The organism is Sphingomonas sp. TX0543 (genome assembly GCF_048565505.1).
Classification (GTDB): domain Bacteria; phylum Pseudomonadota; class Alphaproteobacteria; order Sphingomonadales; family Sphingomonadaceae; genus Sphingomonas.
The window spans coordinates 1880774-1937177 of the sequence record NZ_JBLZUS010000002.1; the positions used below are offsets into that span (position 1 = coordinate 1880774).

General features: G+C 65.2%; 54 protein-coding genes and 1 tRNA gene (2 of these 55 cut by a window edge). 33 read left to right on the forward strand and 22 right to left on the reverse strand.

What is annotated here, in order from left to right; translation table 11 throughout:
* The 22 genes from ACM61V_RS09630 to ACM61V_RS09735 form a co-directional block, all read left to right on the forward strand.
* On the forward strand, window positions 1–349 hold the 3' portion of the coding sequence (locus ACM61V_RS09630; RefSeq protein WP_137785706.1) for a GspH/FimT family pseudopilin. Its footprint begins 218 nt before the window's first position; 349 of the gene's 567 nt are visible here — the last part of the coding sequence; its start codon lies beyond the left edge, outside the window; its stop codon occupies window positions 347–349.
* Complete coding sequence (gene gspI / locus ACM61V_RS09635) at window positions 342–755, forward strand: type II secretion system minor pseudopilin GspI (protein WP_137785705.1); 414 nt, start codon at window positions 342–344, stop codon at window positions 753–755. Before ACM61V_RS09630 ends, gspI begins: the two co-directional genes overlap by 8 nt.
* Window positions 752–1477 carry a type II secretion system minor pseudopilin GspJ gene (gene gspJ, locus ACM61V_RS09640; protein ID WP_137785704.1) on the forward strand — a complete coding sequence of 242 codons (726 nt, stop codon included), beginning with the start codon at window positions 752–754 and terminating at the stop codon, window positions 1475–1477. The genes gspI and gspJ overlap by 4 nt, the downstream gene beginning before the upstream one ends.
* On the forward strand, window positions 1467–2438 hold the full coding sequence (gspK, locus tag ACM61V_RS09645) for a type II secretion system minor pseudopilin GspK (protein ID WP_137785938.1): 972 nt from the start codon (window positions 1467–1469) through the stop codon (window positions 2436–2438). Before gspJ ends, gspK begins: the two co-directional genes overlap by 11 nt.
* Complete coding sequence (gene gspL / locus ACM61V_RS09650) at window positions 2435–3523, forward strand: type II secretion system protein GspL (RefSeq protein WP_249341426.1); 1089 nt, start codon at window positions 2435–2437, stop codon at window positions 3521–3523. Before gspK ends, gspL begins: the two co-directional genes overlap by 4 nt.
* The gene (gspM, locus tag ACM61V_RS09655) at window positions 3520–3993 is read left to right on the forward strand and encodes a type II secretion system protein GspM (protein WP_137785703.1); all 474 of its coding nucleotides are present in this window, start codon (window positions 3520–3522) and stop codon (window positions 3991–3993) included. Before gspL ends, gspM begins: the two co-directional genes overlap by 4 nt.
* On the forward strand, window positions 3990–4712 hold the full coding sequence (gene gspN / locus ACM61V_RS09660; RefSeq protein WP_137785702.1) for a type II secretion system protein N: 723 nt from the start codon (window positions 3990–3992) through the stop codon (window positions 4710–4712). Before gspM ends, gspN begins: the two co-directional genes overlap by 4 nt.
* Before the next feature lie 86 nt (window positions 4713–4798).
* Window positions 4799–4875: transfer RNA gene (locus ACM61V_RS09665), tRNA-His, on the forward strand.
* A 93-nt stretch (window positions 4876–4968) separates the two neighbouring features.
* Window positions 4969–6021 carry a Glu/Leu/Phe/Val dehydrogenase dimerization domain-containing protein gene (locus ACM61V_RS09670; protein ID WP_137785701.1) on the forward strand — a complete coding sequence of 351 codons (1053 nt, stop codon included), beginning with the start codon at window positions 4969–4971 and terminating at the stop codon, window positions 6019–6021.
* 61 nt (window positions 6022–6082) lie between these two features.
* Window positions 6083–6808, forward strand: a complete 726-nt coding sequence (gene ccmC, locus ACM61V_RS09675; protein ID WP_137785700.1) for a heme ABC transporter permease CcmC — start codon at window positions 6083–6085, stop codon at window positions 6806–6808.
* A gap of 97 nt (window positions 6809–6905) precedes the next feature.
* Window positions 6906–7340, forward strand: coding sequence for a cytochrome c maturation protein CcmE (ccmE, locus tag ACM61V_RS09680; protein ID WP_137785699.1), 435 nt, complete (start codon window positions 6906–6908; stop codon window positions 7338–7340).
* Window positions 7337–7981, forward strand: a complete 645-nt coding sequence (locus ACM61V_RS09685) for a tetratricopeptide repeat protein (RefSeq protein ID WP_137785698.1) — start codon at window positions 7337–7339, stop codon at window positions 7979–7981. Before ccmE ends, ACM61V_RS09685 begins: the two co-directional genes overlap by 4 nt.
* A 140-nt stretch (window positions 7982–8121) precedes the next feature.
* On the forward strand, window positions 8122–10026 hold the full coding sequence (locus ACM61V_RS09690) for a potassium transporter Kup (protein WP_171007486.1): 1905 nt from the start codon (window positions 8122–8124) through the stop codon (window positions 10024–10026).
* A 505-nt stretch (window positions 10027–10531) separates the two neighbouring features.
* On the forward strand, window positions 10532–11908 hold the full coding sequence (locus tag ACM61V_RS09695; protein ID WP_249341425.1) for a M24 family metallopeptidase: 1377 nt from the start codon (window positions 10532–10534) through the stop codon (window positions 11906–11908).
* A 24-nt stretch (window positions 11909–11932) separates the two neighbouring features.
* Window positions 11933–13654, forward strand: coding sequence for a hypothetical protein (locus ACM61V_RS09700; RefSeq protein WP_137785697.1), 1722 nt, complete (start codon window positions 11933–11935; stop codon window positions 13652–13654).
* A gap of 118 nt (window positions 13655–13772) precedes the next feature.
* Window positions 13773–16853, forward strand: coding sequence for a TonB-dependent receptor domain-containing protein (locus tag ACM61V_RS09705; protein WP_137785696.1), 3081 nt, complete (start codon window positions 13773–13775; stop codon window positions 16851–16853).
* Between the two features lie 65 nt (window positions 16854–16918).
* Complete coding sequence (locus ACM61V_RS09710; protein ID WP_171007485.1) at window positions 16919–18352, forward strand: M20/M25/M40 family metallo-hydrolase; 1434 nt, start codon at window positions 16919–16921, stop codon at window positions 18350–18352.
* Window positions 18353–18403: 51 nt separating this feature from the next.
* Window positions 18404–20635 carry a prolyl oligopeptidase family serine peptidase gene (locus ACM61V_RS09715; RefSeq protein WP_137785694.1) on the forward strand — a complete coding sequence of 744 codons (2232 nt, stop codon included), beginning with the start codon at window positions 18404–18406 and terminating at the stop codon, window positions 20633–20635.
* Window position 20636: 1 nt separating this feature from the next.
* The gene (locus ACM61V_RS09720) at window positions 20637–22310 is read left to right on the forward strand and encodes a DUF885 family protein (RefSeq protein ID WP_137785693.1); all 1674 of its coding nucleotides are present in this window, start codon (window positions 20637–20639) and stop codon (window positions 22308–22310) included.
* Between the two features lie 13 nt (window positions 22311–22323).
* Window positions 22324–22803 (forward strand): DUF3830 family protein, encoded by a 480-nt coding sequence (locus ACM61V_RS09725; RefSeq protein ID WP_137785692.1) that lies wholly within the window; start codon window positions 22324–22326, stop codon window positions 22801–22803.
* A gap of 12 nt (window positions 22804–22815) precedes the next feature.
* Complete coding sequence (locus tag ACM61V_RS09730) at window positions 22816–23715, forward strand: bile acid:sodium symporter family protein (protein WP_137785691.1); 900 nt, start codon at window positions 22816–22818, stop codon at window positions 23713–23715.
* 115 nt (window positions 23716–23830) lie between these two features.
* On the forward strand, window positions 23831–25117 hold the full coding sequence (locus ACM61V_RS09735; RefSeq protein WP_137785690.1) for an NAD(P)/FAD-dependent oxidoreductase: 1287 nt from the start codon (window positions 23831–23833) through the stop codon (window positions 25115–25117).
* Between the two features lie 98 nt (window positions 25118–25215).
* On the opposite strand, the gene ACM61V_RS09740 is transcribed toward ACM61V_RS09735, so the two are convergent.
* Window positions 25216–25689, reverse strand: a complete 474-nt coding sequence (locus tag ACM61V_RS09740) for a MarR family winged helix-turn-helix transcriptional regulator (RefSeq protein ID WP_171007484.1) — start codon at window positions 25687–25689, stop codon at window positions 25216–25218.
* Between the two features lie 519 nt (window positions 25690–26208).
* Between ACM61V_RS09740 and ACM61V_RS09745 the strand changes: the two genes are divergently transcribed.
* On the forward strand, window positions 26209–27378 hold the full coding sequence (locus ACM61V_RS09745; RefSeq protein WP_137785688.1) for a pyridoxal phosphate-dependent aminotransferase: 1170 nt from the start codon (window positions 26209–26211) through the stop codon (window positions 27376–27378).
* A gap of 83 nt (window positions 27379–27461) precedes the next feature.
* Here the strand turns inward: ACM61V_RS09745 and ACM61V_RS09750 are convergent, their stop codons facing one another.
* Genes ACM61V_RS09750 through purM form a run of 4 tightly spaced genes read right to left on the reverse strand, consistent with a single transcriptional unit; the run spans window position 27462 to window position 30131 of the window.
* Window positions 27462–28049, reverse strand: a complete 588-nt coding sequence (locus ACM61V_RS09750) for a hypothetical protein (protein WP_137785687.1) — start codon at window positions 28047–28049, stop codon at window positions 27462–27464.
* Window positions 28046–28426 (reverse strand): MmcQ/YjbR family DNA-binding protein, encoded by a 381-nt coding sequence (locus ACM61V_RS09755; RefSeq protein ID WP_249341424.1) that lies wholly within the window; start codon window positions 28424–28426, stop codon window positions 28046–28048. Before ACM61V_RS09755 ends, ACM61V_RS09750 begins: the two co-directional genes overlap by 4 nt.
* A 41-nt stretch (window positions 28427–28467) precedes the next feature.
* Window positions 28468–29031: a phosphoribosylglycinamide formyltransferase gene (gene purN, locus ACM61V_RS09760; RefSeq protein ID WP_137785686.1), complete on the reverse strand. Its 564-nt coding sequence runs from the start codon at window positions 29029–29031 to the stop codon at window positions 28468–28470.
* Window positions 29028–30131 (reverse strand): phosphoribosylformylglycinamidine cyclo-ligase, encoded by a 1104-nt coding sequence (gene purM / locus ACM61V_RS09765; RefSeq protein ID WP_137785685.1) that lies wholly within the window; start codon window positions 30129–30131, stop codon window positions 29028–29030. Before purM ends, purN begins: the two co-directional genes overlap by 4 nt.
* Window positions 30132–30195: 64 nt before the next feature.
* Between purM and ACM61V_RS09770 the strand changes: the two genes are divergently transcribed.
* From ACM61V_RS09770 to ACM61V_RS09785, 4 genes are read left to right on the forward strand one after another with little or no spacing between them, the layout of a single operon-like run.
* Window positions 30196–31428 carry a heavy-metal-associated domain-containing protein gene (locus tag ACM61V_RS09770; RefSeq protein WP_137785684.1) on the forward strand — a complete coding sequence of 411 codons (1233 nt, stop codon included), beginning with the start codon at window positions 30196–30198 and terminating at the stop codon, window positions 31426–31428.
* Window positions 31425–32048, forward strand: coding sequence for an HdaA/DnaA family protein (locus ACM61V_RS09775; RefSeq protein ID WP_137785683.1), 624 nt, complete (start codon window positions 31425–31427; stop codon window positions 32046–32048). Before ACM61V_RS09770 ends, ACM61V_RS09775 begins: the two co-directional genes overlap by 4 nt.
* Window positions 32045–34222 (forward strand): RNA degradosome polyphosphate kinase, encoded by a 2178-nt coding sequence (locus ACM61V_RS09780; RefSeq protein WP_137785682.1) that lies wholly within the window; start codon window positions 32045–32047, stop codon window positions 34220–34222. The genes ACM61V_RS09775 and ACM61V_RS09780 overlap by 4 nt, the downstream gene beginning before the upstream one ends.
* A gap of 9 nt (window positions 34223–34231) precedes the next feature.
* Window positions 34232–35683 carry a Ppx/GppA family phosphatase gene (locus ACM61V_RS09785; RefSeq protein WP_137785681.1) on the forward strand — a complete coding sequence of 484 codons (1452 nt, stop codon included), beginning with the start codon at window positions 34232–34234 and terminating at the stop codon, window positions 35681–35683.
* A 6-nt stretch (window positions 35684–35689) separates the two neighbouring features.
* Here ACM61V_RS09785 and ACM61V_RS09790 read toward each other — a convergent pair whose 3' ends face one another.
* Together ACM61V_RS09790 and rnd are read right to left on the reverse strand one after the other, a co-directional pair.
* Window positions 35690–35977, reverse strand: coding sequence for an I78 family peptidase inhibitor (locus ACM61V_RS09790; protein ID WP_137785680.1), 288 nt, complete (start codon window positions 35975–35977; stop codon window positions 35690–35692).
* Window positions 35974–37152, reverse strand: coding sequence for a ribonuclease D (gene rnd / locus ACM61V_RS09795; RefSeq protein WP_137785933.1), 1179 nt, complete (start codon window positions 37150–37152; stop codon window positions 35974–35976). The genes ACM61V_RS09790 and rnd overlap by 4 nt, the downstream gene beginning before the upstream one ends.
* Before the next feature lie 131 nt (window positions 37153–37283).
* On the opposite strand from rnd, the gene aspS reads away from it, so the two are divergent.
* On the forward strand, window positions 37284–39104 hold the full coding sequence (gene aspS / locus ACM61V_RS09800) for an aspartate--tRNA ligase (protein ID WP_137785679.1): 1821 nt from the start codon (window positions 37284–37286) through the stop codon (window positions 39102–39104).
* Window positions 39105–39148: 44 nt separating this feature from the next.
* Entirely contained in the window at window positions 39149–39919 is a 771-nt protein-coding gene (locus ACM61V_RS09805) for a polyphosphate kinase 2 family protein (protein WP_137785678.1), read from the forward strand.
* A gap of 20 nt (window positions 39920–39939) precedes the next feature.
* On the opposite strand, the gene ACM61V_RS09810 is transcribed toward ACM61V_RS09805, so the two are convergent.
* Complete coding sequence (locus ACM61V_RS09810) at window positions 39940–40569, reverse strand: carbonic anhydrase (protein ID WP_137785677.1); 630 nt, start codon at window positions 40567–40569, stop codon at window positions 39940–39942.
* Between the two features lie 54 nt (window positions 40570–40623).
* On the opposite strand from ACM61V_RS09810, the gene lipA reads away from it, so the two are divergent.
* Complete coding sequence (lipA, locus tag ACM61V_RS09815) at window positions 40624–41541, forward strand: lipoyl synthase (protein WP_137785676.1); 918 nt, start codon at window positions 40624–40626, stop codon at window positions 41539–41541.
* Complete coding sequence (locus ACM61V_RS09820; protein WP_137785675.1) at window positions 41528–42010, forward strand: type II toxin-antitoxin system RatA family toxin; 483 nt, start codon at window positions 41528–41530, stop codon at window positions 42008–42010. The genes lipA and ACM61V_RS09820 overlap by 14 nt, the downstream gene beginning before the upstream one ends.
* On the opposite strand, the gene ACM61V_RS09825 is transcribed toward ACM61V_RS09820, so the two are convergent.
* From ACM61V_RS09825 to ACM61V_RS09835, 3 genes are read right to left on the reverse strand one after another with little or no spacing between them, the layout of a single operon-like run.
* On the reverse strand, window positions 41947–42474 hold the full coding sequence (locus ACM61V_RS09825; protein ID WP_137785674.1) for a CinA family protein: 528 nt from the start codon (window positions 42472–42474) through the stop codon (window positions 41947–41949). The genes ACM61V_RS09820 and ACM61V_RS09825 overlap by 64 nt on opposite strands.
* Window positions 42471–42998, reverse strand: a complete 528-nt coding sequence (locus ACM61V_RS09830) for a hypothetical protein (RefSeq protein ID WP_137785673.1) — start codon at window positions 42996–42998, stop codon at window positions 42471–42473. The genes ACM61V_RS09825 and ACM61V_RS09830 overlap by 4 nt, the downstream gene beginning before the upstream one ends.
* Window positions 42995–44119 carry a bifunctional 2-C-methyl-D-erythritol 4-phosphate cytidylyltransferase/2-C-methyl-D-erythritol 2,4-cyclodiphosphate synthase gene (locus tag ACM61V_RS09835; protein ID WP_137785672.1) on the reverse strand — a complete coding sequence of 375 codons (1125 nt, stop codon included), beginning with the start codon at window positions 44117–44119 and terminating at the stop codon, window positions 42995–42997. The genes ACM61V_RS09830 and ACM61V_RS09835 overlap by 4 nt, the downstream gene beginning before the upstream one ends.
* A 268-nt stretch (window positions 44120–44387) precedes the next feature.
* Between ACM61V_RS09835 and ACM61V_RS09840 the strand changes: the two genes are divergently transcribed.
* Complete coding sequence (locus ACM61V_RS09840; protein ID WP_137785671.1) at window positions 44388–45677, forward strand: MFS transporter; 1290 nt, start codon at window positions 44388–44390, stop codon at window positions 45675–45677.
* Here the strand turns inward: ACM61V_RS09840 and rsmD are convergent.
* Together rsmD and ACM61V_RS09850 are read right to left on the reverse strand one after the other, a co-directional pair.
* A complete protein-coding gene (gene rsmD / locus ACM61V_RS09845) occupies window positions 45674–46213 on the reverse strand; it encodes a 16S rRNA (guanine(966)-N(2))-methyltransferase RsmD (RefSeq protein WP_137785670.1) in 540 nt (179 codons plus the stop codon). The two genes, ACM61V_RS09840 and rsmD, sit on opposite strands and share 4 nt — an antisense overlap.
* Entirely contained in the window at window positions 46210–47220 is a 1011-nt protein-coding gene (locus tag ACM61V_RS09850; protein WP_212742160.1) for a pseudouridine synthase, read from the reverse strand. The genes rsmD and ACM61V_RS09850 overlap by 4 nt, the downstream gene beginning before the upstream one ends.
* Before the next feature lie 106 nt (window positions 47221–47326).
* Between ACM61V_RS09850 and ACM61V_RS09855 the strand changes: the two genes are divergently transcribed.
* Complete coding sequence (locus tag ACM61V_RS09855) at window positions 47327–47758, forward strand: response regulator (RefSeq protein WP_137785932.1); 432 nt, start codon at window positions 47327–47329, stop codon at window positions 47756–47758.
* 2 nt (window positions 47759–47760) lie between these two features.
* On the opposite strand, the gene ACM61V_RS09860 is transcribed toward ACM61V_RS09855, so the two are convergent.
* The 9 genes from ACM61V_RS09860 to ACM61V_RS09900 form a co-directional block, all read right to left on the reverse strand.
* Window positions 47761–48195 carry a DUF6628 family protein gene (locus ACM61V_RS09860; protein WP_137785668.1) on the reverse strand — a complete coding sequence of 145 codons (435 nt, stop codon included), beginning with the start codon at window positions 48193–48195 and terminating at the stop codon, window positions 47761–47763.
* 68 nt (window positions 48196–48263) lie between these two features.
* A complete protein-coding gene (locus ACM61V_RS09865) occupies window positions 48264–49613 on the reverse strand; it encodes a bifunctional folylpolyglutamate synthase/dihydrofolate synthase (protein WP_137785667.1) in 1350 nt (449 codons plus the stop codon).
* 9 nt (window positions 49614–49622) lie between these two features.
* Window positions 49623–50480, reverse strand: coding sequence for an acetyl-CoA carboxylase, carboxyltransferase subunit beta (gene accD / locus ACM61V_RS09870; protein ID WP_137785666.1), 858 nt, complete (start codon window positions 50478–50480; stop codon window positions 49623–49625).
* Window positions 50477–51277: a tryptophan synthase subunit alpha gene (gene trpA, locus ACM61V_RS09875; protein WP_137785665.1), complete on the reverse strand. Its 801-nt coding sequence runs from the start codon at window positions 51275–51277 to the stop codon at window positions 50477–50479. The genes accD and trpA overlap by 4 nt, the downstream gene beginning before the upstream one ends.
* The gene (trpB, locus tag ACM61V_RS09880) at window positions 51274–52482 is read right to left on the reverse strand and encodes a tryptophan synthase subunit beta (protein ID WP_137785664.1); all 1209 of its coding nucleotides are present in this window, start codon (window positions 52480–52482) and stop codon (window positions 51274–51276) included. Before trpB ends, trpA begins: the two co-directional genes overlap by 4 nt.
* Window positions 52479–53114 carry a phosphoribosylanthranilate isomerase gene (locus tag ACM61V_RS09885; RefSeq protein ID WP_137785663.1) on the reverse strand — a complete coding sequence of 212 codons (636 nt, stop codon included), beginning with the start codon at window positions 53112–53114 and terminating at the stop codon, window positions 52479–52481. The genes trpB and ACM61V_RS09885 overlap by 4 nt, the downstream gene beginning before the upstream one ends.
* 93 nt (window positions 53115–53207) lie before the next feature.
* Window positions 53208–53882 (reverse strand): orotidine-5'-phosphate decarboxylase, encoded by a 675-nt coding sequence (pyrF, locus tag ACM61V_RS09890; RefSeq protein WP_137785662.1) that lies wholly within the window; start codon window positions 53880–53882, stop codon window positions 53208–53210.
* Window positions 53879–54193, reverse strand: a complete 315-nt coding sequence (locus ACM61V_RS09895) for a lipopolysaccharide assembly protein LapA domain-containing protein (protein WP_137785661.1) — start codon at window positions 54191–54193, stop codon at window positions 53879–53881. Before ACM61V_RS09895 ends, pyrF begins: the two co-directional genes overlap by 4 nt.
* A 54-nt stretch (window positions 54194–54247) precedes the next feature.
* A protein-coding gene (locus tag ACM61V_RS09900; RefSeq protein ID WP_137785660.1) for a patatin-like protein crosses the window boundary here: on the reverse strand, window positions 54248–56404 show its 3' portion. The gene runs 141 nt beyond the window's last position; the window shows 2157 of its 2298 coding nt (coding positions 142–2298); the start codon falls outside the window, past its right edge — the gene reads right to left on this strand; the stop codon is at window positions 54248–54250.

Genomic DNA, 56404 nt, shown 5'->3' on the forward strand with positions numbered 1-56404 from the left:
GCCGGATCCGCACGGCCGGGTGATCGACGAGGCGGCGCGATTTGCGCTGCGGGTGCGCGCGGCGCGCGACGGGGCGATCGTCACCGCTCAGCCGACCAGCGTATGGGTGACACCGGGCGGCTATGGCTTCGATCGCTGGGACGGCGGACGCTGGGTGGCGATGGACGACAAGCCGCTGAAGGTCGCGCAATGGGGGCGGGGCACCAGCGTGTCGATCGGCGACCGGGTGCGCGTGATCTTCGATACCACCGGCATGGCGGATCGCCCGCTGTCGATCCCGCTGCTGCGCGAGCGCGCCCGTGCCACCGTGACGATCGGCGCCACCGGGGCGGTGCAGGTCGATGGCTGAACGACGCACGGGAGACGGCTTCGCACCTTGGAAGCGCTCCGCCGAACACGGTTTCACGTTAATCGAGATAATGGTTGCGCTGGCGGTGTTCAGTCTCGCCATACTGGCGCTGATCCGGCTGGAGGGCGCGACGATCCGCTCGACCGGCACGCTCGATTCGACGCTGCTCGCGCAGACGGTCGCCCGCAATGTCGCGATCGATGCGGTAACGGACGGGCGGCCCCCGCTCGCCGGCAGAAGCGAAGGGAACGAACGGAACGGCGGGCGGGACTGGCATTGGGTGCGCGACGTGCGCGCGATCGGCGACGGGCAGGTGATGCGCATCGACGTGTCGGTGACCGATCGCGACGGTCGCGTGATCGGCCGCCTCATGATGGTGCGGCCGGAAGCGATCGCGGCGCCATGAGAGCGCTGCCTCCCCAGCGTTCCGCCGAACCCGGCTCCGGGCTTTTCGAGCGTTCCGCCGAACACGGCTTCACGCCTTTCGAGCGTTCCGCCGAACACGGCTTCACGCCTTTCGAGCGTTCCGCCGAACACGGCTTCACGCTTGTCGAGGTGATGATCGCGCTGCTGATCTTCGGCATGATCGCCGCCGCCGGAGTGGCGATGCTGTCCTTCAGCATTCGTGCGCAAGATGCGGCTGGCGCGCGGCTGGATGATATCGGCGCGATCGAGCGGCTGTCCTCGATCCTCGGCGCCGATCTGGCGCAGGCGATGGACCGGCCGACCCGCGACGAGCGCGGGCTGCGTCTGCCGTCGTTCGCGGGCAATGCCGGCGGGCTGCGGCTGGTGCGCGGCGGATGGAGCAATCTGGACGAGGCGCCGCGCCCATCGCTCCAGAAGGTGGAATACCGGCTCGACGGCGACACGATCGACCGGATCGGCTACCCGATGCTGGACGGGGCGGACCCCTATCCGCCCGGCGCGATGCTGGAGCGCGTGAAGGCGATCACGCTGCGCTATCGCTTCAACGGCGCATGGAGCGATCGCTGGGACGGCACGCAGGGGGCGCCGCTGCCCCATGCGGTGGAACTGGTGGTCACACGGCGTGACGGCACGTTGCTGCGCCAGCTGTTCCTGGTGGGCACCGGCTATGCGCCCAGGAAGAGTGGTGGCCGTGCCGGCTGAGCGCGAACGCGGCGCCGCGCTGCTCACGGTGTTGCTGCTGGTCGCGGTGATCGCGGTGATGGCCGCGACCGGGCTGGAGAAGCTGCGGCTCGCGACGCGGCTGGGAAGCAACGCGATCGCGCTCGATCAGGCGCGCGCTTATGCCCAGGCGGTGGAGGCGCTGGCGACGACGCGGGTGACGGCGCTGCTGAAGCAGGACGCGACCCGCGTTACGCTGGCGGGGGGGTGGAGCGGACGCCCCTTCGCGCTGCCGGTGCCGGAGGGGACGGCGGTGGCGATCGTCACGGATGGCGGCAATTGCTTCAATCTCAACAGCCTCGTCACGCCCGAGCCGGACGGACGCTATATCGCCAACCCATCCACGGTGGAGCAGTTCGGGCGGCTGCTGCGCCTGCTGAACCTTTCGAACAGCGCCGCGATCGCCGCCGCCGCCGCCGACTGGATCGACAGCGACGATACGCCGCTTCCGGGCGGCGCGGAGGATCCCGCGTATCTGGGCGGCCAGCCCGCCTATCGCACCGCGGGAACGCTGATGGCCGACCCGAGCGAGCTGCGCGCGGTCGCGGGCGTATCGGCGGAGGCTTATGCCAGGCTGCGTCCATGGATCTGCACAATCCCGCGCGCCGAACGATCGGTGATAAACGCCAATACGCTTTTGCCCGACCAGGCGCCGCTGCTCGCGATGCTGCTGCCGGAAGGAGCCGGCATGGCCGGCGCGCGCGCGATCCTGATGCGCCGGCCGCCGGCAGGATATGCGAACCGCGACGAGCTGTGGAAAGCCGCGGGGCTGGCCGCGGTCACGCCCGATCCGGCCGCGCGCGATCAGGCGGACGTCACCTCGCGCTGGTTCGCGCTGCGCGTCGACGTGGCGCTTCGCGGCACCACGTTGCGCGAACGCGGGCTGATCGACGCAAGCGCTCTTCCCGCGCGGCTCGTATCGCGGCAATGGGGGGAACAGTGACGATCGCGACGCTGCTCTTTCTGCCGCCCCGCATGGGGGAACCGTGGCGCTGGCTGCGGATCGAGGGCGATGTGGTCGCCGAGCGGGGCACCGGCGTGCCGGTGGCCGATGGCGCGCCGATCGTGGCGGTAGCGCCCGCCGATGCGGTGACGCTGCATTGGGCGAGCCTGCCGGATCGCTCGCTGGCGCAGGCGGCCGCTGCCGCGCGGATCGTGGTGAGCGAGGCGAGCGCGACCCCGCAGGAGGGGCTGCATGTCGCGGTAGGGGTGCCGGATGGCGGCGATCGCCCGATCGGCGTCGTCGCGATCGAACGGATGCGGGAGTGGCTCGATTCGCTGCGCGCGATCGGAATGGACCCGGCGGTGCTGCTTCCCGCGCCGCTGCTGCTGCCGCCGGTCGAGCAAGGGTTCGTGCGGGCCGACCTCGGCGGGCAGGGCGTGGTGCGCGGGCAGGCGGCCGGGTTCGCCGACGAAGCGGGGCTGACCGAATGGGTCACTGGCGGCATCGCGCCCATGCTCATCGCCGGTGAGACGCTTGAACATGCGCTGGCCCACGCTGCGGCCAATCCGTCGCTCAACCTGCGGCAGGGGGCGTTCGCGCGCCGCCGCCGGCACGCGATCGACTGGGCGATGGTGCGCCGGGCGGCGCTGCTTCTCGCGCTGCTGCTGCTCTCGACGCTGGCGATCGATCTGGTGACGATCGCGCGATATTCGCTGGCGGCAAGCCGCGTGGAGGCGCAGGCCGACGCGATCGCGCGACAGGCGTTGCCGCGCGGCGCGGCCGAACGCACCGATCCGGCCCAGGCGCTCGACGAGCGGCTTTCGCGCCTGCGTGGGCCGGGGCAGGGCTTCACGCGCACCACCGCCGCCGTGGTTTCGGCGGTGCGGGCGACCCAGGGCGTTGAGATTGCGGCGCTCGATTTCCAGCCGAACGGCGATCTTCTCGTTACCGTGACCGCGGATGGCGACGCGCAGACGAGCGCGCTTCAGGCGCGCTTGCGGGAGGCTGGTTTCGGGGTAAGCGGCGGCACGTTCGAAGCCGCCGGCGGCCGGCTGAAGGGGCAGATCACGGTGACTTCGCGATGACGGCGCTGCGGAGCTGGTTCGATTCGCGCGCACCGCGCGAGCGCTGGCTGATCCTCGTGATGATCGCGCTGTTCGCGCTGACGATCGTGTGGGCCGGCGTGATCCGTCCGGTGCGCGACGGGCTCGCGTCAGCGCACGAGCGATACAATGACGCGGTAATCCGGCGCGGCGAAACGCAGGCTCGCGCCAACGCGGTGCATGCGATTCTGCGCGGCCATCCGCAGCCGCTGGGCGCGCCGCTGCCCGATGCCGTGCGCGAACGCGCCGATGCGGCTGGCTTTACGCTCGGCACGGTCGATCCCGGCGGGGATAATGTGCGCGTCGTGATTCCCAGCGCCAAGGCCGCGCCGCTGCTCGGCTGGCTTGCCGGAATGGAGGGAGACGGCGTGCTGGTCGATGCCGCGACGATCACGGGCAATGGCGACGGCACGGTCGCCGCGCAGCTCACGCTGAAGGCGCGCCGGCCATGATGCGCATCCGCCTTTCCACCGGACGCGGTACGCTGTTTCTCGCGGCGCTTGTCGTGGCGCTGATCGCGCTGCTGCCGATGCGGCTGGCGCTGGCCTGGTTCGGCCTGGCGGAGGCGGGGATGAGCGCGCGCGAGGTGCGTGGCAGCATCTGGTCGGGCGCGCTGACGGAGGCGCGGTTCGGCGATATCGCGCTGGGCGATCTTTCCGCCCATGTCTCTCCCCTGCAACTGCTGCTCGGGCGCGCGCGGGTGTCGCTCGCGGCGCCGGACAGTACGGGCGCCGCCCGCGTGACCGGCGCAATCGACGTGACGCGCCACAGCGTGGGCCTGAACAACCTTACCGCCAGCCTGCCGGTCGGCAGCGCCTTCGCCCCGGTGCCGGTGCGAACGCTGGAGCTCGAGGGCGTGAACGTCGGCTTCACCGACGACAGCTGCACCCACGCCGACGGCCGCGTACGTGCGGTGCTGAGCGGCGATGTCGCGGGCCAGCCGATCCCCCCGTCGATGAGCGGCACCCCGCGATGTGACGCGGGCGCGCTCCTGCTGCCGCTCACCAGCCCGGCGGGTGAGGGCTCTACGATCCGCATCTGGCCCGATGGGCGCTATCACGCCGACCTCACGCTAGCGGGCGGCGATCCCGCGCGCGCGGCGCGCTTGCAGGCGTCGGGCTTCGTCGAAACGCAGCACGGCTGGCAGCTCGCGATCGAGGGACGGTTCTGAGCGACGCGGGCCGCGTGCAACCGCAATCGCATTCTGATAGCTTGACCAGATGCCCGCACCACCGCTAGGGGCGCGCATTCCTTGCGGCGATCGTAGCTCAGTTGGTTAGAGCATCGGTTTGTGGTACCGAGGGTCGCGGGTTCAAGTCCCGTCGATCGCCCCATTTTCCCTCATCATAGCGAATTGGCTGGCGTTTGGCCGTCCATAACTTTATTGCGCCCATCGGTGTTTTTCTTGCGCGCTAGGTGAGATTGCGATGACCATCGACTGGGGCTTTCCGGATTTTGACGCCCATGAGGGCGTTCACCTGTTCACCGATCCCGGCTCGGGCCTTCACGCGATCATCGCGATCCATTCCACCACGCTTGGCCCGGCGGCGGGCGGCGTTCGCTTCTGGCATTACGCCTCCACCGATGGCGCGATCACCGATGCGCTGCGCCTGTCGCGCGGGATGAGCTACAAGAATGCGATGGCCGATCTCGCGCTGGGCGGCGGGAAGGGCGTGGTGCTCGCCCCCGCGGCCGGCGCGACGATCAGCGAGGCGCAGCTCAAGGCGTTCGGCCGCGCGGTCGAATCGCTGGGCGGCCGCTACGTGACCGCCGAGGATGTCGGCATGTCCGAGGCGCGCATGAAGGTGATCGCCGGCGAGACGCGCTATGTCTCGGGCCTGCCGGTCGCGAGCGGCGCGGCGGGCGGCGATCCCGGGCCATACACGGCGATGGGCGTCTATCTCGGCGTCAAGGCGGCGGCGAAGCGCGGGCTTGGTGCCGGCGACATGAAGGGCGTGCGGATCGCGGTGCAGGGGGTAGGCTCCGTCGGCGGCGGTGTCGCGCGGCTGCTGGCGAACGACGGCGCGATCCTGACGATCGCGGACGTGGACCGGGCGCGCGCCGAGGCGCTGGCGGCGGAGATCGGCGCGAACGTCGCGTCAACGGATGAGATCCTGTCGCTCGATGTCGATCTGGTCAGCCCCAATGCGCTGGGCGCGATCCTCGACGAGGCATCGATCGCCGCGATGAAGGCCAAGGTGGTCGCCGGCGGGGCGAACAATCAGCTCGCCACCAGTGCCGACGGGCGGCGAATCCACGAACGGGGCATTCTCTATACCCCCGATTACGTCATCAACGCCGGCGGGATCATCAACGTCGGGCTGGAGTATCTCGGGCAGGGCGACGAGGCGGAGGTGCGCGCGCGGATCGCCCGCATCCCGGATCGGCTCAATCAGGTGTGGGACGAGAGCGAGGCGAGCGGGGCGCCCGCGTCCGAAGTGGCGGATCGGATCGCGCAACGGCTGATCGGGCGCGGCTGACCATCTCAGCCGATCGTCGGGGGGTGACGCCCGGGCGATCTTGCCATATTGGCCCAGCATCGTGCCCGCGCTCCACGCCTTTGCCAATCCAGCCCGCTTCCTGAAGCTGGCGCGACCGCTCACCCCGGTGGCGACCTGGCTGGGCGTGGCGCTGATCGCGATCGGCTGCTGGGCCGGGCTGACCCAGACCCCGCCCGACTATCTGCAGGGCGAGACGGTGCGCATCCTCTATATCCATGTGCCCGCCGCGTGGCTCGGCATGGGCGGGTGGAGCGGGATCGCGCTGTCGAGCACCGCCTTCCTCGTCTGGCGCCATCCGCTCGCGGACGTGGCGGCGCGGGCGATCGCGGTGCCCGGCGCCGCCTTCGCGCTGATCTGCCTCTTCACCGGGGCATTATGGGGGCGGCCTACCTGGGGCACCTATTGGCAATGGGACGGGCGGCTCACCTCGATGCTGCTGCTGTTCTTCGTCTATCTCGCCTATATCGCGCTCGCCCGCGCGGATCGCGAGCGCGGCGGCGACGGGCGGATTCCGGCACTGTTCGGGATAGCGGGCACCGTGCTGTTGCCGATCATCCGCTATTCGGTCGTCTGGTGGAACACGTTGCATCAGGGGCAGAGCATCGGGCTGACCGGCTCGAAGATCGCTCCCGAACTGCTATGGCCGCTGCCGATCATGCTGGCCGGCTTCAGCCTGCTTTTCATCGGCATCGTCCTGATGCGGATGCGCGCGATCCTGGCGACGGCCAAGGCGGAGGCGCGGCTGCGCCGGAAGGCGGCGGCATGAGCCCGTGGCCCTTCGTCATGGCCGCCTATGCCGTCACGCTGGGCGGCGCGGCGCTCGTCGCTTTGTGGAGCTGGCGGGCGATGCGGAAGGCGGAGAAGTGAAGGCCAAGCATCAGCGGCTGACGCTGGCGCTGCTGGCGCTCGCGGCGGTCGTCGGCGCGGCGTTGCTCGCGCTTTCCGCGCTCAAGGATCAGGCAGCGTTCTTCTACGCGCCGTCGGACGTCAGCGCGCAGACGCTGCCACTGGGAAGGGCGGTGCGGCTCGGGGGTATGGTGCAGAACGGCTCGATCAAGCGCGCGGGCGACGGGGTGACGATCCATTTCGTCGTAACCGACGGCAAGGCGACCACCCCGGTGACGTTCACCGGCATCGCACCCGATCTGTTCAAGGAAAATTCCGGCGTGGTGGCGGAAGGCGAGTTCCGCCCCGACGGCTCGTTCGTCGCGAGCAATCTGCTTGCCAAGCACGACGAGAAATACATGCCCCCGGAAGTGGCGGGCAAGATGCACGAAACGAAGACGCTGGAGCAATGAGCGGCTATCTCACCCTGGCGCTGTTCGGGCTGCTGGCATTTTCGGCACTTGTCATCTTCCGGTTGCCGCGCGTCCTGTGGTCGATCGCCGGCGCCGCGCTGTTCCTCGGTGCGGCGGGCTATGCGTGGCAGGGGCGGCCCGGACTCGCTGCGCATCCCGCCACGCCGACGACCGAGCCGATCGCGGTGGAGCCGGCCGTGATCGCCCTGCGTGACCGGATGATCGGGCGCTACACCGCCGACACCGCCTATGTGATGGCATCGGACGCGATGCTGCGCACCGGCGATACCGCCGCCGCCACCCAGGTCGTGCTTGGTGGCATTCGGGCGATTCCCGGCAGCTACATCCTGTGGACCCAGCTCGGCACCAATCTGGCGCTGCATGACGGCAACCAGATGTCTCCGCCCGCGCTGGCGGCGTTCCGGCAGGCGATTCGTCTCGCGCCGCGCCATCCGGCGCCGGTCTATTATATGGGGCTCGCCTATGTCCGCGCCGGGAATCTCCCGGCGGCGCGCCCGCTGTGGAAGCGGGCGGCGCTGCTGTCCGCGCCCGGATCGGACTATGGCAAAGAGATCGTGCGCCAGTTGATAATGCTCGATCGGGTGCTGGCATTGCCGCTACGGAATCCGGGTCAGCGCTGAACAGCTTGAAACCGGCGGCGACGGGCCCGGCCATCGCGGCCCGCCGCGCTGTTGCGGGCCCAATGGGGCCGTGCTAGGCGCGCCGCTTCAACAGGTGATTGCAGGCTATCTGCCGTGAATCCGGTTTCCGCGACTCTTTCGTGAGCACATCCCAAACCCCGGGCGTGCCGCACGGCCACGACCTGCGCCGCGACAGCCTTGCCAAGCTGGCGGTGGGAGCAATCGGCGTCGTCTACGGCGATATCGGCACCAGCCCGCTGTATTCGATGAAGGAAGTGTTCGTCGGCCACCACCCGCTGACGGTCGATCAGCTGCATATCTTCGGTGTCGTCAGCCTGATCTTCTGGTCACTCGTGCTGATCGTCACGTTCAAATATGTGATGGTGATCCTGCGCGCCGACAATGAAGGCGAAGGCGGCAGCCTCGCGCTGCTTGCGCTGATCCAGCGCCGCAGCGCGACGGGCAAGCGATGGGGCACGAGCCTCGTCATCCTCGGCGTGCTGGCGACCGCCCTGTTCTTCGGCGATTGCATGATTACCCCGGCGGTGTCGGTGCTGTCCGCCGTCGAAGGGCTTGCGACCGTGGAGCAGGGATTCGGCAGCTTCGTCATCCCGATCGCCGTCGCGATCCTGGTAGCGCTGTTCTATTTCCAGTCGGTCGGCACGGCCAAGGTCGGCAATCTGTTCGGGCCGATCATGGCGATCTATTTCGTCACGATCGCGGTGCTCGGCGTGATCCACATCCTGCACCAGCCGCAGATCCTGTTGTCGCTCGATCCACGCTGGGCGGTGCGGTTCGCGGCGAGCGATGGCCGGCTGGCGTTTCTGGCGCTTGGCTCGGTCGTGCTCGCGTTGACCGGGGCGGAGGCGCTGTACGCCGATATGGGGCATTTCGGCCGGCGCCCGATCGCCGTGGCGTGGCTGTGGTTCATCTTCCCCGCGCTGATGCTCAACTATCTCGGGCAGGGGGCGCTGTTGCTCGGCAATCCGGCCGCCGCCGAGAATCCGTTCTTCCTTATGGCCAGCGAGCAGTGGCGGCTGCCGCTCGTCATCCTGGCGACGGTGGCGACGGTGATCGCCAGCCAGGCAGTCATCACCGGATGCTATTCGGTCGTGCATCAGGCGATCCAGCTCGGCCTGATGCCGCGCCTGCGCATCAGCCATACCAGCGCATCGGAGGCGGGCCAGATCTACATCGCCTCGGTCAACTGGTCACTGATGGTGATGGTGCTGCTGCTGATTTTCGGTTTCCGCGAATCGTCCAACCTCGCGGCGGCCTATGGCATCGCGGTGACGGGGACGATGTTCATCTCGACCTGTATGGTCGGGGTGTTGATCTATCGCGTTTGGCGCTGGCCGCTGTGGACGGTGGCGCCGTTCGTCGGCGTGTTCGTGTTTATCGACGGCCTGTACTTCACCTCTAACCTGACCAAGATCTTCGACGGTGGCTGGTTCCCGTTGCTGGTCGCGGCCGTCTGTTTCGTGCTGCTTACGACCTGGGCCACGGGGCGCAAGCTGATGATCCACCGGATGCGCGAGGGCGCGATGCCGATCAAGGTGTTCATCGGCTCGGCCGCCAACTCTGCCACGCGCGTGCCCGGCACCGCGGTGTTCATGACCTCGACGCCGGAGGGCGTGCCGCATGCGTTGCTCCACAACCTCAAGCACAATCGCGTGCTGCACGAGCGGGTGATCCTGTTAACCGTGAAGGTCACCGACATGCCCTATTTCCCCGAGGATGATCGCTTCCTGCACGATGATCTCGGGCAGGGTTTCCACCGGGTCATCCTGCGCTATGGCTTCATGGAGGCGCCGGATGTGCCCGCCGCACTGAAGCGGTTCCATGGTTGTGGCGCGGATATCCGCATGATCGACACCAGCTTCTTCCTCTCGCGGCAGACCCTGCTGCCGTCCGAGCGACCGGGTATGATGATCTGGCGCGAGAAACTGTTCGCCTGGATGTTGCGCAACGCCGAAAGCGCGATGGAATTCTTCCACCTGCCGACGAACCGTGTGGTGGAACTGGGCACGCAGATCGAGATCTGACGCGGCGCGAGCGCGGGCAAGCCGATGTCGGGAAGCAACGATCGATAGGCGCAATCGGCAGGATAAACCGCCGATGGTGCGGCTGATCGACGGCGGATAGATCATCGTCCGCGGGGTCAGGCCGGACCGGGCTTCGGCCGCTCTGATCTTTCAGCCGCGCCTTTGAAACCGGTGCGCGTGTTCTGCCGCGATTGATATCCCGTCAGTCCGGGAATCACTCTTCCCGCCGGATCCCGATAAACCATCACGCCCTTGCGGATATGCGGGCGATAAAGCGTGCTGTCCCGGTTTCGGGATAACGCTCCCCGCAACGATCAAGGGCCCGCTCGCGCGTCTCCGGCGGTGAAAGCTTGCGCTTTCCGGGCAATCGAACGGACCGATTTCGGTGGCGGCCGTAGCGCCCGCCCGCCGTTCGGTGAAAATTGACATACAACTGAAATATGTGCATTAGCATACGATAATGCATTCAATATGCGCCGGGGGGATCATGGGAAGAACGAGGTTTATGGCGCGCGTGGCAGGCGCGACTCCAATTGCTGCCGTGCTGGCGCTGGTCGCTCCGGCGGCTGCGACGGGTCAGGTTCCGCTCGCGGCGGTCCCCATGTCGGACGTCGAGCAGCAAGCCCCGGCCCTTCCGCAAATCCTCCCGATCCGGGAGCGCGCCGCCCTCGAGAACCGCATCCTCGCCGACCGGCTCGACACGGTGGTGCCGCGTCTGATGCGCGATCAGAAAATCGCGATGTGGGTGCTGATGGCGCGCGAGTATTTCGAAGAGCCCGTGGTCGCGACCATGCTGAACGCGGAGAGCCTTCATGCACGGCGCCGCACGATCCTCATCTTTTTCGATCCCGGCGGCGGCAAGCCGATCGAGCGTCTGACGGTCAGCCGCTACGGATTGGGCGGCCTGTTCAAGCCAGCATGGAACCCCGATGCGCAGCCCGATCAATGGAAGGCCGTTGCGGACATCATCGCGGCGCGCAATCCCGGCTCGATCGCCATCAATACCTCCGCGCTCTCCGCCTTCGCCGACGGCATGACGCTGAGCCAATTTGGCGAGATGAAGGCGGCGTTGCCCGAACCCTATCGTTCGCGGATCGTTTCGGGCGAGAAGCTGGCGATCGGCTGGCTCGAAACGCGCACGCCGCAGGAAATGCAGATTTATCCGGGTATTCTGCGGATGGCGCATGCGGTCATCGGCGAAGCCTTTTCGCGAAAGGTCATCACGCCGGGCAAGACCACGACGGACGACGTGGTGTGGTGGTATCGCCAGCGGCTGAGCGATCTGGGGCTGAAGACGTGGTTCCAGCCCTCGGTCGCGGTGCTTCGCCAGGGGCAGAAGGAGATGCTGGAGGGCGATACCGTCATCCAGCCGGGCGACATGCTGTGGACCGATTTCGGCATCACCTATCTCCGCCTCAACACCGACACCCAGCATCTGGCCTATGTGCTGAAGCCGGGCGAGACGCGGGCGCCGGAGGGGTTGCGCGCCGGATTGCGGGCCGCCAACGGCGTGCAGGACGCGCTGCTCGCCTCCTTCCGCGAAGGCGCGACCGGCAACGAGGTGCTGGCCGCGGCGCGCGCGAAGGCGATCGCGGCGGGGCTGAAGCCGTCGATCTACTCACACCCGCTGGGCTATCACGGCCATGCGGCGGGCACCGCGATCGGGTTCTGGGACAATCAGAACGGCGACGAGCGGGGGCTCTATCCGATCCATGCCAATACGACGTGGTCGATCGAACTGGCCGCGTACGCTCCAGTCCCGGAATGGGGCGGGCAGGAGGTGCAGTTCCGGTCAGAGGAGAACGCTTATTTCGATGGGCGCAAGGTGCGCTTCCTCGACGGGCGACAGACCGAGATCACGCTCATCAAGGGCGACCAGTAACGGCTATTGCAGGGGGGTAAGGCCATGAACTGTGGGAAGTTCTTGTTATCGGCAGCGGCAGCGTCGCTTGCGCTGGGCGCCGTGCCGGCGATGGCGGAGACATTCAAGGTAACCGTGCCGGCGTCCGCCACGGACGCATCGTTTGATGGTCGGATCATGGTGATCCTGACCCCGGACGGCGAAACCGAGCCGCGCTTCCAGACCCGGCCGGACTATTTCGGCGCCCAGATGTTCGGCGTGACGGTGGACGGGCTCAAGCGCGGTGAAAGCGCCACCATCGGCGGCGACGTGCTCGGCTTTCCGGCCGAGGCGCTCGGCAAGGTTCCGGCCGGGCGCTATCATGCGCAGGCGGTGCTTCACCGCTACGACACCTATCGCCTGGCCAGCGGCAAGACGGTGAAGCTGCCCGCCCCGCGCGGCGCGGGCCAGAACTGGCGGCTCGAGCCGGGCAATCTGGTGAGCACCCCGCAGGTTATCGATTTCGACCCGGCGAAGCCCGGCGCGATCGAACTGACGCTGGACAAGGTAAATCCCGCGATCGCCGAGCCGAAGGACAGCGAGTTCATACGGCGCTTCAAGTTCCGCAGCGAGAAGCTGTCGAAGTTCTGGGGCCGCGACATCTATCTGCGTGGCCATGTGCTGGTGCCGAAGGACTTCGACAAGCATCCCGAGGCGCATTATCCGCTGATGATCTTCCACGGCCATTTCCCGGCCGATTTCGGCGGATTTCGCACCACGCCGCCCGATCCCGACCTGAAGTGCGAACCAAGCGAGCGCTTCAATCTGCCGTGCTACAACCGCACCGAGCAGGAAGAGGCCTATAACTTCTACAAACAGTGGGTTTCGGAAAAATTCCCCCGCTATCTGGTGGTCGAGATCGACCATTCCAATCCGTATTACGACGATTCCTATGCGGTAAATTCTGCCAATATCGGGCCGTATGGCGATGCCATCACGTACGAATTCATTCCCGCGCTGGAAAAGAAGTTCCGCGGCCTGGGCAAGAACTGGTCACGCTTCATGTACGGCGGGTCGACCGGCGGCTGGGAAGCGCTGGGCGTGCAGGTGAAATACCCGGATCAATACAATGGCGCATTCGCCGCCTGCCCGGATCCGATCGATTTCCGCCAGATGATGCTGACCAACATCTACAAGGACAAGAACGCATATTATCACGAGGGGCCGTTCACGAAGGTCGCCCGCGCCGGAAAGCGCGATTATCTCGACAACTCCCCCTACACGATGGAGATGGAGAACCGCTGGGAACTGGTGATGGGCGACAAGACCCGTTCCGGCGGACAGTGGGATATCTGGGAAGCGGTGTTCTCGCCGAATGGAGCGGACGGCTATCCTCAACGTATCTGGGACAAGCGCACCGGCGTGATCGATCCGAAGGTCGCGGATTACTGGCGCGAGAATTACGATCTTCGCCATATCCTTGAGCGTGACTGGAAGACGCTGGCGCCAAAGCTTCAGGGGAAGATCCATATCTATGTGGGGGATATGGATAATTTCTATCTGAACAACGCAGTCTATCTGATGGAGGATTTCCTGAAGAAGGCCGATCCGCCGTATCAGGGCGAGGTGGATTACGGGGATCGCGCGGAACATTGCTGGAGCGGCGACCACGCCAATCCGAATGCCATTTCGCGACTGCGGTACAACACATTCTATCTGCCGAAGATACTTAAGCGGATCGAGGCGTCTGCCCCGCCGGGGGCGGACCTCACAAGCTGGCGATATTGATCGGCGAAAGCACGGCAACCGCCAGCATTTTTTGAGCACGAGCAAGCAGACGGGTCGCCAGCCGGCGGCCCGAACCGGGAGACGCGTCGCGCGCGGCGCATGAGGGGAAGGGTTACCAATGACCACGACATTTCAACGAATGGCGCTTTTGACGGGCACGGCCGTCATCGGGATCGTGACCGCGCAGATCGCGCAGGCGCAGGAGGCATCCGCGCCCGTATCGCCTGCCAGCGCACCGCTTTCGGACACGGCTGATTCCGGCTCGGCCACTGGCGGTGATGTGGTCGTCACCGGCTCGCGTATCCGCTCCGCGAACCTGGAGAGCGTAAGCCCGGTCGTGCAGATCGGCGCGGCGGAATTCACCAGCCGCGGCGTGAGCCGCGCCGAGGATCTGGTGAACCAGTTGCCGCAGGTGTTCGCCGCGCAGGGCTCGGCCAACTCGAACGAGGCGACCGGCACCGCCCAGGTCGATCTTCGCGGCCTAAGCCCGTCGCGCACGCTGGTGCTCGTGAACGGCCGGCGGCTGCCCTACGGTTCGCCCAAGTCGACGCCATCGGACATCAACCAGGTGCCCGCGGCGCTGGTCCGCAATGTCGAGGTGCTCACCGGGGGCGCCTCCGCCGTTTATGGTTCCGACGCGATCGCGGGCGTCGTCAACTTCAACCTCATCGACGATTTCCAGGGCGTGAAGATCACCGCCAATGTCGGCGGCTATCAGCATGGCAACGGTGACAAGGGCCTGCGCAGCCTGCTCGATGCGAACAACGCGCTCGTGCCGGGCGCCTATCCCAAGCCGGACAAGAACGTCTGGAACGGCTTCACGCAGGATTATTCCGTCGTCATCGGCAGCAACATGGCGGACGGTCGCGGAAACGTGACCGCCTATGGCACCTATCGCAAGATCAATCCCATCCTGCAGGCCGACTATGATTACAGCGCCTGCGCGCTGGGCGCGACCGGGCAGAACGGCAGCCAGTATTCGTGCAGCGGCTCCGGCTACAACTTCCCGTCGAACTTCGCCAACACCGGCGGGCTGGTGAACGTGCCGACCCAGTTCCGGGCGGACAACAAGACGTTCGTGGCCGGGCGCCGCACATACAATTTCGCGCCGGCCAATTATTATCAGCGGCCGGACGAGCGCTACACGCTGGGCGCCATGGGGCATTATGAGATCAGCGAACACGTCGTTCCGTATTTCGAAGTCAGCTTCATGGATGACAAATCCACCGCGCAGATCGCGCCGGGCGTCATCGCCGGCGGCATCTTCGGCAGCGCTGGCGGCCTGAATTGCGACAACGCCTTCCTCAGCGCGCAGCAGTCGCAGTTCCTGTGCGGCGCCGCGGGGCTGTCGACGGCGAGCAACTATGACGCCAACGGCAATTATGTCGGCGCGGCCGCCATCGCCAACGGGCTCATCATCAATCGCCGCAATGTCGAGGGTGGCAATCGTCGCGACAGCATCCACCACAGCACCTTCCGCCTTGTCGGCGGCGTGCGCGGCAAGATCGACGAAGCGTTCAGCTACGACGTGTTCGGATCCTATTCGAAGGTAAGCTACAACAGCCGCTTCGTCGGCAATGTCAGCACCGCGCGACTGGGCAATGCGCTGAACGCGGTGATCGACCGCCGGACCGGATCGGCCCCCAACGGCCAGATCGTCTGCGCCATCAACGCCGACGCAAGCTCGCTCAACGACGATTCGCGCTGCGCCCCGCTGGATCTCATCAGCGGCAACCCGGCCAGCGCCGCATCCGTTGCCTATATCGCGCAGGATCAGCAGATCACCGGCGAAACCGCGCTGACCAACATCGTCGCGTCGGTGAACGGCGATCTGGGCAAATACGGCGTCGTGCTTCCCTGGGCGACGCATGGCGTGGGGATCGCGTTCGGCCTGGAATATCGCAAGAACACGCTGAGCCTCAATCCCGACGAGGCATATCAGACCTCGCCGGAACCGGAATATCCGGTGAGCGGCTCGACGGTGGCGAAGGAATTGTTCGCCGAGCTTAACGTGCCGCTGGTTGAGAGCCGACCGTTCTTTGAACTGCTCTCGTTCGAAGGCGCATATCGCTATTCGGACTATAGCACCGGTTTCAAGACGAACACCTATAAGCTGGGGCTGAACTGGTCGCCAGTTCACGCGCTGCGGCTGCGTGGCAGCTATCAGCGCGCCGTCCGCGCGCCGAACGTCGTGGAGTTGTTCGCTTCGCAGTCGATCTTCGAGGTGGAACTGACGGAGCTGGCGAACGGCAGCTACGATCCGTGCTCGGGCGCGACGCCGCTGGCGACGGCGGCGCAATGCGCCAACACCGGTGTGACGGCGGCGCAATATGGCAACATCATCGACAACCCCGCAGGGCAGTTCAACTCGCTGATCGGTGGCAATCGGAACCTGAAGCCGGAAAAGGCCGATACCTGGTCGCTTGGCGCGGTGTTCCAGCCGGATTTCATTCCGAGGTTCACCATGTCGGTCGATTACTTCAACATCACCGTCAACGACCTGATCGGCAGCGTGAATCCGAACCTTGCGCTCAAGAACTGCCTGTACAACGCCGATCCGCGTTCGTGCGCCGCGATCCGCCGCGGGCCCGGCGGCACACTGTTCCTGACGTCGCAGGGGTATTTCGAGCGCTTCAACGTCAACACCGGATCGCTCAAGACCAGCGGCATCGATTTCTCCGTCGACTATCGCCTGCCGCTGAATTCGATGGGTACGTTCAACTTCAACCTTGTCGGCACCTATCTGCGCAGCTTCCGCACCCAGCCGCTGCCCAGTTCGCCCGCGGCGGACATCTATGAGTGCGTCGGCCTGTACGGCGGGCTGTGCGGCCGCCCGCGTCCGGAATGGCGGCACAAGCTGCTGACCACGTGGTCGAGCCCGTTCGGCGTCGATGTCGGCCTTACCTGGCGCTACGTTTCTTCGGTGAAGATTTCGCAGACCAGCAATCAGGAAGCGCTCAACGGCAGTTTCGCCGACGTGAACCGCTCGCTGAACAGCCGGAGCTATTTCGACCTGTCGTTTGGTTACGACCTGCTCGAGAACGCGCGCCTCACGCTGGGTGTGAACAACATTCTCGACAAGTCGCCGCCGCTGACGACCACCTCGGCGATCGAGGATGGCGGCAACGGCAATACCTACCCGCAGTTCTACGACGCGACGGGGCGGTATCTGTTCGCCAGCGTATCGGTAAAGTTCTGACGGACGGCCCGGCCGCTCTCCCTTCAGGGGGGCGGCCGGTGCACATCAAAAGGATAGGATTGCCCTTGCCCAAGCCCTGGTCCCTCCTCTTGCTTGCGGCGAGTGCCGCGATCCCCGTTTCCACTCTGGCCGCCGCGCCGCCCCAGCGCTGGGAGGCGACCGACAAGGATCGCGCCGACGCGCGCGCGCTGCTGGAGGAGATCGTCGCGATTCCGACGGCGAAGGGGCGCGGGAACGTCCCCCGGCTGATTGACGTGCTGGCGGCGCGGCTGAAGGGGGCAGGCTTCAGCGATGCCGATATCATCCGCGTTCCCGTAACGATCGACGGCGAGGTGACCTCGGGGTTCGTGGTGCGATACGCAGGGCGTAACACGGCGCTTCGGCCGGTCGCGTTGCTTGCGCACATGGACGTGGTGGATGCGGTGGCGGAAAACTGGTCCACCGATCCCTACAAGCCGGTGGAGAAGGACGGCTATCTTTACGGCCGCGGCACGCAGGACGACAAGTTCGGCGTCGCGCTCCTGGTTTCCACCTTCGCCCGGCTGAAGCGCGCGGGCTGGGTGCCGGAACGCGATCTGCTGCTCGCTTTTTCCGGCGATGAGGAAACGGGCATGCTCTCGACCCGCGCGGTGATCGCCAATCCGCTGGTGCGGAAGGCGGAATTCGCGCTCAACGCCGATGCCGGCGGCGGCTCCGTGACGAGCGCAGGCGTGCCGCTCGATTTCGGCATGCAGGCGGCCGAGAAGACCAACGCGACGTTCGAGGTGACGGCGCTCAACAAGGGCGGCCACAGCTCGGCACCTCGCGACGACAATGCGATCTACGATCTCGCAGCGGCGCTGACGCGGATCAAGGCGCTGCGCTTCCCGGTCATCTTCAATCCGATCACCCGCGCGATGACCGAAAAACTGGCGGCGGAGAAGGGCGGAGAAACCGGCACCGCGCTGCGCGCGCTGCTTGCGGATCCCAAGGATGCCAACGCGCTGGCGGTCGTGCGCCGGGATCCGTCCGCCGGCAACTTCCTGTGGACGACATGCGTGGCGACGATGCTGCGCGCGGGGAATGCGCCGAACGCACTTGCGCAGAATGCTGTCGCGACCGTCAATTGCCGCATCCTGCCCGGCACGCGCGTGGCCGATGTGCAGGCAGAGATCGCCAAGGCGGCCGGCAATCCGGCGATCGCGGTAAAGCTGACCGGCGAGGCCGTCGAAAGCCCCGCGTCGCCGATCCGCAGCGACGTGATGGCGATGCTGCAACGCGCGCTCGATGCAAGCTGGCCGGGCGCGCGCCTGACGCCCAACATGTCGTCCGGCGGAACCGAGGGGCGCGAATATCGCCGCGCCGGAATTCCGACCTATGGCGCAGGAAGTCTCGGTCTGGTGATGCCGCAAGATGCGCGGGCGCACGGCACCGACGAACGTATCCCGCTGGCCTCCTATTACAAGGAACTGGGATATTGGGACACGCTCGTGCGGGAAGTGGGCGGCAAGGCGCGGTAGCACTGGCTGTGCGGGCGCTCGCTGAAATACGTGGCTGTAAGGTGGTTTGAGATGTCGTTGTTCCTTGCCTCCGGGCGTTCGCTGGCCGCATTCTTGCTGGTGGCGCCATTCGCGGCTTTGCCGCCAGCCGCAGCGGCGCAGGCTCGGTCCCATGACGCCCCGAAGCTTGCCGGCACGAGCCTGTCGATCGACGGGCTGTATCGCTACAAGAGCCTGGTCGGCATCCCGCCGGAAGGATATAGCTGGGCGCGCGACGGCAGAACCGTCCTGTTCCTGTGGAACGAGGATGGTTATTCGTTCCGCGACATCTGGGCCTATTCGCCCGTCACCGGCAAAAAGTCCCGGCTCACGTTTCTCGGCCGCGATGCGCGCCCGGAAGCGGAGCGGAAGGGCATCGCGCAGGCGGTTTTCCTCGATCGCGGCAGGGTGGCGTTCACGCTCGACGGCCAGCTCCGCATCCGCGAAGCCGACGGTCGCGTTATCGAGGTCGAGAACGACAAGCACGGCGTGCGCAACCTGTCCGTCTCGGCGGACGGCAGCAAACTGGCATTCGTCTCGGGGAACCCCGCCGATCCGCGCGAAAGCGACGCGCAAGGTGGAATATTGTGGGTGCGAGACACAGCAGCCGGCGGGGGAGACGCCGCCCGGCGCCTTGCCGGCACTGACGATCCGAGAGTGTATGTCGCAGATTTTCAATGGTCCGCCGACAGCAAAACGATCGCTTTCCAGCAGGCGGATGATCGCGCGATGCCGGCGCGCGACATCTTTTATTATGCCAGGGGCGGTCTTCAGAACAACCGCGTGATCCGCGCCTTCCCCGGCGACGAAACGGCGAAGGCGACAATCGGTGTAGTCGACGTCGCCTCTGGGGCGGTGCGCCTCTTCGAGCGACCGGATGCGAAGGATCCGATCTGGGGATACGGCCTGTCATCGGACGGGAGGCGGCTCTTCATCAGCGGTGCGGACATGGAGGCCAAGGAACATACCGTCTATGTCTTCGATGTCGCGAGCGGCGTGCGCGAGACATTCTATACATTGCGCGAGCCCCGGCATCTTCGTCCCGACTGGAAGGTGGCGTGGGCGCCCGGCGACGATGGCCTCATCATCCTCACCGATCGTGACGGGTGGCTGCAGCTTTACCATCAGCGCAGGGCCGCCGAAGCACCGCGCCAGATCACGCGCGGAAACTGGGAGATCGCCTCGTTCGAGGTGGATGCCAAGAACCGTCAACTCTATTTCGTGGCCAATGAGTCGGCGCTTTCGGATCGGCAGCTCTATCGCGTTTCCGTGGCGGGCGGCCCGATCGAGCGGATCAGCGGAGCGGCGGCGGGCACCCACGAGCCGGTATATTCACCCGATTTCCGCCGGATCGCCGACTGGTACAGCAACGACACGACGCCGCCGGAACTGCACCTGATCGACACAGCGAAACCGGGCAGGGCGGTGCAGGTCACCCGATCACCCCAGCCGGATTTCTACACGCAGACCTGGGCGGACGTCCGCTACGTGCAGTTTCCCAGTCATGTCGACGGGGTGAATCTGGTCGCGCGCGTCAGCCTGCCGGCGAACTACGATCCGGCGAGGCGCTATCCGGTGATCGTCGGCTCCGTTTATTCGGATTCCGTGCATAATCAGTGGGGTGGCCGCCGCGCGCACCCGACCTGGGGCATCGACCAATATTTCGTGGCGCAGGGCTATATCGTTCTCAACGTCAATGTCCGCGGATCATGGGGCCAGGGCCGCGACCACAACCAGACGCAGTATGAAAGCTATGGCGAAACCGACATCAACGATCTGGAGAGCGGGGTCCGCTATCTGATCGAGAAGGGCTATGCCGACCCGAAGCGCATCGGAATCTGGGGATCGAGCTACGGCGGGCTGATGACGATCATGTCCCTGTCGAAAAAGCCGGGGCTCTATGCGGCGGGCATCGCGGGGGCGCCAGCCACCAATGTGTGGCACGCCTATCCCGAGCAGATGTGGATCATGGGGCCGACCGAAGGCGCCGACATGCCCAAACGATACGAAGCGCAATCGGCGCTTTATCAGGCGCAGGGCATCCGTGACCCGCTGATGATTATCCACGGCACGCGGGACCCGGTCGTGCTCTATTCTGATACGATGGCGCTGGCGGAGGGGATGATCCGGCGCGAGCAGATGTTCGAGCTGGTTACCCTGCCCGGCGCCAACCATGCGTGGGCGAGCGACAATCTTCCGCAGGCGCGCTTCGCGTTCAAGAAGATGGTCGATTTCTTCGATCGCAATGTGAAGAACCGGAAGTAACATGCTGCGTAGCGCTATCGCCGGCATCATCGCCTGCGCCACGATGCTGGCGGCGCAGGCGGCCGCCGCACAACCGGCAATACAGAATCTCGGTGCGGAGTTCTGGGCCTGGCGAGCCGTCACCCAGCCGGCGAGCAGCGATGACATTCCGCGTATCGTGCGACCGGCGAAATGGGTGCCGGACTGGTCGCCGGCCTCGATCGCAGCCCAGCGGGCGACCCTTGCCGCGTTCGAGGCGCGGTGGCAGGCGCTGGCCGGCTCGCCCCGCACGGTGAGCGAAAGGGTAGATTATCGCTTGGTCGGTTCCGCGCTGGCGAGGGTGAGGTGGGAAATAGACCATGTCGCCGCGTGGCGTCGGCAACCGCATTTTTACACCGCCCAGGCGCTCAATCCCGTGTTCGAGGTGCTGTTGCCGCCACCGCCGTTGTCGCGCGAGCGGATCGAGGAGGTGATCCGCCTGCTTGAAAATGCGCCAGCCGTTCTGGTGGCCGGCCGCGCCAATCTCACCGACATGCGCGGACCGTTCGTCGATATCGCGCTGGCGCAGATCGCCGAGATTCCGCCGAGCCTGCGCGCCATGGCTACCGGGCTTGGCCCTTATGCCGATGCCGGACAGCGCCGGCGGCTGAAGAGCGCGGTGGAACGGAGTGTCGGCGCCTTCGCCGGTTATCGTTCCTTTCTGGAGGCGCACCGCGCGGGGCTGCCGACGACGACGGCGGTAGGGCGCGAGAGCTACCGGTATTTCCTCGGCAGCGTCGCGCTCTATCCCTACTCACCTGAAGAGCTTCTGGTGATGGGGCGACAGGAGTGGGCCCGCTCTGTCCTGTTCGAAACAATCGAACGGAACCGGAATACGGGCCAGCCAGAACTGCCCATCGGCTCGACGATCGGCGAAGTCACGGCGAGACTGGATGCGGAGGAGCTGAAGGTTCGGCGCTTCCTGACGGAGCACAATTTGCTGAGCGTGCCGGAATGGGCCGGTCATTATAACGCGCGTGCCTTCCCCGCCTATCTTGCGCCGATCGGCTGGCTTGGGCGGACATTCGATTTCACCAGCATCGCGCGGGTGGGGCAAAACGCCACCGTCTATCTGCCCGATCCGTCGCCGACGCTGGGCTATTTCAACCTGTCGCTGATGCGCGATCCGCGCCCTGTGATCGTCCACGAGGGCGTGCCGGGTCATTTCTTTCAGCTTACTTTGGGCTGGAAGCACCCCGATCCGCTGCGTCGCCATTATTATGACAGCGGCGCGAACGAAGGCACCGGCTTTTACGCCGAAGAGATGATGCTTCAGGCGGGGTTCTGGGCAGATGCGCCGCGAACGCGCGAGATCATCTATAATTTCGCGCGATTGCGCGCGCTGCGGGTCGAGGTCGATGTGAAGCTGGCCATGGGCGAATTCACCATAGCCCAGGCGGCCGACTATCTGGAGCGGATGGTGCCCATGGACCGGGCGACCGCGCGGGAGGAGGCCACGTTCTTCGCCGCCGCGCCGGGCCAGGCGATCAGCTATCAGATCGGCAAGATGCAAACGACGGAATTTCTCGCCGAGGCGCGCGTGCGCGAAGGAAAGTCATTCGATATCAAGCGCTTTCACGATTATCTCTGGCAGAACGGCAATGTGCCGATCGCGCTGCAGAAAGAAGAATATCTGTCGATGACGGCGGGCAAATAGGGGAGTGCTTTCGATGGACATGATCCGCTTTACGGAGCCCGCCTCGGGATTGTCCGCACGCTGCCGGTTACTGGTGGATGCGGCACCGCAATCCTGCGCGTTCCTGCGCGATCTCGCGTCCCGACGGGCCGCGTTCGAGGCGATGCATGCGATCTGGACCGGCCCGGAAATTTCGGTGCCGATGCCGTCGTCCGCGCTGCCCGAAGGCATCGCCACGCCAGCAATAGCCCCGGAGAATGCCACATCCTATCCCCGCGAGGGGGATGTGGTGCTCGCGTATCTGGCTGCCGGGAGCACGCATGGATTACCGCCCGGCCCATTTTATGACATCGGCATCTTTTACGGGGCGGGCGGCCGTCTGCTGATGCCGTTCGGCTGGATTCAGGCAAATGTGTGTGCCCGGATTATCGACGAGGATCTTCCCAAGGCAGTCGCTGATTGCCGCGCCATTCGCCGTGCCGGCGCCTGCACCATAACGGTCGAGCCGGTCTGAGGAGGCGTGGGCATGACTTACGCTGATCTGATGGCGATCCTGAGCCATTCCGTGCTTCCGGCATCGCTCGTCGCGATCATGACAGCGATGGGGCTTTCGCTCACCGCGGCCGACTTTCGCCAGGTGTTTCGCAACAAGCGTGCGCTGATCTTCGGCGTCTGCTCGATGCTGATCGTCCCGCCGCTGATCGGCCTGACGCTGGCGCTTACGGTCGCGCCGACGCCGGCGCTGGCGGTGGGTTTCGTGCTTCTGGCCACGACGCCCGGGGGGATGCTGTCCAATCTGTTCACTGACATGGCGAAGGGCGATCTGGCGCTGTCGATGTCGATGACGTTGATCCTGAGCATGACATATATCCTGCTGGTGCCGTTCTACGCCCATTTCGCGCTGCTGCATTTCATGGGCCTGGAAGCCGATGTGAATGTGCCGCTGGGCTCTTTCTTCTGGGACATATTTTCGATCACGGTGCTGCCGGCGGCGGCGGGTTTCGCTCTGCGGGCGCTGCGACCCAATATCGCGGGAACAGTGAGGAAGTACCTGAAGAAGGCCGCGACGATCGTATTGTTCACCGCGTTCGGCTTCATCCTGTTCGATCAAATGCCGGTGCTGCGCGAGAATCTTGGCGCGCTTTTCTGGATCACGGTGATCCTCAACCTCATCATGATCTGTGTCGTGATGCTGATCGTGCGCTTTGCCGGTTTCGCGCGCCGCGAGAACATCGCGATCGGGATCGAGCATCTGATGCGTCAGGAGGGTACCGCAATCTTCATCGCGGTGAGCATTGTCGGCAATAACGAGATGTCACTGCCGATGATCATGAACACACCGGTAGCGCTCTGCTTCGTCCTGCTGTTCGTCACGATCGCGCGGCGGGGCGAGCGCGGACGTGTCGCGCCTGCGGCAGTCGCCTGAAATTAGCCAATTATTGCCCACTTCGGGCGAACGAGAAAGTTCCAGAGTATATGAGAATCACCGAAGCCGCGCCGTTCGCGGCAGCCAGCGATCATACGCTTAAGATGGAGCGGTGATGCGGCGTCAGGCTAATTCCTGCCCGTCCACCCGTGCCGTGTGGGCGACTACTTCGGCGCCCGGGCCGGATCTTGGCGTATTGACGGCCAGCGTCGAGGCCGATGTGCTCGTCGTTGGTGGCGGGATCGCGGGCATGACGACCGCGCTCCATCTCGCAGAGGCGGGCGTGGACGCGGTGTTGCTGGAGGCCGGCGAGCCGGGCGATCGCTCTACCGGGTGGAGCGGCGGCATCGTCGCGCCCGATTACATCCGCCATACACCGGAAACCATCCGCCAGACGCTCGGGGCGGCGAGCGGCGAGCGGATGACGCGGATGATCGGCGGATCGGCGCGGGCGGTTTTTGATCTGATCGCCCGCCACGGGATCGATTGCGACGCGCGGCAGGACGGCTTCTACACCCCTGCGCACACCGACGCGCTGGTCGAGCAACAGCGCGGCTATGCCGCCCAATGGTGGTCGCGCGGTTATGACGTCACGTTTGTCGAGGGCGGGGAGACGCGGCGGCTGTTCGGAGTGGAGCGGTATCGCGGCGCGCTGCGGTTCGCGGAGGGCGGGGGCGTCAACCCGCTCGGCTATGTTCGTGGCATAGCGCGGGCCGCGCTGCGGCAGGGCGCGCGGCTATACGCCGAAAGCCCGGTAGCAGCGCTGGAACACGATGGCGCGCGCTGGTTGGCGCGCACGCCGGAAGGGGCTGTCGCAGCGCGACGTGTCGTGCTCGCGGCCAATGCCGGCAACGCCGCCCTTCACCCGGCGCTGCATCGCACCGTGCTGCCGCTGCATGTCGTTCAGTTCGCAAGCGCGCCACAAGAGGCCGCGCAGCGCGCCCTTCTGATGCCGGAAGGTGGCGCGCTGACGGACAAGGTTCCCTATCTCTTCACGGCGCGCCTCGATGGGTACGGACGCATGATTTCGGCCTTCCCGAAATCGTTTCTCCTATCCGGGCCGAAGGCGCATGTGCGGGAGGCAAGGCGTCGCCTGATCCGGCACTTCCCCGCCATGTCCGATCCGCAGATCGACTTCATGTGGGAGGGCGTGGCCTGTGTGAACACGTCGTTTCTGCCCGAACTCTATGATCTGGGGAATGGAGCGATCGCGATACAGGCTGATAACGGCCGCGGTATCGGCGTGAATACCCAGCTTGGCATCGAAGTCGCTGCGGCAATCGCGTCGAACAGCAACGAAATTTTATCCGTAACGCCGCGTCAGCCGCATCCGATCCGTTTTCACGCCGCGGCCACGCTGTTGCCCAAACTATTGATGACGATGGCCTATCTGTCGGACTGACATCTTCGACGCCATAAGCCGCGATCCACGCAGCGCCGGTGATCTTAAATCTTTCGGCAGCAATGCCTGGAGGGCGCCGTTCTCGGCCGGCCGGCCCGTTACTCTATCGGAAGCTTGCTGAGGTTCGCGCCGATCTTCTGCAGGGTCGCGAGCAATCGGGCGATGTCGCTATCGCTCACGCCGTCCATTGCCCGGTTGAACTGCCGCCCGACGATCGGCGTGAGCGTACGCAACGTTTCGTGGCCCGCCGGTGTCAGTGTTACCTCGGTGACCCGCTGATCGTCGGCATTGGGCGCGGTGCAAGCCAATCCCTGCTCGACCATGCGATCGATGATCCGGCTGATCGTCGATCGCTTGGTCAGCGCCGCCTCCGCAATCGCGCCGATGCTGGCCGGCTCGCGTTCGCGCAATACCGTCATCACGCGATAGATCGGTTTGGAAACACCATGCTTGTGCAGCACGATGTCCATATCCTCGTGATATTTGAAGTCTGCGTGGGCCATCAAATAGAATGGCGAATTTTCAAGACGGAAATCCGGGCTGCTCGGATCGTAGACACTGCGGTTACTCATCGAATCCTTCGCCCTTCCCGCCAGCTTTCCGGGTGCTCTGGTCGCCATGTTTCCCTCAACTATTACTCGGGATCAAGCGCAGGCTCGCCAGCGCTGGCACGTGCGGGGCAAATTCATCTGAAATCATATACTTCATACCTGTTACTGACAATTTGAGCCAAAGCGGAATGCGGGTGGGGGAGCGCCCGGCTGATCTCGGCATGTTGGGTTGAATTAACGGGTTGATTGGCAACTGGCACGGGCGCCGCGTGTCTGAAACGGAAGCGGGATGCCGATTGTCATCCGATCGGAAAATGCAATCGGGTCGTAGTAAAATCAACGAAAATCGTGTGATAACTGTTGCTTCATCGCGTTGCGCGAACAACGCGGCTGATGCCCGGGCGTGACGCGAGCTGAAGGCGGTCTTCTGACCGTTCCACCTAACGGCAGAGGCTTGCGCACTTCAAGACTGATACTTCTGGAATTGATAGTATATATCACACGAATATTCACGTAATGTGGTTCATCTGGAGGTCGATGATGAAGTGGCCGGCACGGCGCCTGACAGGCGGATCGAGAAAAAGCTTCGGCATGTATGATGAGGCTGCCGCTATGGATGCAGCCGGCTTCGATCTGATCCACCTCGAATTTGGCCGGCCCCATGCGGATACGCCGGATCATATCAAAGCGGCGGCAAAGGCCGCGCTGGACGCGGGCATCGTCCATTACGGGGATTTCCGCGGCACACCGTCGTTCCGAAAGGCGCTGACGAGAAAATTGCGCGAATTCAACCGGCTCGACTATGCCATCGATGAAGTACTGGTATGCAACGGCCTCACCCACGCGTCGTTCGCGGCGATGATGGCGGCCATCGATCCGGGCGATGAGGTGATCCTGCTCGATCCCTATTACCCGCAGCACATCGGCAAGATCGAACTGGCCGGCGGCACCGTGGTGATCGCGGAGTTGGACAGCGCGAACAACTTCGCCATCTCGCGGGATAAGATCGCCGCGAAGATTACCGAACGGACCAGGATGATCGTTCTGGTGAACCCGGCCAATCCTACCGGGCGCGTCTATAGCCGGGATGAGCTTCAGCACATCGCCGCACTTGCGATCGAACACGATCTGCTGGTTCTTTCCGACGAAGTGTACGAGCATATCACTTATGGAAACGCGAAGCATGTGAGCATCGCCAGTCTGCCCGGCATGCGCGAGCGCACGATCACCTGCTTCGCGTTTACCAAGGCATATTCGATGGATGGCTGGCGCGTGGGATACCTTGCTGCCGACGCACGACTGATGCCGGCGATCCTGCGTATCGCCATGACCGACATCACCCACGTCAACGTGTTCGTCCAGGAAGGCGCCCGCGCGGCGATAGAAGGGCCGCAGGACGCGATGCTGGCGATGGTCGAGGCCGATCGGCGCAAGCGCGACATAGTTGTTCGGGCGCTGAACCAGATGCCGGGCGTCACATGCGCAGAACCCGAAGGTACGATTTACGCGTTCCCGGATATCCGGGGCACGGGGCTGTCATCGAACGAACTGGCGATGCGTATCCTGCACGACGCGCATGTCGTGGTCGAGGCCGGCAGCTTCTATGGCCCGGCGGGCGAGGGGCATCTGCGAATCTGCTTCGGATCTGAATCCGAAAAGCGCGTCGTCGAGGCGATGGAAAGGCTGACGCGGCTTTTCAACTCGTTGTGATGGAAGCGGGTCGTTGGCACGGATACGCCGGTGTCGTGAATAAGCGCGGGATCACGGTGAATTTTTGCGGTGGCGGATCACGACTATTTCTTCGGTCGGGTTCGCTCCCACGCCGCATCCAGCACCGTTGCCGATTTGCTTCGCGAAGTGAGTGCCAGCCCCGTCAGCACAAGCTTCCGCCCGCGCAGGAAGCGGCCCTCGGTGCGCCATAATATGTCGTAGAGGGCGGTTTCCGTATGGCTCCTGTCGCCGTCCCACCAGCTTACCGAGATCAGCACGGGAAGGCGTCCGTGATCCTTGTCGACGCCTTCAATCGCCTTCAACAACCCGGCGGCGAACCAGTCGCCGGCGATGCGCGGGCCGGGAAGCGCGTCCTGCGGAGCGACGCCAAGTGCCTTGGGGAAAGTGACGGTCGCGGCACTGAACACACGATCCCCGTCGCTCAGCGCGAGTGCGTCGCCGCCGCCGGATACTTTGCCCACGAGCGTTACGACACCGCGCGCATGCTCGGCGCTGGCCTCCTGCGCGGCGCGCGCAGCTTCGTCGGCGCGGCGGCCGGACCAGTTTAGGTACAGGGTTGCCGCGCCGATCAGCATGCCGACCACGGCAAGCAGTTCCGCCAGCGTGATCCAGCGGCGTCGCGTGGCGGCCTGGTCTGCGGTTTCGCTCATCGTCCGCCCATCTCCAGCAACCGGCGTGGCGCGACCAGCTCCCAACTCCGCGCGATCCGGTCGCCGACGCGATCCCAGTCCGTATCGGTGCGGTCCAGCCGCATCGCCACCCAGCCGGACGGGCCTAGATAGGCGGGGCGGAAATAGCAGTCGGGATCCATTTCGATCAGCATCGCCTGTTCATCACTATCCGCCGCCTTCACGATCACCACGGTTTCGCCGTCCCCGTGGTGATCGTGCCAGAAATAGGCGAAGAACTTGCCCTTTTCGAGATGGAATCCGGGCGAGCCGTGGCTAGGGCGCTCCATCGCAGCCGGCAGGGTGAGTGCGATCTCTCGCACCTTTTGCAGCAATGGAGCCGGATCGGTCGTCGTCACGGTGGCTCCTTCCACAAGATGCTGCGCGCACGGCGGACGCGTCAGCGCGCCAACCACTCGGCGAGGACGCGCGGGTAAAGGCGATGTTCCTCCGCCAGCACGCGCGCGGCAAGCGTTTCGGCGTCGTCCCCGGGCAGGATCGGTACGCGGGCCTGACCCAGCACCTCGCCGCCGTCGAGTTCCTCGGTGACGACATGTACCGAGCAGCCGGCTTCTGCATCGCCGGCCGCGATGGCGCGCGCATGGGTATCGAGGCCCTTGTACCTCGGCAGCAGCGAGGGATGGATATTGACGATGCGCCCGCGCCAGCCGGCGACGAATTCGTCCGACAGCAGCCTCATGTAGCCCGCGAGCGCGATATATTCCGCGCCCGCCCGCCGGAGCGCCGCGTCGAGCGCGGTCTCATAGGCCGCCTTGCCGATGTCCTTGGGCGAGAGCGCGAAAGTGGGGATACCACGCTCGCGCGCCCAGGCGAGACCGGCGGCGTCCGGCTTGTCGGAGGCGACGACGACGATCTCATAGGCGTCACCCGCCGCCGCGACCAACGATTGCATATTCGATCCGCGCCCCGAAACGAGGATCGCGACTTTGGCCGGGGAGTTCATGCGTTGTGCGTCGCCGTCCAGCCGGCCCGCGCGCTCCAGGTTTCGACCGAGCCGCGCACCGTGCAGCCTCGCTCCCCGGCGGCGATCGTTCCAATGCGGTGGGCGGTTTCGCCGGCGGCTTCGAGCGCGGCGATGACCGTGTCCGCGACATCGGGCGCGACGATCGCCGCCATGCCGATGCCACAGTTGAAGGTGCGCGCCATCTCTTCCGGCTCGATCGCGCCCTGCGCTTGCAAGAAGGCCATGAGGCGCGGCTGGGGCCATGCATCCGCATCGATCAGCGCATGACGCTCCGCAGGGAGCACACGTGGAATATTCTCCAGCAGTCCCCCGCCGGTGATATGAGCCAGCCCCTTGATCCGCCGGTCACGCACTAGCGGCAGCAGGCTTTTCACATAGATGCGCGTGGGGGCCATCAACGTATCGATCAGCAGGCGATCCTGATCGAACAGGGCGGGGCGATCAAGCCGCCATCCCTTGTCGGCGGCGAGCCGGCGAACGAGCGAAAAGCCGTTGGAGTGGACGCCCGACGAGGCGATGCCGAGGATCACGTCTCCCACCGCGATTTCCCGCCCGGTGAGCACTTCGTCCCGCTCGACCGCGCCGACGCAGAACCCGGCGAGATCGTAATCGCCATCGGCATACATCCCCGGCATTTCCGCCGTCTCGCCACCGATCAGTGCGCATCCGGCGATTTTGCACCCTTCCGCGATCGAGGCGACGACCTGTTCCGCAACCCCGTTATCGAGCCGGCCGGTCGCGTAATAATCGAGGAAGAACAGCGGCTCCGCGCCCTGGACGATCAGGTCGTTCGCGCACATCGCGACCAGATCGATCCCGACGCCCTCGTGCCGCTCGTGCTCGATCGCAAGCTTCAGCTTGGTGCCGACGCCGTCATTGGCGGCCACGAGCAGAGGATCTCTGAACCCTGCGGCGCGCAAATCGAAGAAGCCGCCGAATCCGCCGAGATCCGCATCCGCCCCCGCCCGGCGCGTCGCGCGGGCGAGGGGGGCTATTGCGCGGACCAGGGCATTTCCGCCGGCGATCGAAACGCCGGCATCGGCGTAGGTATAAGACGTATTGCGACTATCTGTGGTCATATGCTGTGCGACTAGCCATATCTCGCTTGGATTTCCACGCTTGCTTCGCCAAAAGGCGGGCAAGATGCGTCTTCGCCCGATTTTCCTCGCTCCCGCCATCGGCGTGATACTGCTTGGCAGCGGGATCGGCATCGCGCAGATCGAAGGCGGCGATCGCGGCGTCGCGCCGATCGACAGTTCGTCGGATTTTGAAGTCAGCGGCGTGGCTGTCGATGTGTCCGCCAAGGATGCCGATGCCGCGCGCTATGGCGGCTGGCGGCTGGCGCAGCGCAAGGCGTGGGTGCAACTGTCGAAGCGTCTGGGCGCCGGTGGCGGTCTCATTGCGGACGGCACGCTCGATTCGCTCGTGTCCGGCATCGTTGTCGAGAACGAGCAGATCGGTCCGAACCGCTATATCGCGAAGCTGGGTGTGCTTTTCGATCGCGCGCGGGCGAGTGCTGCACTCGGCGTCAGCAATTATGTCAGCCGCTCCGCGCCGATGGTCGTGATCCCGGTGATGTGGACCGGCGGCACGGCGACAGTATTCGAACAGCGCACACCGTGGCAGGAGGCCTGGGCACGCTTCCGCACCGGCGGCAGCACGGTGGATTACATTCGCCCCGTCGGCAACGGCGCGGACCCGCTGCTGCTCAATTATGGACAGACGCAGCGGCCGGGGCGTGGCTGGTGGCGATCGGTGCTCGATCAATATGGCGGCAGCGATGTGCTGATGCCCACCGTCAGTCTTTCCCGCCAATGGCCGGGTGGCCCGATCATCGGGGTGTTTCAGGCGCGGGGAGGACCAGATAACCGGCTGTTCGGCCAGTTCGCGCTGCGCGTCGGCTCGCCAGCCGGGCTTGGGCAGCTGCTCGACGTCGGTGTGAAGCGGCTCGATGATCTTTATCAAACAGCGCTGAACAGCGGGGCGCTGCGGCGGGATCCCGGCCTTGCCTATGTCGCGCCGGTGGCGGCGACCGCCGAAACGGCGGCACCGGACGACTCGCAGCCGGTCGACGGCCTTACAGTGGGCGGTACGACGATCTCCGTGCAGTTCGATTCGCCAGGGGCGGCGGCGGTGAATGGCACTGAGGCGGCAATGCGCGGCGTGCCCGGGGTTTCAAGCGCGGCAACGTCCAGCCTGGCGCTCGGCGGTGTATCGGTGATGACGATAACCTATGGCGGCACCCCCGACGCCTTCCGTGCCGCGCTCCAATCCCGCGGCTGGCAGGTGTTGGGCAACGGCACCACGCTCCGCATCCGCCGCGCGCCCCAATTGCTCCCGCCGGACGTGGCGGCGGACAACGCGACCGCCGGATGAACCAGATCGCGCTGCCGCTGGAGTGGCCCGCCGATCCCCGCGACGAGGAGTTTCTGGTCACACCCTCGAACGCGCGTGCGGCACATATGGTGGAACATTGGGGCGCGTGGCCGGTGATGACCGCGCTGCTCACCGGCCCGAGGAAATCGGGGCGCAGCCTGCTTGCCCGCATCTTCGCCTCGAAAAGTGGCGGCGCGATCATCGACGACGCGGAAAAGCGCTCCGAAACCGAACTTTTCCACGAATGGAACCGCGCACAAGCCGAGCGCAAGCCGCTGCTGATCGTTGCGGATGCCCCGCCACCCGAGTGGCGGATCAAGCTCCCAGACCTGCGGTCGCGTCTGGGCGCCTCGCCGGTGGCCACGATCGGCGCGCCAGACGACGAGTTGATGCGGGTGCTGCTGGGGCGGCAGTTCCTGCGGCGCGGGCTGGATGCGCGACCCGATCTGATCGACTGGCTGGTAACGCGGATCGAGCGTAGTCATATTGCTGTCATGCGAACGGTGGATGCGCTGGACCAGGAGGTGCTGGAGCGCCGCAAGCGGCTGTCGATCCCGCTGGCGCGCACCACACTTGCCGCCGCCGCCCTTATCCCGCTCCCGACGACGGATTACGAATGACCCGCCCAGCCCATATCGCCGCCAGCATCCGCGAAGACGACGATCCGTTCGAGCCGAGCACGTCGGGGCGTTATTTCAATCGCGAGCTTTCGTGGCTGGCGTTCAACCGGCGCGTGCTGGAGGAGGCGTGCAATCCTGCGCATCCGTTGCTGGAACGGTTGCGGTTCCTGTCCATTTCCGGCTCGAACCTCGACGAGTTCTTCATGGTTCGCGTCGCCGGGCTGAAGGGGCAACAGATTCTGGAGGTGGAGGCGCGCTCCGCGGACGGGCTGACGCCGACCCAGCAGCTGAACGCAATCACCGCGGCGGCGGACAAACTGCTGATGGATCAGGAGACCGTATGGCGCGATATCCGCCATGCGCTGGCTGATACCGGTCTTCAGGTGCTGGGCTCGAGCCGGGTCGATGCGGTGCTCTCGGCGGAGGAGATCGCATGGCTGGAAACGCATTTCCGCGAGCAGCTTCTGCCGATCCTGACGCCGCAGGCGCTCGATCCTGCGCATCCCTTCCCGTTCATGCCCAACAAGGGCCTGGCGGTGATGTTCGATCTGATGCGGCTCTCCGACGACGAGCCGATCCGTGAACTGGTGATGCTTTCCGCGTCGATGCGTCGTTTCGTCAGGCTGCCGGGTGAGCAGGCGCGCTACGTGGCGATCGAATCGATCGTCAAGCGGTTCTCGCACGTGCTGTTCCCCGGTTATCGTGTGCTCGGCGCGGCGGAATTTCGCGTGCTGCGCGATAGCGATATCGAAATCGAGGAAGAGGCGGAGGATCTTGTCCGCTACTTCGCCAATGCGATCAAGCGGCGGCGGCGCGGGCGGGTCATCCGTCTGGAGCTGGAAACCGGGATGCCAGATGCGCTGGAAAACGCGCTGCGCGGTGAACTGGGCGAGGCCGGCGCGCTGATTACCGAGAGCGGATCGTTCCTGGGAATCGGGGATCTCGATCAGCTTTACGAAGAAGATCGGCCAGATCTGAAATTTCCGCCATTCACACCGCGCTTTCCCGAACGCATCCGCGAGTTCGGCGGCGATTGCTTCGCCGCAATCCGCTCGAAGGACATCATCGTCCACCACCCTTACGAGACGTTCGACGTGGTGCTGGCCTTTCTGAAACAGGCTGCGAACGACCCGGACGTGGTGGCGATCAAGCAGACGCTGTATCGCGCCGGCAAGCAGTCCGCGGTCATCAACGCGCTGATCGCCGCTGCGGAGGCGGGCAAGTCCGTGACGGCGGTGGTCGAATTGAAGGCGCGCTTCGACGAGGAGCAGAACATGCTGTGGGCCAGCGCGCTCGAGCGCGCCGGCGTGCAGGTGGTCTATGGCTTCATCGACTGGAAGACCCATGCCAAGATATCGATGGTGGTGCGGCGCGAGGGCGGGCAGTTCCGCACTTACTGTCATTTCGGCACCGGCAATTATCACCCGATCACCGCACGCATCTATACCGATCTCAGTTTCTTCACCGCCGATCCGCGCATCGGGCGCGATGCGGCGCAGGTGTTCAATTACATCACCGGCTATGTCGAGCCGCAAGGGATGGAGCTTCTCGTCATCTCCCCGCGCGGTCTGCGTGACCGGCTGATCGAACTGATCGACGCAGAGATCGCCTTCGCACGTGCAGGCAAGCCTGCGGCAATCTGGGCGAAGATGAATTCGGTGGTCGATCCTGCGATCATCGAGAAGCTCTACGAGGCGAGCGGGGCCGGGGTGGAGATCGATCTGGTCGTGCGCGGCATCTGCTGCCTGCGCCCGAAGGTGCCGGGAATGTCGGATAACATCCGGGTGAAATCGGTGATCGGGCGCTTCCTTGAGCACAGCCGCATCGCGTGTTTCGGCAATGGGGCGGCATTGCCCAACGATGGGGCGCATGTGCTGATCTCATCGGCAGACTGGATGCCGCGCAATTTCGATCGCCGGGTCGAATATATGTTGCCGCTCATCAACGAGACGGTTCACGATCAGGTGCTCGATCAGGTAATGGTGGCGAACCTTATCGATGACGAGCAAAGCTGGGAGCTGGAGCCGGACGGCAGCTACGTTCGCCTGAAGCCCGGTGACAAACCATTCAACCTCCACCGTTATTTCATGACCAACCCGTCGCTTTCCGGGCGCGGCGCGGCGCTCGCCGAGGGCGGCGAGGTGCCGACCCTTTCGCTCCGCCGGCAGGGCTGAGGAACCCCGGTGGCGGCGCCGCGCACGGCGATCATCGATATCGGATCGAACTCGATCCGACTCGTCGTCTATCAGGGGCCGGCGCGGCTGCCGGCGATCCTCTTCAATGAAAAAGTGCTCGCGGGGCTGGGAAGAAGCCTGGCGCAGACCGGCGCGATCGATGCGGAAGCGATGGCGGCGGCGGAGATCGCGCTTGCCCGTTTCGAGGCGCTGACCCGGGAGATGCGGTGCGACACGGTTCGCACCGTCGCAACGGCGGCTGCACGAGATGCCGCCAACGGCGACGACTTGCTGGCGATCGCGGCGCAACACGGCCTGACCGTGGAACTGCTTTCCGGGGAGCAAGAGGCGCGGGCGGCAGGGTATGGCGTGATTTCCGCGATACCCGGTGCGGATGGAATCGTCGGCGATCTTGGCGGCGGCAGCCTCGAGCTTGTCCGCGTCAGGGACGGGGCGATATTGCAGCACGCATCCTTCCCGCTCGGCGTGCTGCGTATCGCGGCACTCCGCGAAAAGGGCGGTCTGGACCGGAGGGTCGGAAAATTGCTGCGCGATGCCGGATGGGGCGGGGCGGGCAAGGGGTTGCCGCTGTATCTCGTCGGCGGATCATGGCGCGGGCTGGCGCGGCTCGACATGGACCGGACCCATTATCCGCTGCCGATCATCCACGAATATGCGATGACCGCGGAAACGGTGACGCGGCTGGGGCGCACGATATCGCATCTTGCAAAGGGACGGCTGAAGGCAGTGCCTGGCCTGTCCACCGGCCGGATCCCGACCTTGGGCGATGCGGCGGCGGTGCTGACCTCATTGCTCAAGCACCTGAAAAGCCGGGGCACGATCGTTTCAGCTTACGGCCTGCGCGAGGGATTGCTCTATGGCGCGCTGGATGAGCGGACGCGCGCGCAGGACCCCTTGGTGGTCGCAACGCGCGACGAGGGGCGGCGGGCGGGCCGCTTCCCCGAACATGGCGATCTGCTTTACGAATGGATCGCGCCGCCGTTCGCCGGTGAATCCGGCGCGGATGCGCGGCTGCGCCATGCCGCCTGCCAGCTTGCCGATGTGGGCTGGCGCGCGAACCCGGAATTCCGCGCCGAGCGCGGAATGGAGATCGCCCTTCACGGCAATTGGGTCGGCGTCGATGCGCGCGGCCGTGCGATGATTGCGCAGGCGCTGTGGACCGGGCTTGGCGGGAGCACCGCGAGCGCGCCGCCACTGCCGCTGCTGGCCAGCGATCTCGATCTGCGACGCGCGGTTGGCTGGGGGCTTGCGATGCGGCTCGGCCAGCGGTTGTCCGGTGGGCTGGCGGGGCCATTGCAGCGCTCGCATCTGTCAATCGATGCCAAAACGCTCACGCTTGATCTGAATTCCGAGGATCAGGGCCTTTATGGCGAAGCGGTCGAGAAGCGGCACAATGCGCTGGCGGCGGCGCTGGGCCGCGCGCCGATCGTCACCGCGTGAAGATTGTCATCCGCAGTTGAGGCTGCGGATGATGTTGCGCTCGCCAACGTTGATGTTCAGCCGGTCCGCCCGAAAGTCCATTGTCGCCGCCTGACCGGGATAGAGCACGCGAACGCTACGGGCGCCGGCGGCGCGTTGTGCCTGGCGGACGAGCGCAGGGCGGAACGGGGCACCGACGAAGCGCTGCGCCGGGCCGGCGCGACATTCGCGTACCGGCCCCGGCATCCCGGGGCGGTCATCGACGCAGCCGGCGAGCGCAATCAGCGGCAGCGCGGCGAAAAGGGCCTTGGTCATGCGGCAGTCCCCTCTGTTCGTGTCATCTTGAGCTTGCCACTCTGGACCGCGAAGCCGAGCCTTCCCTCGACCAGATCGAGTGCGTCACGCCCGAACTGATCATAGCGCCAGCCGGTGAGAATCGCGAGGCCTTCACGCTGCCCGGCCGCCAGCGCCTCCAACTCTTCGCCGCGCGCGAGCAAGCGCGGCGCGACATCGATATCGCGCGCGCGAATCTTCAGCAGCAGTTTCAACAGATCGGCGACCAGCGAGCCTTCCTTGCCCAGCCCCGGCTTGCGATCGTCGCGCGGCGGCATCTCGCTGGCGGGCATCGGCGCAGCCTCGGCGATCGCGGTCATGAGGCGCTTGCCGATATCGTTCGAGGCCCAGGTTGCGGAAAGCCCGCGGACCTTCGACAGGTCGGCCTGTTTCTTCGGCGGATGGCCGGCGAGATCGGCCAGCGTTTCATCCTTCACGATGCGGCCGCGCGGCAGATCCTTGCTGCGGGCTTCCAGCTCGCGCCATTTGGCGATCGCCTTCAGCCGCCCCAGCACATCGGGCTTGCGACCGGATATCCGCACGCGCTTCCACGAAAGCTCGGGATCGTTCGCGTAGTTCGCCGGATCGGCGAGCCGCTCCATCTCCTGATCCAGCCACGCGCCACGCCCGGTCTTTTTCAGGCGTTCGAGCATCTTGGGGAAGATGTTCGAAAGGTGTGTCACGTCGCCGATCGCATAATCCACCTGCCGCTGATCGAGCGGGCGGCGCGACCAATCGGTGAAGCGCGCGCCCTTGTCGATCTGGATACCGAGCCAGCTATCAACCAGGTTCGAATAGCCGATCTGCTCCCCCTGACCGAGCGCCATCGCCGCCACCTGTGTGTCGAACAGCGGATAAGGAGTCTTGCCGGTCAGGTTGTAGATGATCTCGATATCCTGGCCGCCGGCGTGGAATACCTTCAGGACTTCCTCATTATCGACCAGCAGATCCAGCAACGGCGCCATATCGAGCCCCGGCGCCTTTGGATCAATGGCCGCTGCCTCTTCGGTATCGGCGATCTGGATCAGGCACAGCTCGGGCCAGTAGGTGCTTTCGCGCATGAATTCGGTATCGACGCAGATGAAGGGGGCGTCTGCGAGGCGCGCGCACAGATTGGCGAGCGTCGCATTGTCGGTGATCAGCGGGTGAACATGCATAAGCCGCCGCCCATAGCCCCACGCGCGCGCCTTGACAAAGCGTGGATGGAAGGGGAGGGCGCGGGCTTTCATTTACCCGCCATTCCGGCGGCCCCCGTTCCGACGGGGTGATGCCAGTCAGAGATCACAAGATGCACGCCTACCGCACCCATAATTGCGCCGCGCTGACCGCCGCGAATGTCGGCGACGCCGTTCGCCTTTCGGGCTGGGTTCATCGCAAGCGCGACCATGGCGGCGTATTGTTCGTCGATCTGCGCGACCATTACGGGCTGACCCAGATCGTGGCGGACAGCGATTCGCCCGCGCTGCCGGTGCTGGAATCGCTGCGCACCGAATCGGTCGTCACGATCGACGGCAATGTGAAGAAGCGTTCCGACGCGACGATCAATCCCAACCTCGCCACCGGTGAGATCGAGGTATTCGCAACCGCCGTGACCGTCCAGTCGGTGGCACAGGAACTGCCGATGCCGGTCGCGGGAGAGGCGGAATATCCGGAAGATATCCGCCTGCGCTATCGCTTCCTCGATCTGCGGCGCGAAAAGCTGCACGCCAATATCATGCTGCGGTCAGCGGTGATCGCCTCGATCCGCAAGCGGATGATCGACCAGGGCTTCACCGAGTTCCAGACGCCGATCCTGACCGCTTCCAGCCCCGAAGGCGCGCGCGACTATCTCGTTCCCAGCCGTGTGCACCCCGGCAAATTCTATGCGCTGCCGCAGGCCCCGCAGATGTTCAAGCAACTCCTGATGGTTGCCGGCTTCGATCGCTATTTCCAGATCGCGCCCTGCTTCCGCGACGAGGACGCGCGCGCCGATCGCTCGCCGGGAGAGTTCTATCAGCTCGATTTCGAGATGAGCTATGTCACGCAGGAAGACGTGTTCGCCGCGATCGAGCCAGTATTGCACGGCGTATTCACCGAATTCGCGGACTGGCAGGGCAAAGGGCGCACCGTCAGTGCCCTGCCGTTCCGCCAGATACCGTATCGCGAGTCGATGCTGAAATACGGCAACGACAAGCCGGACCTGCGCAACCCGATCCTGATTTCCGATGTCTCCGCGCATTTCGCCGGGTCCGGCTTCGGCCGCTTCGCCGCGATCGTCGAGGCCGGTGATGTAGTCCGCGCTATCCCCGCGCCGAAAACGGCGGAGAAATCGCGCAAGTTCTTCGACGATATGAATGCCTGGGCGCAGGCGGAAGGGTTCGCGGGGCTCGGCTATGCGACGCGCAAGGGCGGCGAATGGGGCGGCCCGATCGCGAAGAACCATGGCGAGGACAAAATGTCCGCGCTGGCCGACGAACTCGGGCTCGGCCCGGACGACGGCATCTTTTTCGCCGCTGGCAAGGAAGGACAGGCAGCGAAGCTCGCCGGCCTCGCCCGCACGCGCGTGGGCGAACAACTCGGCCTGATCGACGAAAGCCGCTTCGAATTCTGCTGGATCGTCGATTTCCCGATGTTCGAATATGACGAGGACAACAAGAAGATTGATTTCAGCCACAACCCGTTCAGCATGCCGCAGGGCGAACTGGACGCGCTGGAGACCAAAGACCCGCTCGATATCCTCGCCTATCAATATGACATCGTTTGCAACGGCGTAGAGCTGTCTTCCGGCGCGATCCGAAATCACCGGCCCGAAATCATGTACAAGGCGTTCGAGATTGCCGGGTATAGCCGCGAGGACGTCGATACGAACTTTGCGGGGATGATAAACGCGTTCAAATACGGCGCGCCGCCGCACGGCGGCTCCGCGCCCGGCATCGATCGCATCGTGATGCTGCTCGCCGATCAGCCCAACATCCGCGAGGTGATCGTCTTCCCGATGACGCAGAAGGCGGAAGACCTGATGATGGGGGCGCCCAGCTTCGTTTCGGCCAAGCAGCTTCGCGAACTCAATCTTCGCTCCACCGCCGATATCGCCAATGTGGACAAGGCGGTGGCACCGGGCGCCGGATGAGATCATGTCTGGCGTCAGGCGCGCTTTCACGGCAGGCTGGCGCAATGATCGATCTTGCCGATTATGAGAAGGGAAAACCCTACCGGGGTAATTACCGTCGCGATCTCGCCAAGCTGCAGCAGCGGCTGAGGAAGATACTGGTCGCCCATATCGAGCATGCGCGCCCCGCAGTCGTGATGCTGGAGGGCTGGGATGCGGCGGGGAAGGGCGGTATCATCCAGCGGCTCGTGAGCACCTGGGATCCCCGTCATTTCGAGGTCTATCCGATCTCAGCACCGACGCCAGAGGAAAAGGCGCATCCCTTCCTCTGGCGCTTTCGCAACAAACTGCCCGCACCGGGCGACGTCACGGTATTTGATCGCAGCTGGTACGGGCGCGTGCTGGTGGAGCGGGTCGAGGGCTTTGCGACCCGCGCGGAATGGAAACGCAGTTACGGCCAGATCAACGATTTCGAGACGCGGCTAGTCGATTCGGGCACGACGCTGGTGAAGCTGTTTGTCCATGTCGGGCAAAAGGAGCAGGACAAGCGCCTGCGCGAACGCATCGATGATCCCTGGAAACGCTGGAAAACCGGGTTGGAGGATTATCGCAACCGCGCCAAGCGCGCCGACTATCTGGAGGCGATGCACGAGATGTTCGAGCGCACCGATACCGGCGCCGCCCCGTGGCATGTGATCGACTGCAACCACAAGAAGGCTGGCCGGATAGCGGCGCTCACGGTGGTGGCGGACGTTTTGTCCGCCAACGTGCCGATGGATCCGCCCACGCTCGACCCGGAACTGGCCCGCATCGCGCACGAGGCGCTGGACGGGTAAACGGGCTGCCTCTCGCCGGGTCAGGCGGGCGCGAACTCGCCGTCCGCGCCCATGACCCACAGCACGCCGCCACGGATCGAGAACCATGCGCCGCGCAACGCAAGCTGCCCCGCGGCTTCCGCCTCGCGCACGCAAGGGAAACTGCGCAGGTTGGCGATGCTGACCCGTACGGTTTCAAGCTCAAGCTGGTGTGCGGCTTCCTCACCGTCTCCATATTGCGCGGCGACGCGATCCCGCGCTTCGTCCAGCATGTCGATCCAGCGCGCGATGAAGCCGCCTTCGCCCGGCTTCGCCTCTTCGAAGCGGCGGGTAAGCGACGCATGGACGCCCCCGCATGATCCGTGGCCCATGACGACCACTTCCTGCACCTTGAGCTGCGTCACCGCGAATTCCAGCGCGGCCGATACGCCGTGGCGACCGCCACCCAACTCGAACGGCGGCACGAGGTTTGCGACATTGCGCACGACGAAGATTTCGCCCGGGGACACGTCGAAAACGGTCGCCGGATCGGTGCGGCTGTCCGAACAGGCTATCACCATCACCTTGGGGCTCTGCCCCTCCGACAATTCGGCCCAGCGCTCGCGCTGTTCGATCCAGCCATGTTCGCGGAAACGCCGATATCCGGCGACGAGATCGGTAAAGTCGGTCATGACGCCGCTCTTAGCGCGTTGTCTCGCCCGTGTGCAGACGCTATCTGCGCTGTCATGAACGAGATGTCCCCCGTCACTGCGCCGCGCACCCGCAAGCCTGACTGGATCCGTGTGAAGGCGCCGACCTCGACCGGCTTCGCCGAGACCAGGCAACTCATGCGTCGCCTCAACCTGGCGACCGTATGCGAGGAAGCGGCCTGCCCGAACATCGGGGAATGCTGGACGAAGAAACACGCGACGGTGATGATCCTCGGCGATACGTGCACCCGCGCCTGCGCCTTCTGCAACGTCAAGACGGGTATGCCGCGGGCGGTCGATCCGCTCGAGCCGGAGCATGTCGCGGTCGCGGCGGCGGAGCTGGGGCTGGAGCATATCGTCATCACCTCGGTCGATCGCGACGATCTGCCGGATGGCGGCGCGTCGCAGTTCGTGAAGGTGATCGAGGCGCTGCGCCGCAACACGCCGAACACGACGATCGAGATTCTGACACCCGATTTCCGCAACAAAGCGGATCGCGCGGTCGAGTCCATCGTGGCGGCGCGGCCCGACGTGTATAATCACAACCTTGAAACCGTGCCGCGGCTTTACCCCACGATCCGGCCCGGCGCCCGCTATTACGCTTCGCTGCGGCTGTTGGAGAGCGTGAAGCGGCACGATCCGTCGATTTTCACGAAATCCGGCGTGATGGTGGGCCTCGGCGAAGAGCGGCTGGAAGTGCATCAGGTGATGGATGACATGCGCTCCGCCGACATCGATTTCCTGACGATGGGGCAATATCTCCAGCCGACGCCGCGCCACGCGAAGGTCGCAGATTTCGTCACGCCCAAGGCGTTCGATGCTTATGCCGCAATCGCCCGGGCCAAGGGCTTCCTGCTGGTAGCCGCTTCGCCGCTGACCCGATCCAGCTACCACGCCGGTGACGATTTCGCGAAGATGAAGGCGGCGCGAGAGGCGCAGTTTGCCAAAGCATAAGGAAACGCGCCGGCTGCCCTATACGAGCGAGCAGATGTTCGATCTGGTCGCCGATGTGGCCCGGTATGCGGAATTCCTGCCGTGGGTGATCGCGATGCGCGTGCGCAGCGATAGCGCGGAGGAGACGATCGCCGACATGATCGTCGGCTTCAAAGGGCTGCGCGAAACGTTTACCTCGCGCGTTGTGAAGCAGCGGCCAGGCAAATTGCATGTCGATTACGTCGACGGTCCACTCAAGTTCTTGCACAATGACTGGACGTTCCGACCCGACGGCGACGGGTGCTTCGTGGATTTTTCGGTAGACTTCGCGTTCAAGAACCGGGTGTTCGAAATGATGGCAGGTCAGGTCTTCGCGGCGGCACTGCGCCGGATGATCGGCGCGTTCGAGGATCGCGCCAGGGCGCTTTACGGCCCTGGAGCGTCGCCTGAGACCGGCATTAACAGATCGAGCGCGCACAACGCGGCCTGAAGCCGGATACCGCTACGGCCGATATCGCCGAACAGGTGCTTGTCCGCCACCACATCTGCCGGATCGCCGACCCGCTCCGCACGCGCAAAGACGACCGTCCCGACCGGCTTCTTTTCCGATCCGCCCCCGGGGCCGGCGATGCCTGTTATGGCGACAGCAACATCGGCATGCGTCACTTCCAGCGCGCCCTGCGCCATGCTCCACGCGACCGCGATCGATACCGCGCCGAACGTATCGATCACGTCGTTGCTGACGTGCAGCAGGGCGTGCTTGGCCTCGTTCGAATAAGTGACGAGGCTTGCCTCCAGCACATCGGACGAGCCGGGAATTTCGGTCAGCGCGGCGGCGACGAGCCCGCCGGTGCAGCTTTCCGCCACGGCGATGCGGCGGCCTGCCGCGCGATTGGCCTCGATCACCCGCGCTGCGGCCTCAACGAGTTCGGCTGGGAGGAAGCTGTCCGTCATTGTGATGAGGCCGCGCATACGGGAAGGTCGGGAACGGCGGCAACCTGCTTCCCGCGCGCCTTGCGGGTCTTGAGATATTGCAGCGTCGCCACGATGATCCCGGCGGTATTACGCGCGGGCAGCGGCTCGAGCAGAGTCACCAGCCGATCGATCGTGGGGCAGTCCGCGGACTGGACGTGACCGACAATCTGCGGCGCAAAGATCGAGGTTAGCAGCGGCCGCGCATAATCGGATTGGAGCAACAGATCGACCGCCGGGTCGCTCAGCTTGACGATCGCCGCACGAGCAGCGGGCCATGCCGAGTCGGCGGCGCTCTCATACCGGGCGAGAAACGCGCTCGTGGGCCTGCGAACAAGGCTGGCGGCGGGAAGGGCGGTGCAGACCCGGCCGGTTTCACGGATGATATCCGGCATCGCAACGAGCGCTATCGCTTCGGCGTCGGCTGCTGACAGGCATGGCGTCTGTGCCGCTGCGATACCCGGCAGCGTGGCGAGCGCCAGCGAGGCGGCGATACGGGCGATCATAAGGTCGTCGCCGGCAGGGACGCGGTGACGATCGCCTGAGCCGCGATACCCTCGCCCCGACCGGCGAAGCCCAGGCGTTCTGTGGTAGTTGCCTTCACGCTGACCCGATCGATCGACAGCGCGAGAAGTTCCGCGACACGTGCGCGGATCGCGTCCCGATGCGGGCCGATCTTCGGGGCCTCGCAGATCAGCGTGAGATCGACGAATGTCATCCGGCCGCCCCGGGCCGCAAGCAGCGATAGGGCGTGGCGCAGGAACTGCCCCGATTCGGCCCCGCGCCATTGCGGATCGCTCGGCGGGAAATGCATGCCGATATCGCCCGCCGCGATCGTTCCGAGCAGCGCATCGGTGATGGCGTGGAGCGCAACGTCGGCGTCGCTGTGCCCTGAAAGGCCCTGATGATGCGGGATCAGCACGCCGCCGAGCCAGAGCTCCTCACCATCTTCGAGCCGGTGAACATCGAACCCCAGCGCAGAGCGGGTTTCCACGCCCGTCCGCCCTTCCACCGCCGCGATATCGCCCGGATAGGTGATCTTTTCCAGCATCCGATCGCCCTGCACCAACGCCACCGATCCGCCAAGCGCACGGACCATCTGGGCGTCGTCGGTGGCCTCCCCGCCGCTCCACCGGCGGTGCGCTTCCGCGAGACGATCGAAGCGGAATGCCTGTGGCGTTTGTACGCGGTGCAGCGACTCGCGGGATACCGTGCGGCCGTCGTCGTGCACAAGCGTATCGGCAAGCGGCAGGACGGGCACGGCGCCGTCGTTCGAATCCAGCGCGGCGAGCACCCGATCGATAACCGCAGCGGGAAGGAACGGGCGCGCCGCGTCATGGACCAGCACGCGATCGGCTCCGGCGAGCGCGGCGATCCCGGCCGCAACCGATTCGCGCCGCGTCGCGGCGCCTGTCACGAAGCGCGCGTCGTGGAGTGCTTCCGTCAAAAGCGATTCCTGTCCCTCGCCAATCACCACCAGCACCTCGTCTATGCACGGATGGCTCCTGAGCGCATCATAACCCCAGGCGAGCATCGGACGACCGCGGATCGGCAAATATTGCTTGGGAAGCGTCGTGCCCGCCCGTTCTCCACGGCCGGCAGCCACGATGATTGCAACGGTCCTCATGGCGCGGCGCCTTAGGCCTGTCGAACGCGCCGGGCAATGGATGGTGGTGCCGGAGAAAATCCGGGGCGGCCAGACAGGGGGAACGGCCGCCCCGTAGTTCAGGGAACAGCCGGGAAAAGGGAGGGCCCGGCCATGTCGACGCCGAGGGGACGTCGTCGACGTTCCTAGCGCTAGAGGTGACATGTTGCGGGAATGTGTCCGCGGCGAACGATCGTGTTTCCGCCGCGAAATGTTGACGCGGGCTGGGGCAATGCGGAAGGAAGATGACATGACATCGGCCGCATCCACCCGCCGCATCCTGATCGCCAGCCTAGTGGGCACGACGGTCGAATTCTATGATTTCTATATTTATGCGACGGCCGCCGCGCTGGTTTTCGGCCCGCTGTTCTTTCCGGCGGAAAGCGCATCGGTACAACTGCTTTCCTCCTATGCCAGCCTCGCCGTTGCCTTTGTCGCACGGCCGGTCGGGGCATGGGTATTCGGGCACTACGGCGACCGGATCGGGCGGAAATCGACGCTTGTCGCCTCGCTGATGCTGATGGGCGGTTCGACGCTCGCGATCGCATTCCTTCCCACCTTCGCGACGATCGGATGGTGGGCGCCGATTTTGCTGTGCTTTTTGCGGTTCGGGCAGGGCTTTGGGCTGGGCGGCGAATGGGGCGGTGCGGCGCTGCTCGCTGTCGAGAATGCTCCGCCAGGATGGCGCGGGCGTTACGGCATGGTGCCGCAACTCGGCGCGCCGATCGGTTTTATCGCGGCGAATGGGCTGTTTCTGGTGCTCGGGCTGACGATGACGGCAGAGGACTTCATGGCATGGGGCTGGCGCGTGCCGTTCCTGCTCTCGATCGTGCTGGTCGGGCTTGGCCTGTGGGTGCGGCTGCGGATCGCGGAGACGCCGGCGTTTGCGAAAGTGCTGGAGGAAGGCGCGCCACCCGCCGTGCCGATGGGCGAACTGCTGCGCAATCACTGGCGGCCAGCGCTCGGCGGCACGTTTGGAGCGATCGCCTGTTTCGCGGTCTATTATATCGCGACGGCGTTTGCGCTCGGCTACGCGACCACGACACTCGGGATCGATCGCCAGACGTTCCTGGCGCTCCAGCTTGGCGCTATCCTGTTCATGGCGGTCGGCATCGTCCTGTCGGGTATCTGGGCTGACCGCACCTCGCCCGCGAACGTGCTGATCTGGGGATGTATCGGTGCGATCGTCGCGGGGTTCGTGCTGGTGCCCGGTCTCGGCTCAGGCACGCTGCCGACCATCTTCAGCGCGCTGTCGTTCGCGCTGCTGGTGATGGGCTTCGTCTATGGTCCGCTGGGTGCGTGGCTGCCGGGGCTTTTTCCGGCGCGGGTGCGCTATACCGGCGTCAGCCTTGCCTTCAACATGGCGGGGATCATCGGAGGAGGGCTGACGCCCGTGGTGGCGCAATGGCTTTCGCAGCGCGGCGGCGGGATCGCTTCGGTCGGTCTGTATCTCGCCGTGGCGGCGCTGCTCAGCCTGATCGCGCTGATTGCGTTGCGGCCGCGGCGCGGGGTGCTGCCGATGGTGGTCGAGGGTCCCTAGGCCAGGCGCAGGAGCGTCAGCCGCGCGCGCCCGTGCCTGCGATCCGCGTCGATCGTGAATCCGGTCACGTCGACCGGCTCGTTGTGCGCGGTCTCGATGCTCACCCAAGTCGCCGGTCCGATCCAGCCGAGCCGCGCCAGCCGGTCCAGCGCGACATTCCCAGCGCCGGTGGCATAGGGCGGGTCCATCATCACGACGTCCAGTGGCTGGTTCGACAGCGCGAGCGACAGAACGGAGGTAGCGCGTACTTCCGCGCCGGTCGCACCCATCTTGGCGATATTGGTGCGCAAGGCGTCCAGGGCGGGCTTGTCCTGCTCGACAAACACGCAACGTTCGGCGCCGCGTGACAGCGCTTCGAGGCCGAGCGCGCCTGATCCCGCGAACAGATCCGCCACCGCGAGCCCCTCGAAACTGCCAACGCGACTGGCGAGCATCGAGAACAATGCCTCACGCGTGCGATCGGCGGTCGGGCGGGTGGTGTCGCCCTTCGGCGCGACGAGCGGGCGTCCGCGCCACTGACCGGCGATGATCCTCATTTGCGTGGCTTTCCAGGCCCAGGCCGCGGCTTCGGCCTGGCCCAGCCGGCCTTGCGCTGCGGCGGCCGCGCAGGACGCGCGGCGGGCGTGGCGCCGGGCGGACTGCCGGGACGCGGCTTGCCGTCGGTCGCGGGCGCCGGTGCGGTAGCTGTTGAAACCGGGCGAGCGGGGCGCGGTCCGCCGGCGTCTGTCTTTCGTCGTGGGCGCGACGCGGGTGAGGAGGCGGATGCGGTCACGGCGATCGCGCCAAGCTGCAGCCCCTTGCGCTCGAGCGATTGGCGAAAGGCGACCAGATCGTTCTGTCGTATCTCACCGATCGCCCCGACCGGAAGGTCCGCCAGCACGAATGGGCCGTATCGAATGCGGATCAGGCGATTCACCTCCAGCCCGAGATGTTCGAGAACGCGGCGGACCTCGCGGTTCTTCCCTTCGGTAAGGATCATCTCGATCCACAGATTGGCACCGGTGCGACGCTCGATATTGGCATCGATCGAGCCATAGCGGATGCCATCGATCTCTACGCCCTCGATCAGCGATTCGAGCTGTTGCTGCGAAACCTGGCCGAAAGCGCGCGCCCGATAGGCGCGCTCAACGCCGGTAGCGGGTAACTCAAGCTGGCGCTTCAATCCGCCGTCGTTGGTCATCAGCAGCAGGCCCTCGGTATTATAATCGAGGCGACCGACCGGGACCAGGCGTGGAAGATCGCGTGGCAGACGGTCGTAGATCGTCGGCCGCCCGCGCGGATCGCGCTCGGTTGTGAGCACGCCCGATGGCTTGTGAAAGATGAAGAGACGGGGCGGCGGCGTTTCCGCCACCGGCTCGCCATCGACCGTCACGCCGTGAAGCGATGTGAGCAACGTTGCGGCGGTCGTGAGAGCCACGCCGTCCTTTGCGACGCGCCCCTCGGCGATCATCCGCTCCACCTCGCGGCGGGAGGCTATTCCGGCGCGCGCCAGGAGCTTTGCGATGCGGTGAGTGGGGCGCTGGTCTGAAGAACGGCTCGGCATGACGCGGCTGATACATTGCTTGCGTTGCGTGCGCGAAAAAATTTGCGTCGAATGTGAAATCGCCGCGTTAAGGCGAGAGGGCACAGCAGGCGGCATGATACACACGATGTTGTTCGGGCGTAAAAAGCGGCGGATCACGCGCCTTCTGCTGGTCGAGGACGAGCCGCTCGTCGCTTTCGACGCAGAGCATCTGCTAATCGATGAAGGGTATGAGATCGTCGCCACTGTCGATTCCGTCGGGCAGGCCGTGGCGATCATCGACCGCGAGAACGAGATCGATCTGGTGCTCGTCGATGTAGAGCTGGCGGACGGGAGCGGCCTGGATGTAGCGCGAGCCGCGAACGCGCGCGGCGTACAGGTGCTGTTCGTAACGGGTAATCTGCCCGCGGAAGCGCAAACCCTGGCGGCGGGCTGCCTCGCCAAGCCGTTTGCGCAGCGCGATCTGCTGGCGGCGATCCGCGCGATCGAGGCGCTGCTTGATGGTGCAGCGCCACGTCGGCTTCCGAATGGGCTTCGGCTCTTCGCTTCCGCCGCCTGAGACTAGCGAAAGACGGGGCGACCTTCATCGGCAAATGCGGCGGCAACCGCGGCGGCGCTGGCCAGCACGCTATCGGGACGACGAACACCGATCAGATCCGCGAGCAACAGGGCGGCCGTCTCCGGCGCGGTTTCGACCCGCGCGATAATCGTGAGCAGACTCGACTCGGCGATCGTCATCCGCGCGCAACAGCAAGGTGCGATCGCGATCGGCAGGGCAGCGTTTCCCGCCAGATCGGCCATCAGTGCGCGCAGCAACGTGAGCGGCCGGCGAAAGCGCTCCCGAAACAGCGTGAAGATCGCATGGGCGGCACGCGCGTCTGAAAGGCCATGCGCTCCCATCCGCCTGATCGCGAACAAGAGCGTGCGTGCATTCGCGCAAGGGGGCAGCGGATAGGGAAGCGCTGCCGAAGCTAGGGCGGTTGAAGGCAGGGACATATGGAGCGATTCCTCTCGCTCGCGATCCTGATATTTCCGCTACTGCAAGTCAATCGCAATTAAATCGATCAGTTCGGCAATTCGTCGTTTGCCGCCAGAACTTCACCGGCGAGATAGAGCGAACCGGCTATCAATACGGATTCACCGATACCCGATTGTGCCAGAAGCTCGACCGCATCGATTACGCTCGCCGCTATCCCCGCAGAGGCTGCGCCATATCGTTCTGCTATGCTGACCAAAGTGGCAGGCTGGTGACAGGCGTGGCCGGGTACGGGGATCGCAATCACGTGGCAGTCGGCCCGGTTGCCGATCAAATGGCTGAGCACGCCCTCCGCATCCTTGTTCGCAAGCATGCCGATGATGATGGTGGTCGGCGCGTCGGGACCCCACGATCCGGCGATCGCGGCGGCGGCGGATGGGTTGTGCGCGCCATCAAGCCACACGCCGTGGCGGCGCTGATTAGGTTGCAGACGATCGACCAGCGGGCCGTTGCCCAGCCGCTGCATCCGGGCTGGCCAGCCGGCGCCAGCAATACCGGCCGCGATGGCGGGGGTGTCAATCGTGAACAGGTGCTGGTGTCGCAGCATGGCGACCGCGAGGCCCGCGTTTGCCGATTGATAGGCCCCGACCAAGGCGGGTTGCGGAAGCGTGATGTCGCCGTTGCTATCACGATAGCGAAGCGTATCCCGTTCTTCCCTGATCTCCCATGCCACCCCGCGCGCGATAATCGGTGCGCGGCGTTCCTCAGCGACCGCCGCAATGCTCGCAGCCACGGACGGCGGATAATGCTGCGTTACGAGCGGCACGTTCGCTTTGGCGATTCCCGCTTTTTCGAAACCGATACGGTCAAGCGGCGCGGGAGGGGTGCCCTCTTCGGGCACAAGCAGGAAGGCTTCATGATCTATGCCGAGAGCCGCGATGCCGCAGACGAGCGGCGCCGGGATCACGTTGGTCGCGTCCAGGCGACCGCCCAGCCCGACTTCGATCACACAGACGTCCGCAGGAATGCGGGCGAAAGCAAGAAAAGCGGCGGCGGTAGTCACCTCGAAGAAGCTGGCGCCGAGATTTCCGCCGGCGTCCAGCACCTCCGCCAGCAGCCAGGCGAGCGCGGCGTCGTCAATCAACTGCCCCGCAAGCCGGATACGCTCGTTGAAGCGAACGAGGTGCGGGCTTGTATAGGCATGCACCTGCAAGCCCGAGGCCTCGAGCGCCGCCCGCAAGAAGGCGCAGGTCGATCCCTTGCCGTTGGTGCCGGCGACATGGAAAACCGGCGGCAAGCGCAAATGCGGATTGCCGATGCGATCCAGCAGCCGGGTGATCCGCTCCAGCCCGAGCACGTCCGCGCCAGGCGATAACGACCACAGGCGATCAAGCTGCGCCTGCACCGCCGGATCGGCCGAAATCGCATGATCGGCCATGACCGCGTTTCAGGCGGCGGCGCGCCGGTGGCAAAGATATGAAATGACGGTGGCCAGTTGTTCGCGCAGATGCTTGCGATGCACGACCATGTCGATCATGCCATGCTCGAGATAATATTCCGACGTCTGGAAATCGTCCGGGAGCTTCTCGCGGATGGTATTCTCGATCACGCGGCGACCGGTGAACGCCAGCGTCGCCTTGGGCTCGGCGATGTGGATGTCGCCCAGCATCGCGTAAGCGGCCATCACCCCGCCGGAGGTGGGATCGGTCAGTACGACGATATAGGGCAGGCCCGCGTCGTGCAGCATCTGGATCGCCACTGTCGAGCGCGGCATCTGCATCAGGCTGAGAATGCCTTCCTGCATCCGCGCGCCGCCCGATGCGGTGAAAACGATATAGGGCGCCTTGTCCGCAATCGCCGCCTCGACGCCCTGGATGAATGCCTCGCCCACGGCCTGGCCCATCGATCCGCCCATGAACGCGAAATCCTGCACGCCGATCACGACACGATGGTCTTCGATTGTGCCGCGAGCGTTGATGAAGGCGTCACTCTCGCCGGTGCTGGCGCGGGCTGCCTTCAGGCGATCGACGTAACGCTTGGAATCACGGAACTTCAATGGGTCTTCCGGGGTGCGCGGTGCATTGAGTTCGACGCAGCTCCCCTCATCAAGCAATTGCGCGAAGCGCTCCTTGGGGCCGATCCGCTCGTGATGATCGCATTTCGGGCAGACATAGAGGTTTTCCTCCATCTCCCGCGTGAAGACCATCTGCCCACAACCCTTGCACTTGTGCCATAGATTGTCGGGCGTGTCCTTTTTCGTGATGACCGAAGACAGCGCGTTGCGGACGCTCGAAAGCCAGCTCATTTCGTTTCCTTGCGGGCGGCGCGGATCGCGTCGCTCAACGTGCGTATATATGTGGTTATGGCTGCTGGCGCATCCACACCGTGTCTGCCCACCAGTTCGACGATCGCGGAGCCGACCACCACTCCATCGGCGACTCGCGCGATCGCCCCCGCCTGTTCGGGCGTACGGACACCGAAGCCGACCGCTACGGGAAGATCGGTGGCTGCCTTGAGGCGCGCGACCGCTTCCTCGATCGAGGCCTGCGCGGCTTGCTGCAAGCCGGTGATCCCGGCAACCGACACATAATAGAGAAAGCCGCCCGCGCCCGCCAGAACGGCCGGCAGGCGCGCCGCGTCGGTGGTCGGCGTGGCAAGCCGGATGAAATCTACGCCTGCTGTTCGCAACGCCGGGCCGATCGCGTCATCCTCCTCGGACGGCACATCGACGCAGATCACGCCATCCACCCCGGCGTCGGTCGCAGCGGCGGCGAACCAGTCCGCGCCGCGCCGCAGCATCGGATTGGCATAGCCCATCAGCACGAGCGGCACATCCGGGTGCCGCACGCGGAATGCGCGGGCGATATCCAGGATCGCGGCGGTCGTCGTTCCGGCGGCGAGACTGCGCAGGTTGGCGGCCTGGATCGCCGGACCATCGGCCATCGGATCGGTGAAGGGCATGCCGAGCTCGATCACGTCCGCGCCCCCGGCGACGAGCGCGTCGAGGATCGCACCGGTGGCGCCCGGCGTCGGATCGCCGGCCGTCACGAAGCAGATCAGGGCAGCGCGATCGGCCGTGAACGCACTGGCGAACCGGCTCATATCTTCACTCCCAGCGCCTCTGCGACGGTAAAGATGTCCTTGTCACCACGACCGCACAAATTGGCGAGTATGATTTGATCGGGCCGCATCGTGCGCGCCTCCCGCGCGACGGCGGCGATCGCGTGGCTTGGCTCAAGCGCGGGAATGATCCCCTCGGTCCGGCAGAGCAGCTGGAACGCGTCGAGCGCCTCCGTATCGGTTACGCTCTCATAACGGACCCGCCCGATATCCTTTAGCCACGAATGCTCCGGACCTATCCCCGGATAATCGAGCCCCGCCGAGATCGAGTGCGCTTCGGCGATCTGGCCATCCTCGTCCTGCAGCAGATAGGTCTTGTTACCGTGTAGAATTCCCGGGGAGCCGCCCGCCAGGCTGGCGGCATGCCGCAGGTCCAGCCCCTCGCCGGCCGCCTCGATACCGAGCATCTGGACTTCGGAATCGTCGAGAAAGGGATGGAACAGCCCGATCGCGTTCGATCCACCCCCGATCGCGGCGACCAGCAGATCTGGCAGCCGGCCGGTTCGATCGAGCATCTGCGCGCGTGCCTCGCGGCCAATCACGCTCTGAAAATCGCGGACGAGTTCCGGATAGGGGTGCGGGCCGGCGGCGGTGCCGATGATATAGAACGTATCATCGACATTCGCGACCCAATCGCGCAGCGCCTCGTTCATCGCATCCTTGAGCGTGTTGGCGCCAGAGGTGACCGCGCGCACCTCCGCGCCAAGCAGCTTCATGCGGAACACGTTGGGCTGCTGCCGCTCCACATCCTTCGCGCCCATGTAGATCACGCAAGGCAGGCCGAAGCGCGCGCAGACGGTAGCGGTGGCCACGCCGTGCTGGCCCGCGCCCGTCTCGGCGATGATCCGCGTCTTGCCCATGCGGATCGCAAGCAGGATCTGGCCGATGCAATTGTTGATCTTGTGTGCGCCGGTGTGGTTCAACTCGTCGCGCTTGAACCATATCTGCGCACCGCCGATCTCCGCGGTCAGCCTGGGGGCGAAATAAAGCGGGCTCGGGCGGCCGACATAATGTTCGAGCAGATCCTCGAATTCCGCCTTGAATGCGGGGTCGGTCTGCGCCGCGCGATATTCGCGCTCCAGGTCAAGGATCAGCGGCATCAGCGTCTCGGCGACATAGCGGCCGCCGAAATCGCCGAAATGCCCGCGTTCGTCAGGCTGGGCGCGAAAGGAATTGGGCGTGGTCATCGTGAAATCGCCTTAAGGAAAGCCGCGATCTTGTCCACGTCCTTCACGCCCGGTGTGATCTCCACGCCGGAACAGACGTCGACGAGCGGCGCGCCTGTGCGCCGTATTGCCTCCCCGACATTGCCGGCATCGAGTCCGCCCGAGAGCGCCCAGGGTAGCGGGTGGCGGAAGCCGTCGAGCAGCGACCAGTCGAAGCGGAGGCCCATGCCGGCGGGCAACATGGCCCCATCGGGCGTCTTGGCGTCGTAGAGGATACGCTGGGCCGAGCCGGCATAGTCGCGCGCCTGATCGAGATCGTCGCGCGTCTTGACCGCGACGACCGCCCAGGTTTCGAGGCCGGTGCGCCGCGCGACCTCGGCGATCCTGGCGGCACTGGTCTTGTGCAGTTGCAGCGCCTCCAGCCGGCCGGCCGCGACCGCCATCTCGACCAATGCGTCATCGGGATCGACGAATACGCCGACGCGGCGAACCTGCGTGGGCATGCGCATCGTCAACGCCGCCACGCGCTCCGGATCTACGTGACGCGGAGAAGGCGCGAAGAAATTGAAACCGATGTGGCTCGCCCCGCCGCCAATGGCGGCATCGAGTGTCTCGGGTGTGGTGATGCCACAGATTTTGACGGCCGAGGGCATGGTCGCGGTCCATATAAGAGTGGCGATGGACAATCGCATCCGCTCGGTTTCGGGCGCAGGGCAAATTGTCCGGTAATCTTGATCGAGGCGGCGTCAGAGCATCGCGCCGATCGCGCGCGCTGCTGCATCCGGGTCGTCTGCCTGCGTAATCGGGCGACCAATCACGAGGATCGACGCGCCGTCGTTCAGCGCTGCGCGCGGGGTGACCACACGCTTCTGGTCGCCCACGGCGCCATCGGCGGGCCGCACGCCCGGGACAACGAAAAAGCCCTTCGGCCACAATTTGTGTGCTGCTTTCACCTCTGCCCCAGAGCAGACGATGCCATCCACACCCGCGTTCATCGCCAGTTCCGTCAGTCGCAGCACCTGATCGTGTGGTGAACCGACGACGCCGGTCGCTTCGAGATCGCGCTGGTCGAGGCTGGTCAGCATCGTGACGGCCACCACCTTAGTACCGGTCGGCGCGGCCGCCTTCGCATCCTCCAGCATCGCGCGGCCGCCAGAGGCGTGGACGGTCAGGATCGCCGGCTCCAGCCCGCGCAGCGCTTGTACCGCCTTGGCGACGGTATTCGGAATGTCATGCAGCTTGAGATCGAGGAAGATCGGCAGCCCCAGTTCCGCCATATCGCGCACACCGCTGCGGCCGTTGGCGGCGAAGAACTCCAGACCCAGCTTGATCCCGCCGACATGGTGGCGAACCCGCTCCGCAAGGGCGCGGGCGCGGCCGATGTCCGGCGTATCGAGTGCGACATAGATTCTGCTGGTCACAGCGAGGCTACTCCAGCGGCGGGCGCGGCATCCACCGGCGTTGATACCGGGTTGGGCGTGGTAGCACGCAGATCGGCGAGCGCGCGTTCCGCATTGGTCAGCCGCAGCCGCAGCCGCCAGCGCATCGCGCGCTGGTAGAGCAGCGTCGGGAGGAATCCGATCAGGAAGGTCGCGAGCAGGAGCACCGGCAGATTCACCTCCGCGACGAGGTTGCCGAAGATCTGGATCGTCACCCATTTCCAGTTGCCGACGGTGAATACGGCCGCGACAAATGCGATCAGGCACCAGAAGAGTATTTTCAGGAATTGCATCGGTGTTCTCCCGCCTGTCGCGGGACTAACCGGCGGCGCGCACTTTTTCCAGTCTCAGCCGATTTCCCGGCGCAATGCCTCGATCAGCGCACTGGCGGTGTGGAGGCGGGGGGCTTCCTCGTCGAGAATGGCGATGAACGCCGCACGTTTGATGGCGGCAACGCGCCCAGGCCGAAGGCTTGCGTCGGCGGCAAGGGCGGAAACCGCGATATCGATCATCCGTTCGGCGCCGTGGAGACGTCCCCAAAGATAGTCGTTTTCACGATAGGCACGGCTGAAGAACGCGCCGAAGTTATTGAACTGAATGCCCTTGAGCGTGGCCTCGGCGCCGCCGCTGCGGATCGAGGGCGCGTCGTCGGGCGCGATGCGATCGACCTGGATCGGATCATATTCATCGATGCCCTCGCCCTGTAGCAGCGGCAGTGTCGCGACGTCGAAATAGGGAAAGCCCAGGTAGCGCAGCAGCATGTCGCGGCGCAGTTCCTTGGGCAGCCTGCCAAGTGCCTGCGCCAGCCGCGCGTCGGTTTCTGCATCGAGAGCGGTCAGCCCCATCGACTCCGCCAGTTGGTCAAGCACCGCCCCGGCGTTATTGCCCAGCGCGCGCACCTCGCCGCTCAATGCGCGGTGCGATCGCGGGTTCTGTCGATCAAGATAGGCGGAAAGCGATTCGTAGATTGCGTCGCGGATCGGCAGCAGCGTCTCGGTCGTCTCGCCCGCCTCAAGCTCCGTCAGCCGGCGCGACATCAGCCGCAGGCGCCGGATGCGGAAGCCGAGATCAAAGGTGCGCAGGAAGTCGATCGTCGTCGCGCTGCCCGCGACATCTGGCGACTTTTCATCATAGCCACGATCGACCAGCGCCGCTTCGATCCGGCGACGGATGCGCTGCCAGCGTTGCGGCCCCGGCTCGCCGCCAACGCCATGGAGCAGCACGGTAATTGATTCGATCACACCCACCAGCTTGAGATGTGCATAAGCGGCATAGCCATATCCCGCCTGCTCGACGGCCGCTATTTGCGCACGCCGCCGCCACGATGCGATACGCGCTCCGGTCGGGTGATCGAGGAAGAATGTGCGGCCGAACAGCGCCTCGACCTTTGCCTCCACTTCCGGCCGTACCGAATCCAGGATCGAACGCATCCTTTCGATCCGCGCGGAACGTCCCGCGATCGCCTCCAGATTGTCGCGAATCGGCTGCTGGCGCGGCAATTCGCTGATCGCGCCAAGGATCGTCTGGAAAAAGCCAGGTACGCCCTGGCTCTCTCCGGACAGGCGGAATTTGGTGCCGGGAGAAGGGTCGATATATACGAAGCGGCGATCCACCTGCCGTCGCGCGGGGCGCTGTCGCAGCGCATCGAGCGCTGGACGGAACGGCGCGTTGGCCAATACCGACCCGTCGATAAGTACTGCCTTTTCCGCAGCATTCGCCGCCGACTGGCGTGGGAGCACGCGACGGAGAAAAGCACTGCGCGATCGCCATTCGACGCCGCGTTCCTTCAATACGCCATCGAGCTCGCTCACCGTGAACGGCGGAAAGGCGCCGGGAAAGCTGGACGTTGCGCGGGCGGCGAACGCGAGTTCGGCCGCGGGAGCCAGCGTATCGTGCACCTCACCGTAATCGCTGAACGGGAAAACCAGGCGGTGCTCGGTTTCCACCACTTCGGGTGGCGAATGAAGTCGCAGCCGCTCGGGATGGCCCGTGAAGTCGGTGACGGTGACGAAAAGATCGAGCGGTTGACCCGGCGGCAAAAGCCTCGGTCCGCGCGGCGCGGCGGCCATCGCATCGAAAGCATCGAGCAACATTCCGGTGAACCCCGCGCCGCTGAAGGGCGGCTCGAACCAGCGCGAGCGAACAAAGAGCGACAGCTTGCTGCGCACCTCCTCCCGTGTGCCCTCGTCAATCGCCTCCAGTTTCTCGGCGCTGCGTCCCGCCGCCATCCATGCCAGCGGGAGTGCCCAAGCCTTTGAGAAGCGCGAGGCAGGTGCGGCATCCGAGTCGATAAGCGCCTCCACGTCGCCGCGCTCGAGCCACATGTCGGTGAGGGGATCGAGGGACTGGCCCGAGGAAATCGCCTGCGCCAGAAAGATGCCGTTTATTCCCCCCGCGCTCGCCCCGGCCAGAATATCGGGGAGGATGCGGAGGCGTAGCGCGCCTTCCGCCGCCATCTCGTCGAGCAACGCGCAGTAAACTCCGGCACTGCCGGCCAAAGGTTC

Excerpts from the sequence above, each read along its gene's own strand:
- gspI (WP_137785705.1), top strand. The coding sequence starts at position 342 with ATGGCTGAACGACGCACGGGAGACGGCTTCGCACCTTGGAAGCGCTCC.
- gspJ (WP_137785704.1), top strand. The coding sequence starts at position 752 with ATGAGAGCGCTGCCTCCCCAGCGTTCCGCCGAACCCGGCTCCGGGCTT.
- gspM (WP_137785703.1), top strand. The coding sequence starts at position 3,520 with ATGACGGCGCTGCGGAGCTGGTTCGATTCGCGCGCACCGCGCGAGCGC.
- gspN (WP_137785702.1), top strand. The coding sequence starts at position 3,990 with ATGATGCGCATCCGCCTTTCCACCGGACGCGGTACGCTGTTTCTCGCG.
- ACM61V_RS09670 (WP_137785701.1), top strand. The coding sequence starts at position 4,969 with ATGACCATCGACTGGGGCTTTCCGGATTTTGACGCCCATGAGGGCGTT.
- ACM61V_RS09685 (WP_137785698.1), top strand. The coding sequence starts at position 7,337 with ATGAGCGGCTATCTCACCCTGGCGCTGTTCGGGCTGCTGGCATTTTCG.
- ACM61V_RS09695 (WP_249341425.1), top strand. The coding sequence starts at position 10,532 with ATGGCGCGCGTGGCAGGCGCGACTCCAATTGCTGCCGTGCTGGCGCTG.
- ACM61V_RS09700 (WP_137785697.1), top strand. The coding sequence starts at position 11,933 with ATGAACTGTGGGAAGTTCTTGTTATCGGCAGCGGCAGCGTCGCTTGCG.
- ACM61V_RS09705 (WP_137785696.1), top strand. The coding sequence starts at position 13,773 with ATGACCACGACATTTCAACGAATGGCGCTTTTGACGGGCACGGCCGTC.
- ACM61V_RS09715 (WP_137785694.1), top strand. The coding sequence starts at position 18,404 with ATGTCGTTGTTCCTTGCCTCCGGGCGTTCGCTGGCCGCATTCTTGCTG.
- ACM61V_RS09720 (WP_137785693.1), top strand. The coding sequence starts at position 20,637 with ATGCTGCGTAGCGCTATCGCCGGCATCATCGCCTGCGCCACGATGCTG.
- ACM61V_RS09725 (WP_137785692.1), top strand. The coding sequence starts at position 22,324 with ATGGACATGATCCGCTTTACGGAGCCCGCCTCGGGATTGTCCGCACGC.
- ACM61V_RS09730 (WP_137785691.1), top strand. The coding sequence starts at position 22,816 with ATGACTTACGCTGATCTGATGGCGATCCTGAGCCATTCCGTGCTTCCG.
- ACM61V_RS09735 (WP_137785690.1), top strand. The coding sequence starts at position 23,831 with ATGCGGCGTCAGGCTAATTCCTGCCCGTCCACCCGTGCCGTGTGGGCG.
- ACM61V_RS09740 (WP_171007484.1), bottom strand. The coding sequence starts at position 25,689 with ATGAGTAACCGCAGTGTCTACGATCCGAGCAGCCCGGATTTCCGTCTT.
- ACM61V_RS09745 (WP_137785688.1), top strand. The coding sequence starts at position 26,209 with ATGAAGTGGCCGGCACGGCGCCTGACAGGCGGATCGAGAAAAAGCTTC.
- ACM61V_RS09750 (WP_137785687.1), bottom strand. The coding sequence starts at position 28,049 with ATGAGCGAAACCGCAGACCAGGCCGCCACGCGACGCCGCTGGATCACG.
- purN (WP_137785686.1), bottom strand. The coding sequence starts at position 29,031 with ATGAACTCCCCGGCCAAAGTCGCGATCCTCGTTTCGGGGCGCGGATCG.
- purM (WP_137785685.1), bottom strand. The coding sequence starts at position 30,131 with ATGACCACAGATAGTCGCAATACGTCTTATACCTACGCCGATGCCGGC.
- ACM61V_RS09770 (WP_137785684.1), top strand. The coding sequence starts at position 30,196 with ATGCGTCTTCGCCCGATTTTCCTCGCTCCCGCCATCGGCGTGATACTG.
- ACM61V_RS09775 (WP_137785683.1), top strand. The coding sequence starts at position 31,425 with ATGAACCAGATCGCGCTGCCGCTGGAGTGGCCCGCCGATCCCCGCGAC.
- ACM61V_RS09780 (WP_137785682.1), top strand. The coding sequence starts at position 32,045 with ATGACCCGCCCAGCCCATATCGCCGCCAGCATCCGCGAAGACGACGAT.
- ACM61V_RS09790 (WP_137785680.1), bottom strand. The coding sequence starts at position 35,977 with ATGACCAAGGCCCTTTTCGCCGCGCTGCCGCTGATTGCGCTCGCCGGC.
- rnd (WP_137785933.1), bottom strand. The coding sequence starts at position 37,152 with ATGCATGTTCACCCGCTGATCACCGACAATGCGACGCTCGCCAATCTG.
- aspS (WP_137785679.1), top strand. The coding sequence starts at position 37,284 with ATGCACGCCTACCGCACCCATAATTGCGCCGCGCTGACCGCCGCGAAT.
- ACM61V_RS09805 (WP_137785678.1), top strand. The coding sequence starts at position 39,149 with ATGATCGATCTTGCCGATTATGAGAAGGGAAAACCCTACCGGGGTAAT.
- ACM61V_RS09810 (WP_137785677.1), bottom strand. The coding sequence starts at position 40,569 with ATGACCGACTTTACCGATCTCGTCGCCGGATATCGGCGTTTCCGCGAA.
- lipA (WP_137785676.1), top strand. The coding sequence starts at position 40,624 with ATGAACGAGATGTCCCCCGTCACTGCGCCGCGCACCCGCAAGCCTGAC.
- ACM61V_RS09825 (WP_137785674.1), bottom strand. The coding sequence starts at position 42,474 with ATGACGGACAGCTTCCTCCCAGCCGAACTCGTTGAGGCCGCAGCGCGG.
- ACM61V_RS09830 (WP_137785673.1), bottom strand. The coding sequence starts at position 42,998 with ATGATCGCCCGTATCGCCGCCTCGCTGGCGCTCGCCACGCTGCCGGGT.
- ACM61V_RS09835 (WP_137785672.1), bottom strand. The coding sequence starts at position 44,119 with ATGAGGACCGTTGCAATCATCGTGGCTGCCGGCCGTGGAGAACGGGCG.
- ACM61V_RS09840 (WP_137785671.1), top strand. The coding sequence starts at position 44,388 with ATGACATCGGCCGCATCCACCCGCCGCATCCTGATCGCCAGCCTAGTG.
- rsmD (WP_137785670.1), bottom strand. The coding sequence starts at position 46,213 with ATGAGGATCATCGCCGGTCAGTGGCGCGGACGCCCGCTCGTCGCGCCG.
- ACM61V_RS09850 (WP_212742160.1), bottom strand. The coding sequence starts at position 47,220 with ATGCCGAGCCGTTCTTCAGACCAGCGCCCCACTCACCGCATCGCAAAG.
- ACM61V_RS09855 (WP_137785932.1), top strand. The coding sequence starts at position 47,327 with ATGTTGTTCGGGCGTAAAAAGCGGCGGATCACGCGCCTTCTGCTGGTC.
- ACM61V_RS09860 (WP_137785668.1), bottom strand. The coding sequence starts at position 48,195 with ATGTCCCTGCCTTCAACCGCCCTAGCTTCGGCAGCGCTTCCCTATCCG.
- ACM61V_RS09865 (WP_137785667.1), bottom strand. The coding sequence starts at position 49,613 with ATGGCCGATCATGCGATTTCGGCCGATCCGGCGGTGCAGGCGCAGCTT.
- accD (WP_137785666.1), bottom strand. The coding sequence starts at position 50,480 with ATGAGCTGGCTTTCGAGCGTCCGCAACGCGCTGTCTTCGGTCATCACG.
- trpA (WP_137785665.1), bottom strand. The coding sequence starts at position 51,277 with ATGAGCCGGTTCGCCAGTGCGTTCACGGCCGATCGCGCTGCCCTGATC.
- trpB (WP_137785664.1), bottom strand. The coding sequence starts at position 52,482 with ATGACCACGCCCAATTCCTTTCGCGCCCAGCCTGACGAACGCGGGCAT.
- ACM61V_RS09885 (WP_137785663.1), bottom strand. The coding sequence starts at position 53,114 with ATGCCCTCGGCCGTCAAAATCTGTGGCATCACCACACCCGAGACACTC.
- ACM61V_RS09895 (WP_137785661.1), bottom strand. The coding sequence starts at position 54,193 with ATGCAATTCCTGAAAATACTCTTCTGGTGCCTGATCGCATTTGTCGCG.